Source organism: Variovorax defluvii (genome assembly GCF_039541515.1).
GTDB lineage: Bacteria > Pseudomonadota > Gammaproteobacteria > Burkholderiales > Burkholderiaceae_C > Variovorax > Variovorax defluvii.
In genome coordinates, this window is record NZ_BAABGJ010000079.1 from 56,403 (window position 1) to 104,997 (window position 48,595).

General features: G+C 66.1%; 49 protein-coding genes and 2 pseudogenes (1 of these 51 running past the window's edge). 19 read left to right on the forward strand and 32 right to left on the reverse strand.

Annotated features, from left to right (window positions below):
• From ABEA07_RS22555 to ABEA07_RS22640, 18 genes are all read right to left on the reverse strand, one after another.
• Nucleotides 1–390, reverse strand: the beginning of a protein-coding gene (locus ABEA07_RS22555) for an arylsulfatase (RefSeq protein ID WP_345540681.1). 1,881 nt of this gene lie to the left of the window's left edge; the window shows 390 of its 2,271 coding nt (coding positions 1–390); it begins with the start codon at nt 388–390; its stop codon lies off the left edge, out of view.
• Between the two features lie 41 nt (nt 391–431).
• Nucleotides 432–1,397 (reverse strand): tripartite tricarboxylate transporter substrate binding protein, encoded by a 966-nt coding sequence (locus ABEA07_RS22560; RefSeq protein WP_345540682.1) that lies wholly within the window; start codon nt 1,395–1,397, stop codon nt 432–434.
• An 89-nt stretch (nt 1,398–1,486) separates the two neighbouring features.
• A complete protein-coding gene (locus ABEA07_RS22565; RefSeq protein ID WP_425584163.1) occupies nt 1,487–1,747 on the reverse strand; it encodes a carboxymuconolactone decarboxylase family protein in 261 nt (86 codons plus the stop codon).
• A 179-nt stretch (nt 1,748–1,926) separates the two neighbouring features.
• Nucleotides 1,927–2,877, reverse strand: coding sequence for an alpha/beta hydrolase (locus tag ABEA07_RS22570; protein WP_345540684.1), 951 nt, complete (start codon nt 2,875–2,877; stop codon nt 1,927–1,929).
• A gap of 67 nt (nt 2,878–2,944) precedes the next feature.
• The gene (locus ABEA07_RS22575; protein WP_345540685.1) at nt 2,945–4,081 is read right to left on the reverse strand and encodes an ABC transporter substrate-binding protein; all 1,137 of its coding nucleotides are present in this window, start codon (nt 4,079–4,081) and stop codon (nt 2,945–2,947) included.
• Nucleotides 4,082–4,110: 29 nt separating this feature from the next.
• Nucleotides 4,111–4,938: an SDR family NAD(P)-dependent oxidoreductase gene (locus tag ABEA07_RS22580; protein ID WP_345540686.1), complete on the reverse strand. Its 828-nt coding sequence runs from the start codon at nt 4,936–4,938 to the stop codon at nt 4,111–4,113.
• A 19-nt stretch (nt 4,939–4,957) separates the two neighbouring features.
• Nucleotides 4,958–5,686 carry an ABC transporter ATP-binding protein gene (locus tag ABEA07_RS22585; protein ID WP_345540687.1) on the reverse strand — a complete coding sequence of 243 codons (729 nt, stop codon included), beginning with the start codon at nt 5,684–5,686 and terminating at the stop codon, nt 4,958–4,960.
• Nucleotides 5,683–6,459: an ABC transporter ATP-binding protein gene (locus ABEA07_RS22590; protein ID WP_345540689.1), complete on the reverse strand. Its 777-nt coding sequence runs from the start codon at nt 6,457–6,459 to the stop codon at nt 5,683–5,685. Before ABEA07_RS22590 ends, ABEA07_RS22585 begins: the two co-directional genes overlap by 4 nt.
• Nucleotides 6,456–7,361 (reverse strand): branched-chain amino acid ABC transporter permease, encoded by a 906-nt coding sequence (locus ABEA07_RS22595; RefSeq protein ID WP_345540690.1) that lies wholly within the window; start codon nt 7,359–7,361, stop codon nt 6,456–6,458. Before ABEA07_RS22595 ends, ABEA07_RS22590 begins: the two co-directional genes overlap by 4 nt.
• Entirely contained in the window at nt 7,358–8,254 is an 897-nt protein-coding gene (locus tag ABEA07_RS22600; RefSeq protein WP_345540692.1) for a branched-chain amino acid ABC transporter permease, read from the reverse strand. Before ABEA07_RS22600 ends, ABEA07_RS22595 begins: the two co-directional genes overlap by 4 nt.
• Entirely contained in the window at nt 8,255–8,890 is a 636-nt protein-coding gene (locus tag ABEA07_RS22605) for a cysteine hydrolase family protein (RefSeq protein WP_345540693.1), read from the reverse strand.
• A gap of 51 nt (nt 8,891–8,941) precedes the next feature.
• The gene (locus ABEA07_RS22610; protein ID WP_345540694.1) at nt 8,942–9,922 is read right to left on the reverse strand and encodes a LysR family transcriptional regulator; all 981 of its coding nucleotides are present in this window, start codon (nt 9,920–9,922) and stop codon (nt 8,942–8,944) included.
• A 108-nt stretch (nt 9,923–10,030) separates the two neighbouring features.
• Nucleotides 10,031–10,177, reverse strand: a complete 147-nt coding sequence (locus tag ABEA07_RS22615; protein WP_345540695.1) for a nitroreductase family protein — start codon at nt 10,175–10,177, stop codon at nt 10,031–10,033.
• Nucleotides 10,174–10,500 carry a carboxymuconolactone decarboxylase family protein gene (locus tag ABEA07_RS22620; protein WP_345540697.1) on the reverse strand — a complete coding sequence of 109 codons (327 nt, stop codon included), beginning with the start codon at nt 10,498–10,500 and terminating at the stop codon, nt 10,174–10,176. Before ABEA07_RS22620 ends, ABEA07_RS22615 begins: the two co-directional genes overlap by 4 nt.
• A gap of 39 nt (nt 10,501–10,539) precedes the next feature.
• Nucleotides 10,540–11,535 (reverse strand): HpcH/HpaI aldolase/citrate lyase family protein, encoded by a 996-nt coding sequence (locus tag ABEA07_RS22625; RefSeq protein ID WP_345540698.1) that lies wholly within the window; start codon nt 11,533–11,535, stop codon nt 10,540–10,542.
• A complete protein-coding gene (locus ABEA07_RS22630; protein ID WP_345540700.1) occupies nt 11,532–12,614 on the reverse strand; it encodes a MaoC family dehydratase in 1,083 nt (360 codons plus the stop codon). The genes ABEA07_RS22625 and ABEA07_RS22630 overlap by 4 nt, the downstream gene beginning before the upstream one ends.
• Nucleotides 12,614–13,198 carry a nuclear transport factor 2 family protein gene (locus tag ABEA07_RS22635; protein WP_345540701.1) on the reverse strand — a complete coding sequence of 195 codons (585 nt, stop codon included), beginning with the start codon at nt 13,196–13,198 and terminating at the stop codon, nt 12,614–12,616. Before ABEA07_RS22635 ends, ABEA07_RS22630 begins: the two co-directional genes overlap by 1 nt.
• Nucleotides 13,199–13,233: 35 nt before the next feature.
• Complete coding sequence (locus tag ABEA07_RS22640) at nt 13,234–14,034, reverse strand: enoyl-CoA hydratase/isomerase family protein (protein ID WP_345540703.1); 801 nt, start codon at nt 14,032–14,034, stop codon at nt 13,234–13,236.
• 188 nt (nt 14,035–14,222) lie between these two features.
• Between ABEA07_RS22640 and ABEA07_RS22645 the strand changes: the two genes are divergently transcribed.
• From ABEA07_RS22645 to ABEA07_RS22675, 7 genes and pseudogenes are all read left to right on the forward strand, one after another.
• Nucleotides 14,223–14,972 (forward strand): electron transfer flavoprotein subunit beta/FixA family protein, encoded by a 750-nt coding sequence (locus tag ABEA07_RS22645; protein WP_345540704.1) that lies wholly within the window; start codon nt 14,223–14,225, stop codon nt 14,970–14,972.
• Nucleotides 14,973–14,986: 14 nt separating this feature from the next.
• The gene (locus ABEA07_RS22650) at nt 14,987–15,925 is read left to right on the forward strand and encodes an electron transfer flavoprotein subunit alpha/FixB family protein (RefSeq protein WP_345540706.1); all 939 of its coding nucleotides are present in this window, start codon (nt 14,987–14,989) and stop codon (nt 15,923–15,925) included.
• A gap of 141 nt (nt 15,926–16,066) precedes the next feature.
• Nucleotides 16,067–16,449, forward strand: a pseudogene (locus tag ABEA07_RS22655) (aldehyde dehydrogenase family protein).
• Nucleotides 16,449–16,542 (forward strand): annotated as a pseudogene (locus ABEA07_RS22660) (aldehyde dehydrogenase family protein); the annotation flags it as partial. The pseudogenes ABEA07_RS22655 and ABEA07_RS22660, both read left to right, overlap by 1 nt.
• Nucleotides 16,543–16,662: 120 nt before the next feature.
• Nucleotides 16,663–16,824 (forward strand): aldehyde dehydrogenase family protein, encoded by a 162-nt coding sequence (locus ABEA07_RS22665; RefSeq protein WP_345540747.1) that lies wholly within the window; start codon nt 16,663–16,665, stop codon nt 16,822–16,824.
• 93 nt (nt 16,825–16,917) lie between these two features.
• A complete protein-coding gene (locus ABEA07_RS22670; RefSeq protein WP_345540708.1) occupies nt 16,918–18,078 on the forward strand; it encodes an acyl-CoA dehydrogenase family protein in 1,161 nt (386 codons plus the stop codon).
• Nucleotides 18,079–18,265: 187 nt separating this feature from the next.
• Nucleotides 18,266–18,595 (forward strand): hypothetical protein, encoded by a 330-nt coding sequence (locus tag ABEA07_RS22675; protein WP_345540709.1) that lies wholly within the window; start codon nt 18,266–18,268, stop codon nt 18,593–18,595.
• Nucleotides 18,596–18,612: 17 nt separating this feature from the next.
• Here the strand turns inward: ABEA07_RS22675 and ABEA07_RS22680 are convergent, their stop codons facing one another.
• The 6 genes from ABEA07_RS22680 to ABEA07_RS22705 form a co-directional block, all read right to left on the reverse strand.
• The gene (locus ABEA07_RS22680; RefSeq protein ID WP_345540710.1) at nt 18,613–18,864 is read right to left on the reverse strand and encodes an aldehyde dehydrogenase family protein; all 252 of its coding nucleotides are present in this window, start codon (nt 18,862–18,864) and stop codon (nt 18,613–18,615) included.
• Between the two features lie 106 nt (nt 18,865–18,970).
• Nucleotides 18,971–19,999, reverse strand: coding sequence for a zinc-binding dehydrogenase (locus ABEA07_RS22685; RefSeq protein ID WP_345540712.1), 1,029 nt, complete (start codon nt 19,997–19,999; stop codon nt 18,971–18,973).
• Between the two features lie 38 nt (nt 20,000–20,037).
• Nucleotides 20,038–21,483 (reverse strand): aldehyde dehydrogenase family protein, encoded by a 1,446-nt coding sequence (locus ABEA07_RS22690; RefSeq protein ID WP_345540714.1) that lies wholly within the window; start codon nt 21,481–21,483, stop codon nt 20,038–20,040.
• Between the two features lie 16 nt (nt 21,484–21,499).
• Nucleotides 21,500–22,324, reverse strand: coding sequence for an SDR family NAD(P)-dependent oxidoreductase (locus tag ABEA07_RS22695; protein WP_345540716.1), 825 nt, complete (start codon nt 22,322–22,324; stop codon nt 21,500–21,502).
• Nucleotides 22,325–22,339: 15 nt separating this feature from the next.
• Complete coding sequence (locus ABEA07_RS22700) at nt 22,340–23,368, reverse strand: Bug family tripartite tricarboxylate transporter substrate binding protein (RefSeq protein WP_345540718.1); 1,029 nt, start codon at nt 23,366–23,368, stop codon at nt 22,340–22,342.
• 166 nt (nt 23,369–23,534) lie between these two features.
• A complete protein-coding gene (locus ABEA07_RS22705; protein WP_345540719.1) occupies nt 23,535–24,356 on the reverse strand; it encodes a hypothetical protein in 822 nt (273 codons plus the stop codon).
• 153 nt (nt 24,357–24,509) lie between these two features.
• Between ABEA07_RS22705 and ABEA07_RS22710 the strand changes: the two genes are divergently transcribed.
• Nucleotides 24,510–25,427, forward strand: coding sequence for an HpcH/HpaI aldolase family protein (locus ABEA07_RS22710; protein ID WP_345540720.1), 918 nt, complete (start codon nt 24,510–24,512; stop codon nt 25,425–25,427).
• On the forward strand, nt 25,424–26,398 hold the full coding sequence (locus ABEA07_RS22715) for a ketopantoate reductase family protein (RefSeq protein ID WP_345540721.1): 975 nt from the start codon (nt 25,424–25,426) through the stop codon (nt 26,396–26,398). Before ABEA07_RS22710 ends, ABEA07_RS22715 begins: the two co-directional genes overlap by 4 nt.
• A 71-nt stretch (nt 26,399–26,469) precedes the next feature.
• On the opposite strand, the gene ABEA07_RS22720 is transcribed toward ABEA07_RS22715, so the two are convergent.
• Nucleotides 26,470–29,400 (reverse strand): FAD-binding and (Fe-S)-binding domain-containing protein, encoded by a 2,931-nt coding sequence (locus ABEA07_RS22720; RefSeq protein WP_345540723.1) that lies wholly within the window; start codon nt 29,398–29,400, stop codon nt 26,470–26,472.
• Nucleotides 29,401–29,438: 38 nt separating this feature from the next.
• Complete coding sequence (locus ABEA07_RS22725) at nt 29,439–30,911, reverse strand: NAD-dependent succinate-semialdehyde dehydrogenase (protein ID WP_345540724.1); 1,473 nt, start codon at nt 30,909–30,911, stop codon at nt 29,439–29,441.
• Nucleotides 30,912–31,322: 411 nt separating this feature from the next.
• Here ABEA07_RS22725 and ABEA07_RS22730 point away from each other — a divergent pair, with 411 nt between their 5' ends.
• The 4 genes from ABEA07_RS22730 to ABEA07_RS22745 all read left to right on the forward strand — a co-directional run bounded on the left by ABEA07_RS22730 (nt 31,323) and on the right by ABEA07_RS22745 (nt 34,588).
• Nucleotides 31,323–32,195 (forward strand): Bug family tripartite tricarboxylate transporter substrate binding protein, encoded by an 873-nt coding sequence (locus ABEA07_RS22730; protein WP_345540748.1) that lies wholly within the window; start codon nt 31,323–31,325, stop codon nt 32,193–32,195.
• A 74-nt stretch (nt 32,196–32,269) separates the two neighbouring features.
• Entirely contained in the window at nt 32,270–33,286 is a 1,017-nt protein-coding gene (locus ABEA07_RS22735) for a LysR family transcriptional regulator (RefSeq protein WP_345540725.1), read from the forward strand.
• A 141-nt stretch (nt 33,287–33,427) separates the two neighbouring features.
• Nucleotides 33,428–33,778, forward strand: coding sequence for an acyl-CoA dehydrogenase family protein (locus tag ABEA07_RS22740; RefSeq protein WP_345540727.1), 351 nt, complete (start codon nt 33,428–33,430; stop codon nt 33,776–33,778).
• Nucleotides 33,779–33,796: 18 nt separating this feature from the next.
• Nucleotides 33,797–34,588 carry an acyl-CoA dehydrogenase family protein gene (locus tag ABEA07_RS22745; protein WP_345540729.1) on the forward strand — a complete coding sequence of 264 codons (792 nt, stop codon included), beginning with the start codon at nt 33,797–33,799 and terminating at the stop codon, nt 34,586–34,588.
• Nucleotides 34,589–34,676: 88 nt separating this feature from the next.
• On the opposite strand, the gene ABEA07_RS22750 is transcribed toward ABEA07_RS22745, so the two are convergent.
• The 3 genes from ABEA07_RS22750 to ABEA07_RS22760 form a co-directional block, all read right to left on the reverse strand.
• The gene (locus ABEA07_RS22750) at nt 34,677–36,098 is read right to left on the reverse strand and encodes an aldehyde dehydrogenase family protein (RefSeq protein WP_345540731.1); all 1,422 of its coding nucleotides are present in this window, start codon (nt 36,096–36,098) and stop codon (nt 34,677–34,679) included.
• 76 nt (nt 36,099–36,174) lie between these two features.
• Nucleotides 36,175–37,485 carry an NAD(P)-binding domain-containing protein gene (locus ABEA07_RS22755; RefSeq protein WP_345540732.1) on the reverse strand — a complete coding sequence of 437 codons (1,311 nt, stop codon included), beginning with the start codon at nt 37,483–37,485 and terminating at the stop codon, nt 36,175–36,177.
• 96 nt (nt 37,486–37,581) lie between these two features.
• A complete protein-coding gene (locus ABEA07_RS22760; protein ID WP_345540733.1) occupies nt 37,582–38,580 on the reverse strand; it encodes a Bug family tripartite tricarboxylate transporter substrate binding protein in 999 nt (332 codons plus the stop codon).
• Between the two features lie 267 nt (nt 38,581–38,847).
• Between ABEA07_RS22760 and ABEA07_RS22765 the strand changes: the two genes are divergently transcribed.
• Nucleotides 38,848–40,470, forward strand: coding sequence for a GMC family oxidoreductase (locus ABEA07_RS22765; protein ID WP_345540735.1), 1,623 nt, complete (start codon nt 38,848–38,850; stop codon nt 40,468–40,470).
• Nucleotides 40,471–40,566: 96 nt separating this feature from the next.
• Here the strand turns inward: ABEA07_RS22765 and ABEA07_RS22770 are convergent, their stop codons facing one another.
• Both ABEA07_RS22770 and ABEA07_RS22775 read right to left on the reverse strand, forming a co-directional pair.
• The gene (locus ABEA07_RS22770; protein ID WP_345540736.1) at nt 40,567–41,625 is read right to left on the reverse strand and encodes an NAD(P)-dependent alcohol dehydrogenase; all 1,059 of its coding nucleotides are present in this window, start codon (nt 41,623–41,625) and stop codon (nt 40,567–40,569) included.
• Between the two features lie 18 nt (nt 41,626–41,643).
• Entirely contained in the window at nt 41,644–42,201 is a 558-nt protein-coding gene (locus ABEA07_RS22775) for a flavodoxin family protein (protein ID WP_345540738.1), read from the reverse strand.
• A 147-nt stretch (nt 42,202–42,348) separates the two neighbouring features.
• On the opposite strand from ABEA07_RS22775, the gene ABEA07_RS22780 reads away from it, so the two are divergent.
• Nucleotides 42,349–43,335, forward strand: a complete 987-nt coding sequence (locus ABEA07_RS22780; RefSeq protein WP_345540739.1) for a LysR family transcriptional regulator — start codon at nt 42,349–42,351, stop codon at nt 43,333–43,335.
• Between the two features lie 260 nt (nt 43,336–43,595).
• Nucleotides 43,596–44,585, forward strand: a complete 990-nt coding sequence (locus ABEA07_RS22785) for a Bug family tripartite tricarboxylate transporter substrate binding protein (protein ID WP_345540740.1) — start codon at nt 43,596–43,598, stop codon at nt 44,583–44,585.
• Here the strand turns inward: ABEA07_RS22785 and ABEA07_RS22790 are convergent.
• The gene (locus ABEA07_RS22790; RefSeq protein WP_345540742.1) at nt 44,572–45,585 is read right to left on the reverse strand and encodes a LysR family transcriptional regulator; all 1,014 of its coding nucleotides are present in this window, start codon (nt 45,583–45,585) and stop codon (nt 44,572–44,574) included. The genes ABEA07_RS22785 and ABEA07_RS22790 overlap by 14 nt on opposite strands.
• Nucleotides 45,586–45,587: 2 nt before the next feature.
• Between ABEA07_RS22790 and ABEA07_RS22795 the strand changes: the two genes are divergently transcribed.
• Genes ABEA07_RS22795 through ABEA07_RS22805 form a run of 3 tightly spaced genes read left to right on the forward strand, consistent with a single transcriptional unit; the run spans nt 45,588 to nt 48,174 of the window.
• Complete coding sequence (locus tag ABEA07_RS22795) at nt 45,588–46,349, forward strand: SDR family NAD(P)-dependent oxidoreductase (RefSeq protein WP_345540743.1); 762 nt, start codon at nt 45,588–45,590, stop codon at nt 46,347–46,349.
• Nucleotides 46,350–46,373: 24 nt separating this feature from the next.
• Nucleotides 46,374–46,676, forward strand: coding sequence for a YciI family protein (locus tag ABEA07_RS22800; RefSeq protein ID WP_345540744.1), 303 nt, complete (start codon nt 46,374–46,376; stop codon nt 46,674–46,676).
• Nucleotides 46,677–46,686: 10 nt separating this feature from the next.
• Entirely contained in the window at nt 46,687–48,174 is a 1,488-nt protein-coding gene (locus ABEA07_RS22805; RefSeq protein WP_345540746.1) for an aldehyde dehydrogenase, read from the forward strand.
• Nucleotides 48,175–48,595 lie beyond the last annotated feature (421 nt).

A 48,595-nucleotide genomic window follows, 5' to 3' on the forward strand; every position in this document is an offset into this window, starting at 1 on the left:
CCGCGGCTGTTCGTGCATCTTGCCGAAGGCGCCGGTAGCGTAGCCGTTCTCGCGCAGGATGCGGGCGAGCGTGCCGGCGCTCTTGGGAATGCGTCCGTGGTAGCCCGGTGCGTCGGAGCTGCCGGACATGACCTGCCCCACGCCGACCGAGTGGTGGTTGCGGCCGGTCAGCAGCGCCGCTCGGCTGGGCGAGCAGATGCCGGTAGTATGGAACTGGTTGTAGCGCAGCCCGCCGCGCGCCAGCCGTTCCGCCGTGGGCATCTCGCAGGGCCCACCGAAGGCGGAGCTCGCCCCGAAGCCCATGTCGTCGATCAGCACGACCACCACGTTCGGCGCCTGGCCGAACTGTTTTTGTGCAGGCGCTGCCTGATTTCCGTTCATGTCACTCATTGCTTCTCCTGGTCCTGTTTCATTCGCAGATCGGCGTCGCCCTATTCGGGGCGGATGTTTCGTTCCCTGAACAGCTTCGCCCACCGGGCCTGTTCATCCTTGAGCATTTCTTCGAAGCCGGCGACCGACATGCTGGTCGGCACGACGCCGATGCCCTTGAGGCGCTCGAGCACCTTGGGCGAGCGCAAGGCGGCGTTGATGTCGGCGTTCCAGCGCGCGACGATGGGTGCCGGCGTACCGGCCCGGGCCACGATCGCGTACCAGGGAAAGGCGACGGTTTCGGCGGGCGAGCCCGCTTCGACGATGCTGGGAACGTCCGGCAACAGTGCGACGCGCACCGGCGCGCCGACGGCGAGTGCCGTGACCTTTCCCGACTTGACGACGGGGGCCGCGACTGCGGCCGGCATCAACGCGAAATGCAACTGCCCGTTGATCAGGCTCGGGATCATCTCGGGCGAGCCCTTGTACGGCACGGTCTGCATCTTGACACCCGTCGTGTGCATGAAGGTTTCCGTGCCCAGGTGCACCGAACCGCCCCGCGATCCGGTGCCCGCGTTCAGCTGCCCGGGCCGCGCGCGGGCATATTCAATGAATTCCTTGAGTGTCTTTACCGGCAAGGTCGGTGAAACGACGATTACGTTGGGCCCCCCGCCGATGACAGCCACTGGCGTGAAATCGGACAACGCGAAGCCAGGGTTGGTACGCAGCATCGGCGTGGTGACGAGGTATTGCGCGGTGCCCAGCAGCGTATAGCCATCGGCACTTGCGCGCTTGGCCACCTGCGTGCCCAGCAAGCCCTCGGCGCCAGGCTTGTTATCGACGAGGATTGGCTGCGGCATCCTGGTCCCGACTTCTTCGAGCACCGCGCGCGTGGCCACATCGACCACACCACCCGCCACAAAGGGCATGACTACGGTGACGGAGCGCGAAGGATACGCCTGCGCGCTAGCGGCAGGCGCCAGCGCGGCGAATGCCAGTCCCACGAGCCAGCTGCACTTCCAGTTCATTGACACTCTCCGGTTGAACAGACGGATTGAATCAACGAAGCAGGTTTCAAATGGTCAGGGGTCTGACAAAGCTAGGGGAACTACCAAGACTACGCGGCCTGAAGTTCACCCGCCTTCAGCGCCGCCGTTACCGCATTCGGCCAGCCGGCATAGAAGGCCATGTGGGTGATCATCTCGATCAGTTCTTCTTTGGTCACGCCATTCATCAAGGCGCGCGGGAAGTGCGACGCCATCTGGTCGGTCATGCCCAGTGCGACCAGGGCAGTGCAGGTGATGAGGCTCCGGTCGCGCTTGGACAACTGCGGCCGCTCCCACATATAGCCGAACAGCACATCGTCTGTCAGCTGCATCAGCTTGGGAGCAGTTTCACGCAATTGCTGGCGTGCTGGCGAGTAGATTCGCTGCCCGGCGCCGACGACGCTTTGCGAAGTCGTGGATGGGAGAGTCGAGGTGGATTTGGTCATTCGGAATTATGCGATCCAGGGTATCGCTGGAAAAGCAATACAGCTGACAGTCAAGCACCAAGCTCTCAAGCAGCGGATCGCATCATGTGTCGCATCGATGCCGGCGTGTTCATAACGTCCGGCGCATCGCGCCAGGGACAGCATGTGCGCACGAAGCCCTTGTATGCATCGATGATGCCGGTGTAGTGGTTCTCGCCGCAGCCGATGTCCGTGCTTAGGCGCAAACCTTGCAGCGGCTCGTCTCGCACCCGATCGATGAAGCGGAGCGACTCGATGCCCAACCTCCGGAAGAGTTCACACGGTCCGACGATCTCCGGCCCGTTGAGGTACATGTACAGGTGCATGCGCGACCGGTCGACCTTCTGTGCGAGGAGGTCTTCGTAGCGTGCGTAGATGCGGCTGTCGGGCACCAGCAGTCCCGGGCTGCAGGCCGCGATCCTGGTGAAGATGGTGCGCTCCTCGGTGAAAGCATAGAGCGAGAAAAGGCCGCCGTTGGACGATCCGAAAAGGCCCACGTCCGTCCGGTCCACGCGATACCTTTTGCAGATCTCCGGATGCAGTTCTTCCTGCATGAAGCGCAAGAACTTGTCGGCGCTGGCACGTTCGAAATGGTGGAAGAAGTCGTCGCTGTCCTGCTGTGTCATCAGGCCTGCGTCGACACGTGTCTGGATGAATTCACGGAACTCGGGCGCAAGCGGTTCGCCGGGCGGCACGAAGTCTCGGTTGCGCGTCATGAGCAGCTTGTCCGCTTCTTCGCCGATGTAGCCCACGCTGACGTGGATGTATGGGCGCACCGGGCGCTCGAAGTCGCCCATAAGATAGGCGGCCTGCATCTCGGTGATGCGCCCGACGTAGGTGCCGTCGGTCGCGTAGAGCACGGGAAAGTCGGCATCCGAGAGCGCGTACCGCGGGGGGGGAGACACCCACACGCCCAGGCGGCTCCGGACGAACTGCGAGTCGATCTCGAAGTATTGGCTCTTCTGCACCATGGAGGTGTTGACGGCGGTGAGCGACATGGAGGGTCTCGGTGCGAGGTTGGATGGAATGGTTCGCGCCGGCATATGCCGCGCGCCTGCAGTGGACTCAGGGAATGGCGACGAACTTGCCGTCCTTGACACTGGTGATCACGACGCCGTACAAGCCGTTGCGGTCCTTGTGGTTCCAGAGGCCGTTGCCCACGACCACCGGCACGTCGCGCAGCTTGTCGATGGCGTCGCGCACCCCGTCGCGGGTCGGGTTGGGGCCGGCGTTGCGGATGGCCTCGGCCGCCACCAGGCCCGCGGAGTAGCCCACCGCCGCGAAGAAGTCCGGCTCGGTCTTGTACCTGGCGCGGTAGGCCTGCTCGAAGGCCCGGTTCAGCGGCCTGTCGACCCCGGCCAGAAACTGTCCCGGGAAGGTCGTCCCTTCGACAGCCTTGCCGCCGATCGCGGTGAGGCGCGGCGACGCCAGTCCCTGTTCGCCATAGAACTTGACCTTCTCCGGCAGTCCGGCCTGCTTGAGCTGGATCATGATGTTCGCGGCCTGCTCCACCAGCGTGATGAAATAGATGCCATCGATGTCCATCGCGCTCAGCTTCGTCACCAGAGGGAGGAAGTTGGAGTCGCGTGCCAGCACTGCCTCTTCGGCCACGACGGGTGCGCCGGCCGCCTTCATGGCATCCGCGAAGATGTTTTTGCCCTCGACGAATCCGTCGTTGGAGCGGTCGAAGACGATCGCGACCTTGCGGGCCTTCACCTTGTCGACGATGTGTCTCACGAGCGGCGGCACCGTCTCGGACGGGCTCATCTGAATGCGAAACACATAGGGACCGGCCTGCGTGATCGCGTTCGAGGTCGCGAAGCTGAGCATGGGCGTCCTGGCCTGATTGAAGACCGGGCCGATGGCCATCGCATCCGGGCTCACGGTCGGGCCGATCGAGAGCACGACCTGATGCCGCTTGATGGCCTGTTCGGCCAGACTGATCGCCTGCGCCTTGTCGGTGCCGTTGTCGCCCTCGATCAGCCGGATCCTGGCGGCGCCGAACGCGCCCTTTTGGTTGGCCTCGTCGACCGCCAGGCGGATGCCGTTGTTCTCCGCGACACCGGCGAAGGCCGCGGGGCCGGTGATGGCGGCAATCGACATCACGGGGATCTCCTGCGCGAGCGCCGACAGCGGCAAGGCAGCTGCGGCGACGACGCAGGCAAGGACGGACTGGCGGCCGAAACGCACGATGGACTTCACTCTTGTCTCCTTCGATTGAAAACTGGGCTTCAGTGCCCGCGGCCGTGGTCCGCACGCGGGATATGGCTCATCAGCGTCTGCGTGACGCCGCCATCGACGGCCAGGTCCTGTCCGTTCACGTAGGCGGACTTGGGGCTGGCGAGGTAGAGGACGGCATGCGCGATGTCTTCGGGTACGCCGAGCCGTTGGACCGGAATGAGCGAGCGGCGCTTCTCCACCAGCTCGGGGTCACTGTACGACGCCTCGGTCATCGGGGTGCGTATCAACCCCGGACTGACGGTGTTGCTGCGCACGCCGTCGGGGCCCCACTCGATTGCGATCTGCCGCGACAGCATCGAGATCGCGGCCTTGGCGGGTGCATAGGCGCCGCCCCGGACCTGCGGGTTCCTGGCGGTGATGGATGCGACGTGGATCATCACCCCGCGCCGGCGCGCGAGCATGCCCCGGCCAAACAGCTGGGCGCACCGGAAGTAGCCGGTCAGGTTGACTTCCAGCTGGCTGCGCCAATCCTCAATGGAGATCGTGGCCAGATTGCCCGGCCGGATGATTCCCGCGTTGTTCACCAGCACGCCGGCCGTGCCGAACTTGCCCTCCACTGCGTCGACGGCGCGCTGCACCGTATCGGCATCGGTCACATCGCAACCAAGTGCGAGCGTGCGTACGCCGGCCGGATCGAGTTGCTGTGCGAGTTCGGTCACGCCGCCTGCATTGCTGTCGAGAAGTGCGACTCGCGCACCGGCCTGCAGCAGTTCGCGCACGACGCTCGCGCCGATGCCGCCCGAAGCGCCGGTGACGACGCAGACTTCGTCGTCGAGTTCGAGCCATTGGTGTGTGGGATTGGGGGTGGTCATGGTCATGTGGTGGTCGAGATGGTGTTCAGGCTGGCATCGCCCCGGCCTTACCGAAGTAGTGTTCGGCGATCGCGGCGTCCTGGGCGAGTTCGTTGGCCGGACCCTCCCGCACGAGCGTTCCGTGGTCGACGACGGCGGCCCGATGGGCGCTGCGCAAGGCGAGGCGCGCGTTCTGTTCGACCAGCAGCATGGTCATGCCCTCTTCATTGAGACGGCGAAGGGCACGGAACACGTCGGCCACCACTACCGGTGCGAGGCCGAGGCTCGGTTCGTCCAGCAGCAGCACCCTGGGCTGCCCCATCAGCGCGCGGCCGATCGCGAGCATCTGCTGCTGCCCGCCCGACAACGTACCCGAGGCCTGGTGCCGCCGTTCGGCCAGGATGGGAAACAGATCGAACACGCGCTCCAGGTCGGCGGCCCCGCGCGCGCGCGCGCCGAGTGCCTCGCGTCCGAGTTCGAGGTTCTCGAGCACGGACAGCGGCGCGATCACGCGCCGGCCCTCGGGCACCTGGATGATGCCCATGCGGGAACGACGGTGCGCCGCATGGGCCTGGACCTCGCGCCCTTCGAACAAGACCCGGCCCTTCGACGGCACCACGCCGCTGATGGCATTCACAAGGCTGGACTTGCCGGCGCCGTTGCTGCCGACGAGCGCGAAGATCTCTCCGGAGCGCAGCGCGAGCGATGCGCCGCGCACAGCCGCGATGCCCGCGTAGTGCACCTCCAACTGCGAAACTTCCAGCGCGACGGTCATTGTTCGGCTCCCAGGTAGGCGGCGACCACGTCGGGGTCCTGCAGAACCGTCTCGGGCGTTCCCTGCGCGATCATCCGGCCGGCCGCCAGCACATACAGGTACGAGCAAGTGGCGGACACGAAACGCATGTTGTGCTCGATCAGGAGCACGGCGACGCCGGTGTCGGCGACCTCCCGGAAGATGCGCCCCAGGCTCTCGGCCTCGGTGTCGTTCATTCCGGCCACGGGCTCGTCCAGCAGAAGCACGCGAGGCTGCATGGCCAGGGCGCGCATCATCTCGATGCGGCGTTGGTGGCCATACGACAAGGTGGTGCCGCGGTGCTGCGCGAGGTGCGTCATCTCGAACCGATCGAGGAGAGCCATGGCCGCTTCCCTGTCGCGTGCCTCCTGCGCGCGGGCGCCGGGCAATGCGAGCGCTTCGGCCCAGAAGCCGACCCGGCGCCGGCACTGGAAGCCGAGCAGCACGTTGTTGAGCACCGTGCCGTTGGGGATGAGCCGGATGTTCTGAAAGGTGCGCGCGAGCCCGGCGCGGGCGAGATCGGGCGCCTCGACGAGGGAGACGTCCCTGCCGTCGAGCCTGACGCTGCCCGAGGACAGATGGAAGAGCCCCATGACCAGGTTGACCAGCGTGGTCTTGCCGGCGCCGTTGGTGCCAATGAGACCGGTGATGCGGCCTGCCGGGACGTCGAGGCTCACGTCGTCGACCGCGGGTACGCCGCCGAAATGGCGCGACACGTTCGCGAGCTGAAGCACGTTCTGCACGGGTGCGTTCATCGGAGAACCCCCGAGGTGGCGGCGGATGCGGCGCCATCCGGCCGCGCTGACGCATGGCGCTTGACGCGGCGGTCGTGAGCCAGTGCAAAGAGCGTGTCGGCAATGCCGTTCGGCAGATAGACGATCACGACCACGAGCAGCACCCCCTGCACCACGTTGCGGTACTCGGCAAAGAAGCGAAAGATCTCCGGCAGGCTGGTGAGCACGGCAGCGCCCGCCAGCGCACCCCACACCGAGGTACGCCCGCCCAGCACGGCCATCGTCAGGATGTTGACCGTCATGTGGAAGCCGAACTCCTCGGGGGAGATCGAATAGGAGTTGCAGGCGTAGAGCCCCCCGGCCAAGCCTGCCAGGATGCCCGAAGTGATCATGGCGACGCGCTGGTGGTGGGCGACACGGATGCCGAGCGAGACGGCCACGGTCTCGTCCTCGCGGATGACGTCCATGGCGCGGCCCAGGGCGAAGCGCCCCATGCGGTGCAACAGCCAGACGCACAGCACCACGGTCGCCAGCAGCCAGGGCGTGGTCGCGACCTTGGGGATGCCGCTGATGCCGAGCGCTCCGCGCGTCACGTCGTCCCAGTTGAGATTGATGGTGACGACGATCTGCACCAGCGCCAGCGTGGCGACGGCCTGGAACACACCGCGCAGGCGCGACAGCGGGAACGCCATCAAGGCGCTGGTCAAGGTTGCGAGCAACACCCCGCAGCCGATCGCGACGGGAGCGGGCCAACCAAAGCGCGTGCTGAGAATCGCCGTGGCGTAGGCGCCGATGGCGGCGAATGCGGCGGAGCCGAGCGAGAACGTTCCAGCCCGCAGCACGACGTATTGGCTGAGCGCGAGCAGGGCATAGACCAAGACGTGGTCCGCGAGCGCCCGGTAGGACGACAGGAAGTCCGTCATTGCCGCTGTACCCGCATGACGGTGCTGGCCTTGCCCAGCAGCCCGGTCGGGCGGACCAGGATGATGGCGAACAGCACGGCGAAGGTGATCGCCTCGGCCGCCGCCGAGGAGATATAGGCGTACGACAGCGACTGGACGATGCCCATCACCAACCCGCCGAGCAGCGCGCCGGGAATGCTGCCCAGCCCGCCGAGGATGATGGCCACGAAGGCCTGCATGAGGAAGGGTTCGCCCATCATGTAGTGCACCGAGTTGAAGGCCAGCCCGATCAGCACGCCTGCGATGCCGGCCAGTGCGCCCGAGACGAAGAACACCTGCATGTCGACCAGGCCCGCATCGATACCGAGCAGGCGCGAAGCCCGTTCGGAGAAGGCGACCGCGCGGATGCGGCGGCCGAAGCCGGTGCGGTAGAGCATGTAGACCAGCGCCAGCACCGTGCCCACTGCGATCGCGATCACGATCAGTTGCAGCAGCTGGATCCGCAGTCCGAAAGCCTGCAGGATGACGGTGGGAAAGGTGTCGAAGGGAAAGCGCATGACCTGCGTGCCGGAGACCTTCTGCGCGAGCGTGAGCAGCACCAGGTTGGCGCCGATCGACGACGCGATGGTCGAGAAGTCGGGAGCGTTGCGGCGGCGCAGCGGGCGGAACGCAAGGAGGTCCAGCAGCACCGAGATGACGCCGCCCACCGCCATGCCGATCAGCAGGGCGACGGGGAAGGACACCGAGAGCACGGTGACGGCATACAGCCCGGCGAAGGCGCCCCACATGAAGACCGAACCGTACGCCATGTTCAGCACGTGGTTGACGCCGAACAACAAGGTGAAGCCGAGTGCGAAGAGCCCGTAGACGCTCCCCATCACCAGGCCGTTCAGCAGTTGCTGGATGAGCAGCATTCAGAGCCTTTCGCGCATGATCAGATTGGCGAATCCGTCCACGCTCATGACCTCGGCGGAGGTCATGGCCATGGCCGCCAGCACGGTGTCGATGGCGTCGCCGGTACCCGGCGCCGTCCCGGTGCGCGGGTCATGGACGAAGAGCGTCCGGTAGTCGCGGGCCAGTGCGTCGTGCACCGAGGGCAGCAGCGCACGCGAGGCCGGACTTCCGGTGAAGACGACGGTCTCGATCCTCATGCTGCGCAGCACGGTGTCGAGGTCGGTTCCGAAGAACGCGCTTTCGCGGCGCTTGCAGATCAGCGGCTCGTGCGGCAGCGGATGCAAGGCATCGCAGATCCGTGCGCCGGACGTGCCTTCCACGGGCGCGGGGCGCTCGCGGCCTGCGGATCGATGGTCCGCGCGACGGCCCCGGTCGCTGCCGTCACCGCGGTGGGCATGGGCGATGAAGACGACGCGAACGTCGGTGGCGCGCGCCAGTTCGAGCATCCGGCGGGTCGGCACGATCGCTTCGTGCGCCAGCGGATCGAACAGCGGTGCGCCGATGTCGACCCGGTCTTTCTGCATGTCGACCACCAGCATGGCGGTGGTCGCACTGGCGAGGGGCGGTCCTGAGAGGGCGAGGGAACGATCGATCATTTTTCTGCGAGCGACAACAGCCGGGAGCGTACCGGCCGGCCCCTTGCAGGATCAATTGATCATTGAGAAGGTGGACTTCTCCATCCGTGAAGTGATGGCCTTGGGGGCGGCCATCGCCTCAAGGCCGCTGCGCAGGTGCGCGATGAAGGCCTCCACAGGCGGCTTGAGCGGCCGCCCTCGCGCCGTTGCGATGCACATGTCGCATTGGGCCCAGGCCTCGTCGACCGGAACGGCGGTGACCGATTCGATGTCCGGCGGCAAGGTGCACATCGGCATGATCGCCACGCCCAATCCGGCGCGAACGAAGCTGTAGGCCACCTCGACGGACTGCGCGGCAAACTTGACCTTGATCTCGCGGCCGATGCCCTGCGCGATCTTGTGCAGCGCGGGCATCAGCGGCGCAGGTGGCGCGAAGCCGATGAACTCGTCATCGAGCAGTTCGTGGAAGCGCAGGCTCGTGCGTCCCTCCAATGCGTGTCCCTCCGGCAGCACGGCGACCAGTTGGTCGCGGCGGAAGCAGGCGAGATCAGCGCCGGTCGTGTCCAGCCCTGGCAACTGGATGATGACGGCGACGTCGATCGCGCCCTGGGCGAGCGATTGCAGCACCACGGGCGTGCCCGGTTCTTCGCGCAGGCGTACCGAAACGCCGGGGTGCGAGCGGCCGAATGATGCGATCTCCTGCGCGAGGTTGGCGCGAATGACCCAGCGCAACGATCCCACGATCACGATGCCGCGATCGCCATTGGCGAAGCGGGACATGTCGGCCTGTGCGGCTTCGAGCGTGGCGAAGACGGTCCGCGCATGGGCGGCGAGCACCTCGCCCGCCGCACTGGCCTTCACGCCCTTCGCGGTGCGCACCAGCAACTGCACGCCGGCCAGGTTCTCGAGTTCCTGGATGCGCTTGGTGGCCGCAGAGGCGACCAGATGTTCGCGGCTCGCGGCCAGCCCGATCTGCCCGTCTTCGATGGCGGACAGGAAGATGCGGAGGCTGAGAAGGTCGGCCTGCCGGACCCAGTCGGTGCGAGCGCTCATGAAAGGCGTGGGGTGGGCAGCAGGGCTGCCGTTCAATGTCTCGCGGGGAGCCTGTCCCTCGTGTGTGCAGCCGTGGGTGTGGCTCCACCTTGTTGTGCGCAGCGCATTTTAGTGAGGGCGGCCGGGGCGCTCGGCCATCGGCACCCGGCCGGTGCGGAAGCCGTTGGCGGGGTGTGCCGCGTCTTCGTAGCCGAAGGAGCCGCACACCACGCGGCGGTTGGGCCCGCGCCTGCGCCCCATCCGGGCGGTCGTCACGGCTCTTCCCCGAAAATCTCGCGCGCCTTCATCGCGGCCGAGACGGCGTTGGGCCAGCCCGCGTAGAAGGCCATGTGGGTGATCATCTCCACCAGTTCCTCCTTGGTGACGCCGTTGCCGAGGGCACGCGGAAAGTGCGTGCTCATCTGCTCCGTCTTGCCCAGGGCGACCAGCGCGGTGCAGGTGATCAGGCTGCGGTCGCGCTTGGACAGCTCGGGCCGCTCCCACACGTCGCCGAACAGGACCTTGTCGCCCAGGTCGACCAGCTTGGGTGCGATCTCGGCCAGCAGCTTGCGGGCGGCGTCGGATCTGGCTGTGCTCATGGTGTGCTCCTTATGTGACGGTTGGATCGGCGGGCTGCCTCAGGCCGCGAAGAAGCGCGCAGCGGGCTTGGGCGGCAACTCGATGCCGGTGGCCTGAGCCCGCTCCAGCACGCTCCAGAAATACCGGTAGGTCGCGCGGTCGTGCAGCTCGCCCTTGTACTGGATCGGACCCCACTGGGCGTCCTGGGCGGCGCACAGGATCTCGCCGGCATCCTGCACCTCGTCGAACGACGGCTTCATCGCATCGACGATGGGCCGGATCTGCGCCGGGTGGATGCTCCACATGCGAAGGAAGCCGAACTGCGTGCGCGCACGGAACGCGTCGGCGTGCACCACCTGGTCGTCCTTGAGATTGAGGCAGACGTTATGAGCCGGCACCACGCCGTGGCTGAGTGCCGCGGCCACCATCTGCGACTTCGCGCGCACGAGCAGCGCATGATCGAACTGCGCCGGGCTGCGCATCGCGGCCGCCGGGATGGCGCCGTGGTGGCCGCTCACGAAATCCATCTGGCCGAAGTCCAGTACCTCCACGTGCGGCAGGGCGGCCAGCCGGAACGCAGCTTCCAGCGCACCGTGGGTCTCGATCAGCACGTGGATCGGAATGGCACGGTCGCTGCCGGCCGCCCTGGCGGTGCGCTGCACATGGGCGATCACCTCCTCGACCTGTGAGGTGCTGGTCGACTTCGGGATGGTCACATAGGCCAGGCGGGCCGCGGCCTGGCCCACCACCACGTCCACATCCTGCTTCCAGCTCGGATGCGTGGGGTCGTGAATGCGCACGCCGGCCTTGTTGAAGGCATTGCGTTCGGAGTTGATCAGGCGCGCGACGAGTTCGGCATGCGGGCGTTCGTTGCCGGCGGCCGCGCCGTCCTCGCAGTCGCAGGTGATGTCGAAGATGGCCCCGAGTTCCTTCTGCAGGTCCATCGCCTTCAGGATGAGCTTCTCGCTGCCCGCGAAATGCTCGCAGGCAGAGAGGACGGGAAAGGGCTTATCGCCCTTGAAGAGGGCCTCGGCCGGATGAGTGGCTTGTGTCATGGCGATAAGGTGGTCTTGGGTTTTCTGGGAATCGCGACGGTGTAGTCGAGGTCGAGCACCACGCCGGGCGCGTCATCCTTGCCGGCACCCTCGCGCGGGAAGACGATCTGCTGCGCGCCGTCGAGGCCGGTGGCCGCGACGGTGCGCAACCGCAGGGCCGCGACGTCCGCGTGGGGAAGGTCTATGCGCTCGACGACCGTGGTCGCGCAGCAGACGGTGTCACCCGCGTGCGTCGGCGCCACGTGGCTGCCGCCATTGAGCGCGAGGAGGCCCAGCACGTTCTCCAGGCCATCGTAGGCGAGCGCGCGCGCCACCGAGATCACGTGGCCGCCGTAGACGAGCCGCCTGCCGGTCGGGGTGGCCGCCATCATGCGGGCATCGAAGTGCACCTTGGCGGTGTTCTGGTACAGGCGCGTGGCGCTGCTGTGGTCGCTGTCGTTGATCGTCATGGCGCTGGGATGGTCGATGCGCTCGCCGGCCTCGTAGTCTTCCCAGAAATCGCTCACACCGGTCATGGCGGCGATCTTCCGCACGCCCGGCCCGTAGCCTGGAACGGCCAGCGCATCCGCGCCGACCGCCGCAGGCAGCGAGGGCACCTCGGCCGCCGGGGCCGGCGCCTTCGGGTCGCGCTTGCGCACCATCACCCAGCGCACCCAGGTGAGGACGGGCTGGTCGTGCTGGTTCAGCGCAGTGGAACGCGTGTAGACCACGCCGCTCTTGCCGTTCGAGTTTTCCCTGAGGCCGATGATCTCGCTCTCGACCCGCAAGGTGTCGCCGACGTGCACCGGCGTGAGGAAGCGGCCGTCGGCATAGCCCAGGTTCGCGACCGCGTTGAGCGAAATGTCGGGCACGGTCTTGCCGAACGCCAGGTTGAAGACCAGGAAGCCGTCCAGGGGCTGCCGTTCCAGGCCGGCCTGCTCGCTCGCGGTCCGTGCGCTGCCCAGCAGGTCGCGCGACCCGGTCAGGGCGATGTAGAGGCTCCGGTCGCCGTCGGTCAGCGTGCGCGGCGTGGGATGCGCGATGAGCATCCCGATGCGGAAGTCCTCGAAGAAATTGCCGGTCCGGCTCTTGCCAGCCATCACTTCTGTCCTCCCGCGCGAACCTGACCGGCGGCCCTGGCGAACAACTCCTCGCGGCTGCGGTAGCTGGGATCGTTGCTGTCGCGGCTGCCATACGTGCTCGCCGAAGCCGTCGACCGCTCGCCACCGAGCGCGACGGAGGTATAGCTCGTCTCCGTGATCACGATCCGGCGTGCCACCCGCCACTCGCCGTCGCGGCGTTCGAACTGGTCGGCATAGCGACCCCAGGCCTCCCGGCACATGCGATCGCCGGCCTGCAAGCCGACGCGTTCCACGTCGGTGGGTGGACGCAGCCGCCGGCTTGCGAAGTAGGTCTCGACGAAGGCATGGTCGGGGCCGGCGAACTCGATCAGGCAGTTGCCGAGGAAGTGCATCGAGTTGTCCACGCCCGCGAAGCGCTTGTCCAGCCAGTCGATGAAGCCGTCGACGCCGCCGCGGTATTCACCGTGCTGGTCGTTCGCGTCGGGGTGGTAGGTGGAGCGGACCAGTGCCCAGTCGCCCCGGTCGACGCCGCGCGCGTAGCGGCACAGGCAGTCCTGGATGGCGGCGCGATCGGCCAGTCGGAAGGATGTCTCGTTGGTCATGGCTGTCCTCTTCGGGTCTGGAAATGGGGTATGGCTCACGCGCCGGTCGGCTCCGAAGGCCCGCTGCCGGAGATGAAGCGCTGCACGCCCGCCACCATGGCGGGCGACTCGTGTCGGTAGCGGAACTGCATCCAGCGCTCCATCTGCAGCCCTTCCTTCAACGGCAGCTCCAGCGCACGGCGAGCCACGGATTTCATCGAGGCCAGGGCGTGCGCGTCGGCTTGCGCGATCTCCTGCGCCAGTGCCAACGTCGCCTGCTCCAGCTCGCTTCCCGGCACGGCCATCGACGCAAGACCGATGCGCTCGGCCTCCCGCCCGCTCATGCGGCGGCCGGTGACGAGGTAGAACATCGCGCGCGCCATGCCGATCCTGCGCGGCAGCCGCTGCGAGCTGCCGCCGCTGGGCAGCAGGTTCTTGCGCATGTGCTCGTCGCCGATCTGGGCATCCTCGTCGGCAACGACGATGTCGCATGCGAGCGCCAGCTCAAGCCCGCCCGCGACCGCGTAGCCGTTGATGCTGGCGATGACAATCTGGCGGGCGGATTCGAGCGCTTCGAAGGCCGCGGCCATGCGATCCTGGTTTCGCAGGTGGGCTGCCGGATCGGCAAGCGCGCCGCTCGATGCGAGCCACTTGAGATCGCTGCCTGAACAGAAGGCCCGCCCCGCCCCGCGGATGACGATCACGCGGATGTCGCGCCCGGGCTCGGAGCACTCGCGCACGGCGGCGTGCAACGCTTCCAGCGTGGGACCGTCCAGGGCATTCAGGCGTTCCTCGCGGTTCAGCGTCAGGATCCGCACGTGAGCATGGGTGTCATCGACGATCAGGGATGGGATCATGCAAGCTCTATGGATGTTTCGTTGGGCATTATGCATGATGCATAGTTCAATGCCCACTCTGGAGGCTCCAATACCGGGCGCGCCGGATCGCTCGCCCGGATGCTCTTGTTGCGCTCAGATAATGCATGATGCATAATTTGGCGCAACCAGCCGCGCGTCGCGGCTGCTCTTTTGCGGACTGAGCAGCTATGAAGATACTTGTCCCCGTCAAGCGGGTCGTCGATTACAACGTCAAGGTGCGCGTCAAGTCCGACGGCACCGGAGTCGATATCGCCAACGTCAAGATGAGCATGAACCCCTTCGACGAGATTGCCGTCGAAGAAGCGGTTCGTTTGAAGGAAAAGGGCGTCGCCGCCGAGATCATCGCGGTCTCCTGCGGCGATGCCAAATGCCAGGAAACCCTGCGCACCGCCATGGCCATCGGGGCCGACCGCGGCATCCTGGTCGAGACCACCGAAGAGCTCCAGCCGCTGGCCGTCGCCAAGCTGCTCAAGGCGCTGGTCGACAAGGAACAGCCGCAGCTCGTCATCCTGGGCAAGCAGGCCATCGACGACGACGCCAACCAGACCGGCCAGATGCTCGCCGCGCTGGCGGACCTGCCCCAGGCCACCTTCGCTTCCAAGGTCGAGGTCGCCGGCGACAAGGCCACCGTCACCCGCGAGGTCGACGGCGGCCTGGAGACCATCAGCCTGAGCCTGCCCGCGGTCATCACCACCGACCTGCGCCTGAACGAGCCACGCTACGTCACCTTGCCCAACATCATGAAGGCCAAGAAGAAGCAGCTCGATACCGTCAAGCCCGAGGACCTCGGCGTGGACGTCAAGCCGCGCCTGAAGACCCTGAAGGTCAGCGAGCCCCCGAAGCGCGGCGCCGGCATCAAGGTGCCCGACGTCGCCACCCTGGTGGACAAGCTCAAGAACGAAGCCAAGGTGATCTGAGGAGGAAACAGAACATGACCGTACTCGTCATCGCAGAACACGACCACGCCACCGTCAAGCCGGCGACCCTGAACACCGTGACCGCGGGCATTGCCTGCCAGAGCGGCGATGTGCATGTGCTGGTGGCCGGTGCCAACGCCGCTGAAGCGGCCGCCGCTGCCGCGAAGATTGCCGGTGTGGCCAAGGTGATCGCTGCCGACAGCCCGAGTCTGGCGGAGAACCTGGCCGAGAACGTGGCGGCGCAAGTTCTGGCCATCGCCCAGAACTACAGCCACATCCTGTTCCCGGCCACGGCCAACGGCAAGAACGTGGCCCCGCGCGTGGCGGCCAAGCTGGACGTGGCGCAGATCAGCGACATCACCAAAGTCGACAGCGCCGACACCTTCGAGCGCCCGATCTACGCGGGCAACGCCATCGCCACCGTGCAGAGCAGCGACCCGATCAAGGTGATCACCGTGCGCACCACCGGCTTCGATGCAGCGGCAGCCACCGGCGGCAGTGCAGCCGTCGAGAACGCCGAGGGCGTGGCCGACAGCGGCAAATCGAGCTTCGTCGGACGGGAAGTGACCAAGAGCGAACGCCCCGAACTGACGGCGGCCAAGATCATCGTCTCAGGCGGCCGCGCCTTGGGCAGCGCGGAGAAGTTCCAGGAGGTGATGGCGCCGCTGGCGGACAAGCTCAACGCGGGCCTCGGCGCCAGCCGCGCCGCAGTGGACGCGGGCTACGCACCCAACGACTGGCAAGTGGGCCAGACCGGCAAGATCGTGGCGCCGCAGCTCTACATCGCCGCCGGCATCTCGGGCGCGATCCAGCATCTGGCGGGCATGAAGGACTCGAAGGTGATCGTGGCGATCAACAAGGACCCGGAAGCACCGATCTTCTCAGTGGCCGACTACGGCCTGGAGGCGGACCTGTTCACGGCCGTGCCGGAGCTCGCCAAGGCGCTCGGCTAACCCAGGTCGCCGGGGGCACATTGAAGGGATACGAAGCGAAGCATAGAACTCGCCCACCCCGACCGTCTTTACATCGACGGTCGTTGGGTGCAGCCCACCGCCTCGGGCCACTTCGATGTGCTCGACTGCAGCACGGAGGCGGTGGCCGCACACGTAGCCCGTGCCGGCCCCGAAGACGCGGAACGCACCGTCGCGGCAGCGCGCAGGGCCTTCGACCTGGGGCCCTGGCCACGCATGGAGCCGCAGGAGCGTGCGGTCTTCCTCGAGAAGTCGCCAAGCGCTTCGAGGAACAAAATGACGCGTACGCACGCATCTGGTCGATCGAATCGGGCATCGTCTACAAGGTGGCACGTCCTCGGCTCGGCCAGTTCCTGCGCGCGGCGTTCCGGCCGTACGCCGCCATGGCGCACACCTTCCAATTCGTGGAGCCCCGTACCGCGGCGACGGGGCACCGTGCGTTGTGCGCGCATGAACCGGTCGGCGTGGTGTTGGCCATCATTCCATGGAACGGACCCGCGGCCTGATGGCCTACAAGATCGCACCGGCACTGCTGGCCGGTTGCACGGTGATCATCAAGTCGTCGCCCGAAGCGCCCCGCTCCGCCTACCTGTTCGCGCAGATGTGCGAAGAGATCGGCCTGCCGCCCGGCGTGGTCAACGTCATCACCGCCGACCGCGAGCCTCAATGCCGCCGTCTTCACGAACGACCCCCAGCGCGCAACCCAGGTTGCACGGCGACTGCGTGCCGGCTCCGTCGGACACAACGCGTCCCGCACCGATTTCTCGATCGGCTTCGGCGGCTTCAAGCAGTCGGGGCTCGGCCGCGAAGGCGGCGTGGAAGGTCTGATGGCATTTCTCGAATCCAAGACGATCGTCCTGGATCAAACGGCGGTCGCATGATCTGTTGGGTAGCTTGCCATAATCATGCATAATACATTCTTGCGCGATCGAACATGACCGGCCGCGCCAAACGACCTTGAATTGGAGAGCCCCATGGCTTTAGAACAATCCCAACTCGACATGATCCGGGACTCGATCCGGAAGATTTCCGAGGAGTTCGACCTCAGCTACTGGCGCCAGAAGGGCGCCGACAAGGAGTACCCCTGGGACTTCCAGGATGCGCTGGCCAAGGGCGGCTGGCTGGGCATCCTGATGCCCGAGGAATACGGCGGCATGGGTCTCGGCCTCACCGAGGTCGGCGTGGTGCTCGACGAACTCGGCCAGCGCTGCGGCTTCAATGCCAACTCGGTCTTCCAGTACTACGTCTTTCCCCCGGGACCGGTCATCCACCACGGCTCCGAAGCGATGAAGAAGGAATTCCTGCCCAAGCTGGCCAGCGGCGAGGAAATGATGTGCTTCGGCGTGAGCGAGCCCGACAACGGGGTCGACACCTCGCGCCTCAAGACCTTCGCGAAGAAGGACGGCAAGCGGTACCTGGTCAACGGCCGCAAGGTGTGGATCTCGAACGCGAAGAATGCGGACCGCATCCTGCTGCTGACGCGCACCAGCCCGCGCGACCCGAAAAGGCCGTTCGACGGCATGACGCTCTTCCTGACCCAGCTCAAGGGCAAGAAGGGTGTCGAGATCAATCGCATCGACAAGATCATGCGCAATGCCGTCGACAGTAACGAAATGGTGTTCGAGGACTTCGAGGTGTTCGAGTACGAGATCGTCGGCGAGGAAGGCAAGGGCTTCCGCTGCCTGATCGACGGCCTCAACCCCGAGCGGATCGCGGTCGCCTACACCGCCATCGGCCTGGGCCGCGGGGCGCTGAACCTGGCCGTGCAATACGCCAAGGACCGCATCGTCTTCGACCGCCCGATCGGCAAGAACCAAGCCGTCGCCCACCCGCTCGCCGACAGCTGGATCCGCCTGGAGGCGGCCGACCTGATGACCCAGAAGGCCGCCAGGCTGTTCGACGAAGGCAAGCCATGCGGGCCGGAGGCGAACGCGGCAAAGTTCCTCGGTTCCGAAGCCGGCTTCGAGGCGGCGGACCGGGCGATGCAGTTCCACGGCGGCTTCAGCATGTCGACCGAGTACCACGTCTCGCGCTTCTGGATGGAAGCGCGGCATCTGAAGATCGCACCGATCAGCCAGCAGATGGTGCTCAACTTCATCTCGGACAAAGTTCTGGGCTTGCCCAAGTCCTACTGAGGTCGCGTCGATCGGAAGTGCAGCGCCGCTGCTGCACTTCCCTTCCGCTTGAGTCGGGCGCGAAGAAGGCCCCCGCCTTGAACACCGTCGGCTTGGCATGCGCCCCACCCTACGCCGGTCACCCTGCGTGCCGTCGGTGCGCTCCCTGAAGGCCAGCAGCTCGCGCGGCATGCCGTAGGTCGGTTCGATGTCCTTCGAATTCTGGATCCTGGCGCTGCCGACCCTGAAGATCATCAGGTTGCCGCCCGGATTGGCGGCCGGTTTCCAGCAGCGGCAATCCCACATGCTGAACTTCACTTCTTCGGCGGTCGTCGCTGCCGCCGTCGTTTCGTCTGTCACGTTCGTCAATTGTCTTCCTTGTATGGAGCTTTCGCCCCGCCATCGCGGCTCGTCACCCTACGCCGGGCAGCGCCGGCCTGGTGTCGTCTTTCACGAACATGCGCTTTGCCTGCGCCAAAGGCTTCCGCGATCCCGGAGAGAACAAGGCGGGTTGACACCGTCAAGTTGCTATGCATGATGCATAATGTATTATCGTCAACGTACCGAGATCCCACTTCGCAAGGTCAGCTCGTCGAAATGCTTCTCGAAGAGTTCGGCGAAGCGCAGGATGAGCTGCTGGCGCTGCGCGGGCGCGAAGCGGCTCCACGGCCCTTGGAGTGCGGACCGGGCCCAGGCCACGGCCGCATCGACGTCGGCCTGCCCCCTCGCGCCAGGGTCACCAGGACCTCCCCGGTGGACGGGTTGTGCGTCTCGATGGTCCTTCCGTCGAGGCAACCCACCGGCCATGGATGAAGTGCTTCTTGGCCGGGTATTCGAGGAACCTGGGACGGGCGGTCTGCAGGGTGTCCATGCGCTGCCTTATTTCTCGCTGGATGGTTTCATCGGGTGCGAGTCAAAACTCGAACACCGCCTTGCCGGCCGTCTGCTTGTCGAACTCGCGATAGGCTTCGTCCGCGTCCTCCAGCTTCCAGCGATGGCTGAACTGCCGGTCGACGTCGACACCATGGTCGGCAATGAAGCGCACGCACCGCGTCAATCCGACATCCGAGAAGGTCAGGTGGCCGACGATGGATCGCTGCTTGAGGATGAGGTCGGGCGTCACGTCCAGGGACACGCCGCCGCCGACGCCGACGAAGCCGATCCTTCCCCAGGTCGCCGACGAGCGGACCGCCGCCTGCCGGGCGCTGGCCACGCCCGCGGTGTCGAGCGCCACGGTCACGCCTCTTCCGCCGGTCCACTGCAGGATGGCTTCCACCGCGTCCGCCTTCGACGAATCGATCGCATGCGTCGCCCCGAACTCGAGCGCCTGGGCGACCCGCTGCGGGGAAATGTCGACCGCCACGGTACGAACCCCCATGGCTTTCGCCAACTGGACCGCCGACTGCCCCACAGGACCCATGCCGAACACCGCGAGCGTGTCCCTGCCGCTCAGTTCGAGCCTCTCGAGCGCGGCGAAGGCCGTGCCCATTCCGCAGGAGATCGCGGCGCCGGCAGAAAAACTGATCTCGTCCGGCAGGTGGATGGCAGCCTTGGCCGGGACCTTGATGAAGTGCGCGTGGCCGCCATGCGCGTTCTGGCCGTAGATCGTCGATCCACCGTCGCAGATCACGACCCAGCCCGAGCGGCACTGGTCGCAGTAGCCACACCCGTCATAGTGATAGATCAGCACGCGATCGCCGACCTTCATCCTCATCGGGTCGACGTTCTTGCCCAGCTCGACCACCACGCCGCACGGCTCGTGCCCGGCAATGATGGGATCGGTGCGCTTCAGGCCGCGCTCGGCCAGGAATGCATCGCTCCTCGACTGCAGCGACGCGCCGCGCGGGCCGCGGTAATGGTGCAGGTCGCTGCCGCAGAAGCCGGACGCCTTCATCTGCACGATGATCTCGTCCGGACCCGGCTTCGGGTCGTCGAAGCTCATCAGCTCCAGTTTCCGATCGCCGGCGAAGACAACACCTTTCATTGGGCACCTGCCTGTTCGAATTGATCGGCAACGCCGAACATCGCCTTGATTTCGAGGTATTCCTCGAGACCGAAGACCCCCATCTCGCGCCCGTTGCCGGAACGCTTGTAGCCACCCATCGGCGCCGCCTGGTTGCTCGCCGCGCCATTGACGAAGACACGGCCCGCGCGCAGTTCGCGCGCGACCGCCAGACCGCGAGCGGAGTCGCCGGAGAAAACATAGGCACCCAGCCCGTAAGGTGTTCCGTTCGCGATGGCGATGGCCTCGGCTTCGGTCTCGTAGGGGATCACGGCCAGCACGGGTCCGAAGATCTCTTCCTGCGCGATCGTCATGTCCGGTGTGACGCCCGCGAACACGGTGGGCCTGACGAAATAACCTTGCTCGATTCCCTCGGGCCGGCCCGGGCCGCCACAGGCAAGCCGTGCGCCCTCCTGCACCCCGATGTCGATGTAGCGCTGCACGCGCTCGAACTGCGCCTTGTTGACCAGCGGCCCCATGGTCGTCGCGGGGTCGCGCGGATCGCCGACGCGGATGCGGTTCGCGGCATCGCTCAGGAACGGAAGAATCTGCTCGACCTGCTTCGCCTGCACCAGGATGCGGGTCGGCGCGTGGCAGGACTGCCCGCTGTTGAAGAAGGCGCGGTTGATGTTCCATTCGGCCGCCGCCTTCAAGTCGGCATCGGGCAGCACCACGTTGGCCGACTTGCCGCCCAGCTCCTGTGCCACGCGCTTGACCGTTGGCGCCGCGGCCTGCGCGATCAGGACGCCGGCCCGCGTCGAGCCGGTGAAGGACACCATATCGATGTCGGGGTGTTCGCAGATCGCCTGACCGACCGACGGCCCGTCGCCGTTAACAAGGTTGAAGACGCCCTTCGGCACGCCGGCCTCGTGGAGAATCTCGGCCATCAGGATGGCCGTAACTGGCGTGAACTCGCTGGGCTTCACGATCGCCGTGCATCCGGCCGCCAGGGCGGAGGACAGCTTGGTCGCGATGAGCTGCGCCGGCCAGTTCCAGGCCGTGATCATGCCGCAGACCCCGATGGGTTCGCGGCGGACCACGTTGGCGCCGTCGCGGACCTCGAAGTCGTAGGCCTGCAGCGTCGAAGCCGCCTGCCTGAAGACATCGATGGCGCCGACGGTCAGCTGCGTCAGCCCGATGGGCGCGCCCAGTTCCTCGGTGATCGCCGCGGCGACGTCGTTCCGCCGCGCCTCGAAGCGGGCGACGATCTGCTGCAGCAGCTCGACGCGCTCTCCCTTGCTCGTGCGGCTGAAGGTGCCGAACGCGCTCCTGGCCGCGCGTACCGCACGGTCGACATCTGCCGCGCTGCCGAGGCTGACGGTGGCGAAAGGCGCCTCGGTGGCGGGGTTGACCAGTTCGAAGGAGCGGGCCTCGATAGGCTCCACCCACTCGCCTCCGATGTAGAACTTGCCGTAGTGTTTCATCGCCGGGTGTCTTTCTTCAACTGTTGTGGGTCAGGCCGCCGTCGCAGGCGATGGTCTGGCCGGTGACAAAGGCCGAAGCGGGCGATGTGAAGAACATCGTGAGGCCCACCAGGTCAGAGGGCACCTGCCCGCGCGGCACGCATTGCTGGGCGAGCATCTGCTGGCGGCGCTCGATCGTCGGATTGACGGTGCGGTCGACCTCGGTGGCGACGCCGCCGGGCCGGATGCAGTTGACCGTGATGCCGCTTGGCCCCAGTTCACGCGCCAGCGAGTTGCTCATGCCGATCAGCGCGGCCTTGGAGGTGACGTAGTGCAGGTAGTTCGCCACGCCGAGCCGCACCGCATCGGAGGAAATGTTGACGATGCGCCCCCAGCCGGCCGCGCGCATCGGCGCCGCAACGGCGCAAACGCAGTTGAAGACGCCTGTGATGTTGACCTTCATGACCTGGTCCCACTCGGCCGCGGGAATCTGGTCGAACGGTCGCTTCTGCAGCGTCGCGAAGATGGCGGCGTTGTTGACGAGCGCATCCACCCGGCCGTACTTGCCCATCACCGCGCCCACCATCGCGTCCACCGACTCGCGATTTCCGATATCGACGGCGACCCCGAGCGCCGTGCCGCCCGCTTCCTGTACTTCGGCGACGACCTTCTCGGCCTTCTCGAGGTTCAGGTCGGCCACCACGGGGATCGCGCCGGCGGCGGCGTACTGGCGAGCCAGCTCGCGGCCGATGCCTTGCGCGGCGCCGGTGATGATCACGACCCGGTCCTTGACACTGAAGTCCCGGGCCCACAGGGGCACGCCGGAATCTTCGGAAAGCTGGACGAAAGCACCTTGTTGCATGGCTCGACTCCTCGCTCAATCCAGGGACAGCTTGAACTTCTTGACGAAGTCGCTGTAGCCGGCCGAATCCTTTTTCATGGTGTCGCCGAGCTCCTTAGCCGAGCCGGACCATGCAATGAACCCGATGTTGGCAAGGAACTCCTGCGTTTCGGGCGTCGCGATAATCTTCGCAACGTCCGCGCTGACCTTGTTGACCACGGCAGGCGGCGCACCCGTCGGCGCGAACAGCGCGATCCAGGTGCTCACCTGCAGGTCGGCGGGTCCGCCGGACTCGGCCACCGTCGGTACGTCGGGATAGCGCGGGTGGCGCTTCGGGGCGGCGAAGGCAATGTACTTCAGCTTGCCGGCCTTCTGCAGCGGCCCGGCCGTCGCGGCGGTGGCGAAGGCGAAGTCGACCCGCTCTTCGCTGACGTCCACGTACATCTGCGGGACGTCCTTGTTGGGCACGTGCGTCATCGGCACGCCGGCAGCGGCTTCAACCAATGCGCCGCCGATGTGCAGTTGCCCCCCCACGCCGGAAGAGCCATAGGTGAGCGGCGAACCGCGGCGCTTGGCCTCGGCCATCAGATCGGCAAAAGTCTTCAGCTTCGAATTCGCTGCAACCGCGATGAAATAGTTCGTCGAGTACATCGGAGCGACTGGCACGAAGTCCTTCGCGGGATCGAGCGGCATTTTTTTGTACAGGTACGGATGCAGCGACATGATGGCCTGGTCGACCAGCAGGAAGGTATAGCCATCGGCCGCGCTGCGATTCACGGTGTCCAGGCCGATCCAGCCGTTGGCGCCAGGCTTGTTCTCCACGACCACCTGCTGGCCCCAGACCTTGGCAAGGCGTTCGCCGACATGGCGCATCACGGCGTCCGGGCCTGTTCCGGCTGGATAGGGCATCACGACCTTCACCGGCTTTTCCGGAAAGGTCTGGGCCTGGGCCGGCAGGGTTGCGGCGATGAGCAGGCCGAAAGTGGCGAGCAGCAGTTGTCGGGTGTTCATGGTGTCTGGTTGTTGAATCATGCGACCGCACCGCGGGGCGCGCGCGCGCTTCATTTGTAACGGTGGGCCGTTCGGATCGGTGAAATGCTTGCTGTAGGGCCGGCCGCAATCACGGCCCCCCACTTCGCTTGCGCAGCGACTCTGACGATGCGGTTGAACCTGCCGTGACCGTCTCCACCACGGCCGACAGGTTCGGACGGAACCTCGAAACCGCGACTCTTCAGAAGCGCGGCAGCAGAATGCGGAGGATCTCGCTCTCGGCGGCCGCCTTCAAGGAAATAGGCCCCTCGCCGGCGAGGAATTCGAAAGCGGTGTGCGGGCCATACTCCTGGCCATTCACGACAAGCTTGCCCTTGCTCAAGAACACCAGCTCGATCGCGTCCTCTTCTCCGGCCGAGAAGGTCGCGTCCTGTTCGATCCGGGTCAGTGCGATCCGGGTCTTCCGCTCCGTGAACGTTCCGAGCCACCTCGTGGCCACGCCCGGCGCCACTTCCGGGATCCAGTCGTAGCTGGCCGGATTCATCAGGACGATGTCGTCGTACCTCGCCTTCGCGAAGCTCAGCTTCTGCCCCGTCGCTTCCTCGAAGCAGGCCTCGGAACCATCCTGGTTGTGGCGTTTGCCCTGCTCGTCGAGGTACGTGAAGATGCCGTTCTTGAACTCGCCCTTTTTCTTGAGCGCTTCGTTCGCCGCTTCTCGCCTGGCGACGCTGAGGAATCCGTTGCCGCTGGCGCCGCCGAACTGGCAGGTCAGCATCTCCAGGCCCTCCGGGCGCTCCTGCGGACCGTAGTGGACGCTTTCCGGGAAATAGCAGACCCAGCCTTCGGGCATGGACTTGCCTTTCGCATACGGATAGTCGCCTTTCAGGATGTAGCGCACCTGGTCGAAGTTGTGCCTGTGGCGAGGCGTGCCCCAGCCACCGGTACCGGTGCGATTCATCTGCAAGCAGTAGTTGTTGGGGCTCTCGTCTTCCCCCGTCAGCAGAATTTTGAGTTCTAGAACGCCCTCGCGCATGCTTCCGACGACGCCCGATTCGGCCTGCAAAGCCTCAGATACCCGCATGTGTTTTCCTTGGACTGGTTGACTTCGTGATGCGCAATCGTAGGCAGGCGATGGTCGCGATTCAAGGATGGGTTCGACCCGGATATGCCTTGGAGCTATAGCCCTCGGTCGCCGTGCATTGACTCGCATGGGTGCATGGCCCAGCATCGAGTCCTCCACGCGCTGCGGCACCTCAAGTCTCGCGGCCCGCACGAATACAACTCCTGGCAAATCCAGGTGAGACGCTGCTGCTGGTGGCGTGCAACCTGGGCTCCGACCGACATGTCCGCAACCACAACACGTCTATCCAGTTCCGTCAAAGACAAGATCGCCCGCGGCGAACCCGTTTACTCGATGACCGTGCGCCTCGTGCGTGGCGCCGAGATCGGCGCCATCGCCGCCGCGGCGGGCTTCGACGCCCTCTACATCGATCTCCAGCACAGCGGCATTTCGGTGGAGACCGCCGGTCAGATCAGCATCTCGGCGCTGGCGATGGGCGTGGCGCCGTTCGTGCGCGTACCCGGCGTCGACCCGCATGTCATCACGCGTGCCCTGGACGCCGGCGCCATCGGCGTCATCGTGCCGGACCTCCATTCGGCGGACGACGCACGCGCGGTCGTCCGTGCCGCCAGGTACCGGCCCGAGGGCGAGCGTTCGCTGCCCGGCATCATGCCCCAGCTGCGCTACCGCTCGATGCCGGCGAGCGAAGCCACGGAACAACTCAACGCGGCAATCACCATCGTCGCGATGATCGAGTCCGCGGCCGGCCTCGCAGCGGTCGACGAGATCGCCGCCGTGCCGGGGGTCGACATTCTTCTCGTCGGGGCGAACGACCTCTGCACCGAGGCGGGCGTGCCCGGACAGTTCGACCATCCGCTGGTCGAGGAAGCCTATGCGAAGGTGCTCGCGGCGTGCCGCGCGCATGGCAAGGCGCTCGGTGTCGGCGGGCTCGCCTCGCGGCCCGACCTGATGAAAAAGTATGTCGCGATGGGGGGGCTGTATGTCTCGCTCGGCGCCGACCTGTCGATGCTGGTTGCAGCAGCGACGCAGAAGCGCAAGGAAGCAGCGCTGTGAAAGTCTGCGTGTATGGCGCCGGGGCCGTTGGCGGCCACATTGCGGGCCGGCTGGCCGCTGCTGGCGAGCAGGTGTCGCTGCTCGTGCGCGGCGCGAACCTCGCGGCCATCCGCGAGCATGGCCTGCGCATCCAGACGCCGGAAGGCGAGTTGCGCTCGCAGCCTGTGGTCAGCGATGACCCCGCCACGCTCGGTGTTCAAGACATCGTCATCGTCACGGTGAAAGCCCCCGCCTTGCCGCAGGTCGCGACCGGGATCGCGCCCCTGCTCGGTGCCGACACGCCCGTGCTCTTCGTCATGAACGGGATCCCGTGGTGGTATTTCCACGCGAATGGCGGCGAGCTCGACGGGAAGCGGCTGCCGGCCATCGACCCCGACGACACGGTGTGGCGCAACGTCGACCCCAGGCGTGCCGTGGGGGCGGTCGCACACACCGCCTGCACCGTCACCTCCCCCGGGGTCGTCCACGTCCAGAATCCGACCAACCGGTTCGTCTTCGGCCGCCCTGACGGCCAGGCGGACGAACGGCTGACCGCGCTGGCCGCCGCCATGCGCGCCGGGGGCCTCCAGGCCGAAGTGACCGACCGGATCCGCGACGCCGTCTGGGAAAAAGTCCTGATGAACCTCGTCGGCGGCTCGCTGGGCATCCTCACAGCGTCGGCGATGGGCGAGGCGCTCGCCAATCCGGCCGTGCTCGAGTCCGCCGAACGCATGTCGCTGGAAGGCGCCGCGATCGCGCAGGCGCTTGGCTGCAAGGTCGGCGATCCCATGGCGGGTATTTCGCGCCTGAAGGTGTCCAAGCACAAGCAGAGCATCCTGCAGGATCTTTTGGCGGGGCGGACGATGGAGGTGAATGCCCTTCTTGCCGCGCCCTTGGAACTGGCCCGTCTCGCCGGCGTGCCGACGCCGACCTGCGACCTGATCGTGGGCCTGGCGATGCAGCGTGCCCGCGCTGCCGGCCTCTACGCATAGCCCGACAAGCTGCCGTCTTCCACACGGAGGCGGTCAGCCTGGCAAGGGCTGGCGCCGCTGGCGCCAACCACCTACTCGATCTCGGCCTCCGGGACCTTCTTCTCCGCGTGGTGCAACTGCTCGCGCGCGCTGCCTTGCCGCTGGATGGCGAGGTCGATCACCTCCGCCAGGTGCAAGGCCTCACGCTTGGCGCCCTGCGCAATCTGCTCGCGGCAGCTGTAGCCGTTGGTGACCACCAGGGTGTCCGCGGTCGCTGCGCGCACCGCGGGCAGCAGCACCATCTCGCCGATCTGCTTGGAGAGCTCGACTTTGTCCTTGTCGAAGCCGAACGAGCCGGCCATGCCGCAGCAGCCCGAATCCAGCAGGTCGAAGTCCAGGCCCATCGCCCCCAGCAGGGCAATCTCGTCGCCCATGCCTGCCACCGCCTTCTGGTGGCAATGGCCGTGAACGATCGCTTTCATCTTGAGCTGCGGCGGCTTGTACCGCGCCTGCTTGACGAGGAACTCCGAGAACATGAAGGTCCGACTGGCCAAGGCCACCGCCTGCGCGTCGTCGGGGAACAGGTTGACCATCTCGTCACGGAACACCGCGACGCACGCCGGCTCCAGTCCGACCAGGGGCACGCCGGCCTCGATCGCCGGACGCAGCGCGTCGAGGATCTCGCGCAGCTGCCGCTTGGCCTGCTCCAGCAAGCCGAAGTCATACAGCGGGCGGCCGCAGCACAGGCGCATCGACGGAATCTCCACCTTGTAGCCAGCGTGCTCCAGCACGCGCACGGCCGCCATCGCCGTCTCGGGGTGAAAGTGGTTGTTGAAGGTGTCCGGCCACAGCATGACGCGCCGATCGCCTGTCCCTTTGCTCTTGTGCGCCCGGAACAGCTTGCGAAATGGCCGCGGGGCGAATCGGGCGATGTCGCGCTCCGGCGCGATGCCGGAGATGGCCTTGGCGACGCTGCGCAGGCCCGGCGTCTGCGTCACCAGGTTGGTCAGCGCCGGCAAGGCCGCAGCCAGCGGCGCCCAGCGCCCGATCATCCCCATCGAGTAGGCCTGCACCGGCCGTGCCTTCGTCTCGTAGTAGTGCGAGAGAAACTCGGCCTTGTACGTCGCCATGTCCACGTGCGTGGGGCAGTCGCTCTTGCAGCCCTTGCAAGCCAGGCAATGGTCCAGCGCTTCCTTGACCTCCTCGCTGCGCCACTTGTCCGTGATGACCTCGCCCCGCAGCATCTCGAACAGCAGCCGGGAGCGCCCGCGGGTGGAGTAGCGCTCTTCGCCAGTGGCCCGGTAGCTCGGGCACATGGTGCCAGCCTGCTTGGCGCGGCATTTGCCCATGCCGATGCAGTGCTCGACCGCACGCGTGAAGCTGGCTTGCTTGTCCGCGAACGAGAAGTGGGTCACCGGCCGCAGCGGCTGGTAATCCGGACCCATGCGCAGGTGCTCGTCGGCCCTGTAGGGGTCCACGATGATGTGCGGGTTGAGCTTGTGGCGCGGGTCCCAGATCTCCTTGAACTCGCGGAACGCCTGCATCAGCGTGTCGCCGAACATGATCGGAAGGAACTCGGACTTGGCCCGGCCGTCACCATGCTCCCCGTTGAGCGAGCCGCCGTACTTCACCACCAGCTTCGACGCATCGACCAGGAAGGCGCGCCACTGGGCGAGGCCTGCTTCACTGCGCAGGTCGAAGGTGATCCGCGCGTGGATGCAGCCGTCGCCAAAGTGCCCGTACAGGGAGGTCTTGTAGCCGCAGCGATCGATCAGCTGCTGGAACTCGCGCAGGTAGTCGCCCAGGCGCGCGGGGTCGACCGCGGCGTCTTCCCAGCCGACGATCGGATCGGGCTCGCCAGGCACATCGCTCATCGACGTGGCCGAAGCGCCCTGCTCGCGGATCGACCACAGGCGCGCCTGCGTCTTGGCATCCTCGGCCAGGAACATCGACGGGGCCTGGGGCAACCGTGCCAACTCGGCCATGACTTCCCGCGCGCGCTGCGCCGCCGCCTCGCGCGTGTCGGCGCCGAACTCGACCATGATCCAGGCGCTGCCTGCCGGAAGCAGCGCGACGTCGTCAAGCTTCCACTTGCGCACCCGCAGGCCGCCGACGATGCGCTCGTCCAGCCCCTCCATCGCGATCGGCTCGAACGGCAGCAGCGTCGGCACGGCGTCGCCGGCCAGGTAGATGTCGGGATAGCCGCACACCAGCACCACCCGCCCCTGCGGGCTCGCGACCAGATTGGTGCGCGCGTGCAGCGTCAGCGCACAGGTGCCCTCGGAGCCGACCAGCGCCCGCGCGACGTTGAAGCCGTTCTCGGGCAGCAGCTGGTTGAGGTTGTAGCCTGAGACGCGGCGGCGTATGTCCGGAAAGCGCGCCCGGATCTCGTCGGCGTACTTGTCGCGCAGCGCCTTCAGGCCGGCGTAGATCTCGCCCTGGCGCCCGCCCGCGCGGATGATGCGCTCCAGTTCTTCCTCGCTGGTCGGCCCGACCCAGAAGCGCGCGCCGTCGTAGGTCAGCACCTCCAGCGCCTCGATATTCTCTTCCGTCTTGCCGGACATCACGGAATGCGGGCCGCACGAGTTGTTGCCGATCATTCCGCCCAGCGTGCAGCGGCTGTGGGTGGCCGGGTCGGGCGCATACGTAAGCGCGTGTTCCTCGGCCGCGTCGCGCAGCACATCGCATACCACGCCAGGCTCGACCAGCGCGAGCCGCTGCTGCGGGTCGACTTCCAGCACGCGATTGACGTACTTGGAGGTGTCGATCACCACCGCCACGTTGACGCTCTGCCCGCACATCGAGGTACCGCCGCCGCGCGCGAGAACCGGAACGTCGAATTCGCGGCACACCGCGACCGTGGCGATGATGTCATCGACGCTGCGCGGCACGACCACGCCGATCGGCACCTGCCGGTAGTTCGACGCGTCCGCGCTGTAGAGGGCGCGACTGCCGGTGTCGAAGCGCACCTCCCCCTGGATGGCTGCGCTCAGGCGGCGGATCAGTTGATCCTGGCGGGCCAAGGGCGGCGGCTCCGCCTGGCCTGCGCGAAGCGAGGCGCTCAATCCAGTTGCCCCTGGCAGATGTACTTGATGTGCAGGAAATCGTCGAGACCGTGGACCGAGCCCTCGCGTCCGTACCCCGAGTCCTTCACGCCGCCGAAAGGCGCGGCCTCGGCAGCGAGGGCGCCTTCGTTGACCCCGACGATGCCGGTCTCCAGGGCCTCGGCCACGCGCCAGATGCGGCGTACGTCCCGGCTGTAGAAGTAGGCCGCCAGGCCGAAGGGCGTGTCGTTGGCGGCAGCCACCACTTCGTCTTCATTCTCGAAGCGCGTCAGCGGCACCACGGGGCCGAAGGTTTCCTCGCAGCTGCAGGCCATCGTCGCATCGGCGCCCGTCAGCACGGTGGGCGCGAAATAGTTGGGGCCGACCGCGGGCAGGCGGCTCCCGCCGACCAGCACCTTCGCACCGCGGCGCACGGCATCTTCAACGTGGCGCTCGATCTTCTCGATGGCACGCTCGTTGATCATGGGCCCGATCTGCGAGGACGGGTCCGTCGCCGGCCCTGTCTTGAGCGCGCCGACACGTGCCGCCAACTTGCCCGCGAAGGCATCGTGCACCGTCGCCTGCACGAAGACGCGGTTGGGGCAGACGCAGGTCTGGCCGCCGTTGCGGAACTTCGACGCCATCAGACCCTCGACCGCGGCATCGAGGTCGGCATCCTCGAACACGATGAAGGGCGCGTTGCCACCCAGTTCCAGCGACAGCTTCTTGAGCGTGTCGGCGCTGCGGCGTGCCAGGTGCTTGCCCACCGGCGTCGACCCGGTGAAGGTGATCTTGCGCACGCGCGGATCGTCGAGCCATGCATCGACCACCTCGGGCGTTCGCTCGCGCGAAGCAGTCACGACGTTGATCACTCCCTTGGGCACGCCGGCCTGCTCTGCCAGCGCCACCAGCGCCAGCGAAGTGAGCGGTGTGTCCTCGGCCGGCTTGCAGACCACGGTGCAGCCGCTTGCCAGCGCCGGCGCGATCTTGCGCGCAATCATGGCCGCGGGAAAGTTCCAGGGCGTGATGGCCGCCACCACGCCGACCGGTTCCTTGACGGCGAACATGCGGCGTCCCGGCACCGGGGCCGGGATCACGTCGCCGTTGACGCGCGTCGCTTCTTCGCCGAACCATTCGATGTAGCTGGCGGCATAGGCGACTTCACCCTTGCCTTCGGCCAGCGGCTTGCCCTGTTCGCGCGAAATCAATGCACCCAACTCGTCCTGGCGCGAAAGCACCAGATCGTTCCAACGCTTGATGATCAGGGCCCGTGCCTTGGCCGGCACCTTCCGCCAGGTCGCGAAGGCCTCGTGCGCGGCATCGGCAGCGGCGCGCGCGTCGGCTGCACCGCTGTCGGGGACACGAACGATGGTGGCGCCGGTGGCCGGATCAACCACGTCGAAGTAGCGCCCTTGATCGGACTTCTTCCAGACACCATCGATGTAGTTGGCGTTGCGTACAAGCTCGGGCGCGGTGCGGTCGTGGTCCATGGTCTCTCGGGAGTGGATGGGAAGCGGAACGGGTGCGGCGGGTGCAGCACAAAGCGATGTCGACGGGGCGCGGCGAAGGCTCCACTGTCGCGGGAACTGCATCGGCTGGGTGCCGGGCCGCATGCATCCCGATGATGCGCATGATTCGTCGCTGCGCCTGCGCTGTCAACGGCATGCGCGTGCGCGGACGCACTTGCAATAACTGGTGGTTATAGGCGCTGCGCCGCGACGCTGTCACGACGGGTCAGTGCCGCCTAAACTCCACACCGCGGCGCGGCGCGCATAACGATGACAGGAGCAATGGACGTGAAATCTGGCAAGAAGTGGTGGTGCGCAATCGCACTGATGGGCGCGGCGCATGCCTTCGGCCTCGGAAACGCGGCAGCCCAGGTGCGCTGCCCCGTGGTCAAGATGATCGTCCCGAACCCGGCGGGCGGCGGCGGCGACGTGGTCAGCCGGATCGTCGGCAACAAGGCCGGGGCGCTGCTCGGCCAGTCCTTCGTCGTCGAGAACAAGGCAGGTGCCAGCACGACGATCGGCACGGACTTCGTCGCGAAGGCAAAGCCGGACGGTTGCACGTTGCTCAGCCTCACCGCATCCGGTGTCGTGATCAGCGTGCTGCGCGAGAAGCTGCCTTACGACCTTCAGCGCGACTTCGTTCCCATCGTCGGCGTCGGTTCGTTCCCGATGGCACTGATCGTTCCCGCCTCTTCCGACCTGAAGACCCTGGCCGATGTGGTCAAGGCCGCCAAGGCGCCCAACGGCATTGCCTATTCCTCCGGCGGTGTCGGCACAATGGCGCATCTTTCCGCGGCACGGTTTCTCAACGACGTAGGCGCCACCGGAACTCACGTGCCGTTCCGCGGGAATCCGGATGCCACCCAGGCGCTCGTGGGTGGCCAGGTGCAGATGTTCTTCTCGTCGACCGCCGAGGCCGCATCCCTCGCCAAGGGCGGCAGGGCGAGGGCCGTGGCGGTCATTTCCGACGCGCCGCATCCGGCATTGCCCGGTGTGCCGACCATGAAGAGCGCGGGGTTTGCGGACTTCTCTCCGCGGCTGTGGTATGCCTTCCTGGCTCCAGCGGGCACGCCGCCGCAGACGGTCGCACAGCTCGGTGATGCATTCACCAAGGCCCTGAAGGATCCGGCGGTTCAGGAGCAGCTCGCAGCGAGTGGATTCAACGTCGAGCCCCGGGACCAGGCGGCCATCAGCGCTTACATCAAGAGCGAAGCGGCCCGATGGGGCAAGGTCATCAAGGACAACGGCATCACCGACACCAACTGACCCGTTCCTCGTCCCGTCTCTCGTTGCCCAGGCAAGGTACAGCATCCGCGTGCCCCCTCGGCGGCGCCGCGGAGATGAATTCCGCAGCGGCGTCCAGGCGCCTGCGGCATGAGATTCGATCGTTCGCCCGCCTTACACTGTTCCTTCCAGGAACAGGCGGGACGATCGGAGACATCATGGACCCACGAAAGCTGCTGCAGCTGGCTTCGATCATCGAGCAGGGCAGCCTCGCCAAAGCCGCCAAGATCCTTCTTGTTTCGCAGCCGGCACTGACCAAGTCGATGGACAGGCTCGAAGCAGAACTCGGGATGACGTTGCTGCAGCGCGGACCCGCCGGGATCATTCCAACCGCCGCCGGCGAGCTCATCTATGCGCATGCTCGTCAGATCAAGGACGAGATGGAATCGGCGCAAGGGCAGATCAGAGCGAACGCCGGGACGGATCGCACCATCACCCTCGGCACCTTGCCGACGCTTGGCAGCAACGTGATCCCGCGCGCGGTCGGTCGATGGCGTCTGCAGCACCCGGACACCCTGATCCGCGTCGTCGAACGCGTCCAGGTCGAGCTGCTCCTCGGCCTCCTGCGCTGCAAGTTCAACTTCATCGTGGGCCAGACGGAGTTCTTCGACATCTTTCCGGATGGCCTCAAGCAGCGTGTCCTGTTCAGGGACCGGCTGCGCGTCTACGCACGCGCCGACCATCCGCTCTTCAAGCTGGAGGCGGCCACTCTGGCCGACCTTGCGCAGTATCCCTGGGTCTGCCCCATGGTCGGGTGGGCGCAGCGGAACGTGCTCGAGAAGATCATGGCTGCAGAAGGCATCAAGGTTCCTGCCCAACTGGTCGAGTGCGGCTCCGTCGATTTCGCCAAGTCGCTCGTGGAATCCAGCGAGCATCTGGCGCTGCTGCCATCGCACTCCGTCTCCGACGACAGCCACGGCGGCGCCATCAAGCCGTTGCCCATCGTCCTTCCCGTCATGAAGCGGGACATTGCGGTCATCTTCCGCGAACGCGCTCCACTGGACCAGGCAAGCAAGGACCTGATCACGCACATCGAAGCACTCGGAGCGGACCTGAGCTCCGGCCAGTGCTGACATCCGGAGCAGGCCTGCCCGCCTGCTCCGAGACGCGTGTACAGTTTCGCCGCAAAGTACGTATTATGCATAATGCATTGTCGCCGCGCTTGCATCGCTGCGCCCTGCATATGCATCGAACGACAAGACTGGAGCAACCCCATGGCCCTCGACCCATCCCAACTCGACATGATCCGCGACTCGATCCGCAAGATCGCCGGGCAGTTCGATCTTGATTACTGGCGGCGGAAAGACATGGCCAAGGAGTTCCCCTGGGACTTCAAGGACGCGCTGGCCCAGGGCGGCTGGCTCGGCATCCTGATGCCCGAGGAGTACGGCGGCATGGGCCTCGGCCTCACCGAGGTCGGCGTGGTGCTCGACGAACTCGGCCAGCGCTGCGGCTTCAATGCCAATTCCGCCTTCCAGTACTACGTCTTTCCGCCGGGACCGGTCATCCACCACGGCTCCGAAGCGATGAAGAAGGAATTCCTGCCCAAGCTGGCGACTGGCTAGGAGATGATGTGCTTCGGCGTGACCGAGCCCGACAACGGAGTCGACACCTCGCGCCTCAAGACCTTCGCGAAGAAGGACGGCAAGCGCTACCTGGTCAACGGCCGCAAGGTGTGGATCTCGAATGCGAAGAACGCGGACCGCATCCTCCTGCTGACCCGCACCAGCCCCCGCAACCCGGAACGGCCGTTCGACGGCATGACGCTCTTCCTGACCCAGCTCAAGGGCAAGAAGGGCGTCGAGATTAATGCCATCGACAAGATCATGCGCAATGCCGTCGACAGCAACGAAGTGGTGTTCGAGGACTTCGAGGTGTTCGAGCACGAGATCGTCGGCGAGGAAGGCAAGGGCTTTCGCTGCCTGATCGACGGCCTCAACCCCGAGCGGATCGCGGTCGCCTACACCGCCATCGGCCTGGGCCGCGGGGCGCTGAACCTGGCCGTGCAGTACGCCAAGGACCGCATCGTTTTCGACCGCCCGATCGGCAAGAACCAGGCCGTCGCGCACCCGCTCGCCGACAGCTGGATCCGCCTGGAGGCGGCCGACCTGATGACCCAGAAGGCCGCCAGGCTGTTCGACGAAGGCAAGCCATGCGGGCCGGAGGCGAACGCGGCAAAGTTCCTCGGTTCCGAAGCCGGCTTCGAGGCGGCGGACCGGGCGATGCAGTTCCACGGCGGCTTCAGCATGTCGACCGAGTACCACGTCTCGCGCTTCTGGATGGAGACCCGGCTGCTGAAGATCGCGCCGATCAGCCAGCAGATGGTGCTGAACTTCATCTCGGACAAGGTGCTGGGACTGCCGAAGTCTTATTGAGCATCGCGCCTGGTTCCGCCTTGCAAGGGCCGCCAGGGCCTGTTGTCAGGCCCTGGCGGCCATCCGGCAGCGCTTCGGCCGGACGCTCTCAGGCGAAGCCGATCATGGCCTTGACTTCGAGGAACTCCTCGAGGCCGAAGACGCCCATCTCGCGGCCATTGCCCGACTGCTTGTAGCCGCCCATCGGCGCGACCTGGTTGCCCGGCGCGCCGTTGCAGATGATGCGGCCGGCCCGCAAGCGGACGCCCACGTCGCGGGCCCGCGCGGGCGTCGAGGCGAACACGTAGCCGCCCAGGCCATAGGGGGAGTCGTTGGCGATGGCGACCGCCTCATCCACGTCGCGGTAGCTGATCACCGACAGCACCGGGCCGAAGATCTCATCACGCGCGATGGTCATCTGCGGCGTGACGTCGGCGAACACGGTGGGCCGGATGTAGAAACCGCGCTCCAGGCCGGCCGGCCGCTCCGGGCCGCCGCACACCAGGCGTGCGCCCTCCTCGATGCCCTTGCGGATATAGCCCTGGATGCGCTCGTACTGCGAGCGGTTGACCACCGGGCCGAGGTTCGTCTCGGGCTTCGTCGGATCGCCGACCACCAGCTTGTTCGCCTCTTCCGCCAGCAATGCGAGGACCTGCTCCAGTTGGTCGCGATGCACCAGCACCCGCGTGGGCGCATGGCACGACTGCCCGGAGTTGCCGCAGCCGCGCGCGATTTCGAAGCGTGCGGCCGCGGCCAGATCGGCATCGGGAAGGATGATGTGCGCGGACTTCCCGCCAAGCTCCTGGCACACCCGCTTGACGGTCGGTGCCGCATCGAGCGCGACCTGGATGCCGGCGCGCGTGGAGCCGGTGAAGGACAGCATGTCGATATCCGGATGCGTCGACATCGCACGGCCGACGGTGGGCCCGTCGCCGTTCACGAGGTTGAACACGCCGGGCGGCACACCGGCCTCGTGCAGGATCTCGGCGATCAGCAGCGCGCAGATCGGCGTGTACTCGCTGGGCTTCAGGACCACGGTGCATCCGGCGGCCAGGGCCGAGGCGAGCTTGGTGCAAATGGTCTGGATCGGCCAGTTCCAGGGCGAGACGAGGCCGCAAACGCCGATCGCCTCGCGGCGGATGATGTTGGTGCCGAGCATGCGCTCGAAGGCATAGTGGTCCAGCACCGCGGCGCCTTGCTTGAACTGCTCCACCGACAAGCGTGCATGGCTGACCGAACTGAGCGGCGTGCCCATCTCCTGCGTGGCGGCGGCCATCAAGTCGGCCTCGCGCCGGCCCATCGTCTCGGCGATGCGGCGCAGGAGCGCCGCTCGTTCGGCCGGCGTGGTCTGGGAAAAGCTCGCAAACGCCCGGCGCGCGGCTTTCACCGCCCGGTCGACGTCGTGTTCGTCGCCCAGCGCGATTTCAGCGAAGACTTCTTCCGTCGCCGGGTTGACCAGCTTGAAGCTGCGTCGTGATTGCACGGCATCGACCCACTCGCCATCGATGTAGAACTGGTTGTACGACTTCATGAGGAACTCCTTCGGGGTGTGCGGGATGAATGGGATTCGAGCGCGCGGCACCATCCTGCGCGCGCTGGCGCGGTTTTCAGCACGCCGCCGAGGCGAGCGCTGGCAAGTCCTGCCGGCTACCGACGCCATCGACGACGATTGCCTCGATGCTGCTGCGCACTCCGTTGACGATCAACAGGGGTACTTCCAGTTCGACTGCGAGTGCAAAGACCCTGCGAAGAGCGTCACGCGCCAGCACGTCACTGCCGCCGCTTCCACATCCGCGGTGCAGCTCTTCAGCGTCGATGCGGTCGAGGGCGCGGCTCCAACCGGAGCTTGCACGAATCGCCGCAAGCATCCGTCCCAGGTCCATTTCGGCTTTCACGCCGACTGCCAGTGCCTCCCGCGTCACTCGTTCGTTGCAGGCAGCCACGGCCCCGTCGATCAGCTTCAGCAGGCCTGCGCGTTCGGCTCCTTCGAGAACGGCCTGCTCGGTCTTCGCGGGGCGGATGGGCGCCGCGCACATCGACTCGGTCAGTGAGACGATGTCCTCCAGTTGCGCCGCGGGCCCCAGCGTGTTGCAGCCGACCTGAAGCACTCCGCGCACCACGCCGGCAATGGGCATCGGAACGTCAAGAGGTGTCGCCATTTCAAGGCACTGGTTGATGTCCTTGACGACGTGCTTCAGCGCGAAGTTCGTCGACACGCGTCCGTCGGCCAGCGCCGTCAACATCAGTTGGGATGGCCGGTTGCAGCCTTCACCTTCGTTCAGCGCATCGGCGATTTCTTTCAGGCGCAGCCCGCACTTGCCACCAAGGGCCGCCATCTCGAGGGTGGCCGCCCTGCAGCCCGTATTGATCGTGTTGTTGATCAGCTTGACGGCCTGCGCATCGCCGAGCCTGACGCCGCACGGAAAGAGCTTGGCGCTGATGACTTTGAGCCAGGGCAGCGCCCGGTCGACGTCCTGCGGCGCACCTGAATACAGCACGGTGCATTCGCCGGCCGCGGCTGCGGCCGGCGTGCCGGAAACCGGTGCATCCACCATGGCGACGCCGTTCGCCCGAAGCCGCTCGCCGATGGACCGCGTGGCTTCGGGAGCGCCGCTGGTCTGGTCGATCACGAGCATGCCGGGACGCAAGCCACCCATCAGCCCACGCGGACCGAAGACCAGTTGCTCGACGTCCTGGGTTCGCGGCAGCGACAGGAAAACGACGTCGCAGCATCGCGCCAGTTCGGCCGCGTCGGGCGCCGCCTGGGCCCCTTCCTGCGCGATCGCCTCCACCTGGACTGCATTCAGATCCCACACGTGGAGCCGCGTTTGCTTCTGCAGGCGACGGGCCAGTCTGCCGCCCATGGCGCCAAGCCCGATGTAGCCTACACGGACATCATCAAGTGTCATGCTGTTCATGCTGCTGCGTTCCCCCGGGGCGCGACAAAGATGGACTGCGATCACCCGGAACTCCGCGTGCGGGCGACGGCGTGTTCATGTGGTTGGGGCCGCGGCTCAGGTGTTGCCCTCGGTCAGCTTGACGTTGGCGCCAACGCGCTTCCAGATGGCGAGGTCGCGTTCGATGTGCTGGCGGAATTCGGCCGGCGTGCTGCCGGTTGGCTTGAAGAACTGCTTCTCGAGCTTGGCGACGACGTCGGGCGACTTCGATGCTTGCACGACGGCCTCGTTCAGCGTCTGCACCAGGGCCTGCGGCATGCCCGACGGGCCGAGGATTCCATAGAAGAGGTACGTTCCCAGTTCCCGCAGTTCCTTGACACCGCTTTGGGTCAGCAACGGGACGTCGGGAATGGCCGCCAGAGGTTGAGAGCCCGTGACGCCGAGCAGCCTGAGCTTGGGGTTCTGGGCGTGCGCAAGGACGGCATTGGCCACGACGATGGCCACGTCCACCGAACCGCCGATGACTTCGCGAACGACGTCAGGATCGGATTTGTACGGGATGTGGGTGAGATTCGTGCCCGTCAGGACCTTGAAGTACTCGGTCAGAAGATGATTGGCCGATCCGACGCCGGCCGAGCCGTAGTTCAGCTTGCCCGGCTTGTCGCGGGCGAACGCGACCACCTCCCGCACGGATGTCAGGCCCGTCTCCGCCCGCACGACGAAGACCGCCTCGGCATCTGCCATCTCGGCCAGCGGCGTGAAGTTCTTCAGTGGATCGTACGGAAGGTCCTTGCGCACACCCGGCGTTTGGGAGAGCGCACTGCTGCTGGTGACCCAAAGCGTGTAGCCGTCGGGCGGTGCGGCCATGACCGGCCGGGCCGCCAGCAGTTGCATGGCGCCCGGCTTGTTTTCCACGATGACGGAGGTGTTCAGTATCTCGCCCAGCTTGGCGGCATAGATGCGCGCCAACGCGTCGGTGGATCCGCCGGCGCTGAAACCGACCAGGATGCGGATCGGCTTGGAGCCGAAACCCTCGGCTTGGGCAGTGGACGCCAGGCAAAGTGCGCCAATGCCGGCAAGCGCCTTGCGTCGCGAAAGGGGGCCGCCGATCTGCATGTTGATGTCTCCTGTGCCGGATGAAACCGGTCGTGATTGCAAATGAGAAAGATGTGTCGCTGATGCGGACTCGCGTACCTGCGCCCGTACGCCGCGGGCGGTGGATGACGCGATGCTATGCAGGCCACGCCGCCTCCAGCGCGGCAGCGGGCTTTAAACACTTTCAAGCACAGCTTGCGAATGTGCCGACGATTGCGGCCGACACTTTGCGACTTTTGCCAAGGGATCGGCGGCTCGCCGGTTCCACTCACTCTGCAAAAGGAGCCCATGCAGACCGATGTGCCTTTTGACTTCGTCGTCGTCGGCGCGGGCAGTGCCGGCGCCATCGTGGCCAGCCGCCTGAGCGAAAGCGGAAAGTACTCCGTCCTGCTGCTGGAAGCAGGTGGGTGGGACCGCAACCCCTGGATCCACATTCCACTGGGGGTGGGCAAGACCATCACCAACAAGAAGGTGAACTGGGCCTTCCAAACCGAACCGGTCCCGCACCTGGGCGATCGCCGCGTGTACCTGGCATGCGGCAAGGTGGTGGGCGGCTCAGGTGCGATCAACGGCATGGTGCATGTGCGAGGGCAGCGTGAGGACTTCGACGACTGGCAAGAGGCCGGCTGCGACGGTTGGGGCTGGAACGATGTCCTGCCGTACTTCCGCAAATCGGAGGACCATTACCTGGGCGACACGCCGTTGCACGGCAAGGGCGGCCCGGTGAGTGTCACCAAGTCGCGAACGCCGTCGGTGTTGTGCGATCAATTCATCGCGGCCGGGATCAACGCCGGACTCGAGCGCAACGATGATTTCAACGGCGAGCGGCAGGACGGCATCGGCGTCTACGATCACACGGTGCGGCGCGGCCTGCGCTCCAACTCCGCCATCGGCGCACTGCGCGCAGCCAGGCGCCGCTCCAATCTGAGCATCGAAACGAGAGCACAGGTCGAGCGCGTCCTGTTCAACGGCCAGGTTGCGGTCGGCGTCGCGTACCGGGATGCGCGCGGCAACTTGAAGCGCGCCTCCGCGTCCCGCGAAGTGGTGCTGTGCTCGGGCGCGCTCAATACACCCAAGCTGCTCTTGCTATCGGGCGTGGGTCCCGAGGCGCAACTGCAGGCCCACCGTGTGCCGATGGTTGCGCAGAGCGAGGAAGTGGGACGCAACCTCCAGGACCACCTGGCCATTCGCGTCGTCAGCAAGACCCGTGCGCCAATCACATTGAACGATGAGCTGCGCAGCTGGTGGAAGCGGCTGCTCATGGGCGCCCGCTTCGCGTTCCAGCGGCAAGGGCCGCTGACCTTCGCATCGGCGCACGCCGGCATGTTCTTCCGCACCCGGGCGAGCGAATCGCGCGTGGACGCGCAGGCGTTCCTCATGCCGTTCAGTGTGCCGGGTATCGGGCAGTACCCGCATCCGTTCTCTGCGTTCACCGTGTCGGTCACACAGTCCTGGCCGAGCAGCCGCGGCCACGTCGAACTGCGCGATGCGGATCCGCGCACGCCCCCGGCGATCCACCCCAACCACCTCGCGACCGAGGAGGACCGGCAATTCTTCATTCGCGCAGTGCGCAAGGTGCGCGAGGTGCTCGCCACGTCGCCGATGAAAGAGTTGGTCTCCGAGGAGTACCTGCCGGGCAAGGCCGTGACCACCGACGAGCAGATTCTGGACTACGTGCGCAACCGTTCGAACACCATTTACCACCCATGCGGCACATGCCGCATGGGCAACGACCCCGGCGCGGTGGTGGATCCGGCGCTGCGCGTGCGTGGCGTGAGGGGCTTGCGCATTGCCGATGCGTCCATCATGCCGAGGATCACCTCAGGCAACATCAACGCGACCTGCCTCATGATCGGCGAGAAAGCCGCAGACCTGATCTTGGCGACTCACGACGACGGCGCTGGCGTGTGAGTCCCGGATGAGCCGGCTCAACGGCGCTTTCGCCGGCCGCCGCGGGCACCTCACGGCGCCGTCTCTTCGTGTCATTGCGTGGGCGCGGGCGTCAGCTCACGCCTGTTCGATCTGCAACGACGCCATGTCGATGACGAACCGGTACTTCACGTCGCTCTTGAGCAGGCGCTCGTAGGCTTGGTTGATCTGCTGGATCGGGATCACCTCGACGTCCGAGACGACGCCGTGCTCGCCGCAGAAGTCCAGCATCTCCTGGGTCGCTGCAACGCCACCGATGAAGGAGCCTGCGATGGCCTTGCGCCCGAACACCAATGCGCCAGCAGAGACCGGCGTGTTCAACGGCCCCATGTAGCCGACCAGCACCAGCGTGCCGTTGAAGCGCAGTGTCGGCAGGTATGGGTTGACGTCGTGCTCGTAGGGCACGGTGTCGACGATCAAGTCGAAGTGGCCAGCGACCGCGCCCATCTGCCCGGCATCGGAGGACAGCACCACATGGTCAGCGCCCAGGCGCCGGGCATCGGCCTCCTTGCCCGGCGAGCGGGTGAACAACGTGACCTCGGCACCGAGCGCCTTGGCCAGCTTCAGTGCCATGTGTCCCAAGCCGCCCAGGCCGACCACGGCGACTCGCTTGCCCGGGCCGGCCTTCCACCGGTGCAGCGGCTCCCAGGTGGTGATGCCGGCGCACAGGAGCGGCGCGACACCGGCAGGATGGAGCCCATCCGGGATGCGCAGGACGAACTTCTCGGACACCACCATCTGCTTCGAGTACCCGCCGTAGGTCGGTTGCCCGTCGTGGCGGTCGACGGCGTTGTAGGTGAAGGTCGGGCCCTGCTCGCAGTGCTGCTCGTCACCCTGCCGGCAGGGGTTGCAGTGCTGGCAGGAATCGACCATGCAGCCGACGCCGATGGTGTCGCCGACCTTGAAGCCGGTCACCGCGCTGCCGACCTGGGTCACGCGGCCGACGATCTCGTGGCCGGGCACCACGGGGTAGCGGGTGTAGCCCGCGTGGTTGCGGGCAATGTGCAGGTCGGTGTGGCAGACGCCACAGTAGAGCACGTCGAGGACGACGTCATCCGGGCGCGGCTCGCGCCGGTCGAAGCGGAATGAGGCCAAGGCCTCCGTCGCCGAGCGGGCGGCATATCCGAGCGTTTGCATGCTGAGACCTTCCGTCGATCAGCCGCGACCGGCGACGAACTGCTGGGCGATTTCGGCGACGCGCTTGCCAAGATACTGGGCAGTATCGAGGTCGCTCTTGATCGGCGACAGTTCCGGCGACTCATCCTTGGAAAACGCCATCGCGCCCAACCAGCCGCCGACGCGGTTCAGTTCTTCATTGCTCTTGCCCGGGAACAGGTCCAGGCCCACCCAGACCATGCCGTTCTGAGCCGCAAACAGAGCCAGTGCCACCAGCGAGTTGAGCTTGTCACCGTGCATGGACCCGGAGTTGGTGAAACCGGCGGCGAGCTTGTTGCGCCAGGTCTGCGGCACCCAGGCGGTCCGGGTCGAGTCCTCCATGAATTTCTTGAAGCGGGCACTGACGGTGCCGTTGTAGGTGGGCGAGCCGAAGATGATGGCGTCGCTGGCGGCAAGCGCCTTCCAGTCGATCGGGCCGTCGGCTACGGCAATCAATCGGGCTGCAGCCCCGGGGACGCTGCGAACGCCTTCGGCGACGGCCTCGGCCTGCTGCTTGGTGTGGCCCGTGCCACTGTCGTAGATGATGCAAACAGACATTGGATAGCTCCTTTTCAAGTCTTGTTCGCATGGTGCTCGGCATTACAATTAACCAGAAGTAGACGACTGGTTGATTTACTATTAACTCAGAGTTGATGGTTGGCGCATCTGCTGCCTTTCGAGTGCGCGGCATGCCGGGCAGGCCACATGGATTCATCGCATCGGGTAAGAGCCATCCTTTCCTTCGTCCAAGCAGTAGATGCCGGCAGTTTTGCCGCGGCTGCGCGGGCGCTGGGGTTGACCTCCGCCGCCGTCAGCAAGAACGTCGCCAGCCTGGAGACTGCACTGGGGGTTCGTCTGCTGAATCGCACGACGCGAACCCTCAGCCTCACGGACGAAGGCAATGTGTTTCTTCGGCAGGCACGGGTCGCCCTCGAAGCCCTCGATGCCGCCGTCGATGCTGTCGCCGCCCAGCGCGCCGAACCGAACGGGCGTGTGCGCATCTCGACCAGCGCCGCATTCGGGAAGGAGCAGTTGATGCCCATCCTCCCCGGTCTCCTGGAGCGATACCCAGGGCTGTCGATCTCGGTGGATTTCGACGACCGTGTGGTGGATCTCGTCCGTGACGGCTATGACCTGGGCCTGCGTGGTGGCCACATCCGGGATTCCGCGCTGGTATCGCGCTCGGTGTGCCAGCTCAACACGGTGCTGGTCGCATCGACCGGCTACCTTTCCCGCCATGGCGTACCAGGCAAGGTCGAGGACTTGCAGCACCACAGGCTGGTCGCACGGCGCTTCCTGAGCGGCGCGGTGGATGCCTGGAGTTTCCAGACAGCCGACGGCAGCATCACCACGCTCGATCCGACGGACTCGGCGGTCTTGACGCTCTCAGCACCGGAGACCCTCATCGAGGCCGCATGCAACGGCATCGGCGTGGCGCAGGTCGCCGTCCATCTCGCCTGGGAGCACTTGGTGGCCGAGAGGTTGAAGGTCGTCCTGCATCGGCAACATCATCCGGGCAGCTATGAGATGGTGATCCAGTACCCGCATCGCGCCCTGATCGCTCCTCGCGTTCGAGTCGTGGTGGAGTACCTCCTCGAAGCATTTGCAGCGAATAGCACATTGCATGTGCCGCTGGAGGCTCTGGCTGAGCACGCGGGCATTGCCGCCGAATCAGAACTCACGAGGCTTTGACGCTGCTTCTGGCTTGACGCAGGCGTCAGTGGCTGCCCAGGGACGCGTCTGCACCGACCCGGCATGCTGGGCGGCGATTGTTCAGATCGCCTGAAAGATCGCTCGAAATTCGTCGCTTGTTGTCAAGAGTGGTCGCCAGAAAAATAGATGGAGACAGCCAGCAAAGTCCAACGAAAAAGGAGACATACATGTTCACGGTCGCACTGCGTGCACACCCTACGGAGCCGGTCGCACCCAAAGACGGGGCAAGCGCCAGCCACATGCAACGTGTCCGCCGACGGATCGTGGGGGCAGTGCTATGTTGCTGCGCTCTCGGCGCGGTCGCGCAGCAAGGCACGCAGATCCCCTTCGGCAGCAAGCCGATCCGCATCCTCGTCGGCTATGCGCCCGGCGGCGGCGCCGACCTCATCGCCCGCGTCTATGGCCAGAAGCTGCAGGAAGCCCTGGGCGTTCCGGTGGTCGTCGAGAACAAGCCGGGAGCCTTCGAACAACTGGCCGCCCAGCCGGTCACGATGGCCGCGCCCGATGGCCACACGCTCTGGCTCGGCACGTCCGGCGCGCTGACCATGGGCCCTGGCGTCAGGACCAACATCCCCTACGACATCGTCAAGAGCTTCACGCACGTCGCCAAGCTCGGCGAGGTGAACGCCGTGTTGACGGTCAAAAAGAGCCTGCCGGTCAACAATCTGCAGGAATTCATCGCCTACGCGAAGGCCCGGCCGGGCCAGCTCAACTATGCCAGCGCCGGCGTGGGTGCCGGCAACCATCTGCTGACCGAATACATCATGGCCTTGACCGGCATTTCGATGACCCACGTGCCCTACAAGGGAGACGCGGACGTGGTGCGCGAGGTCGCTGCGGGCAATGCGGACTTCGGAATTCCGACCGTGGCCACCGGCACGCCTTTCATCAACGACGGCAGGATCAAGCCCCTGGTGGTCACTGGCAACCAGCGCGCCAAGGCCTTGGCAAACGTGCCGGCGCTGAACGAAGAGAACGTGGCCGATGCGCTCAAGAACTACGGCGTGTATGCGATCTACGCCGTGCTGGGGCCGGCCGGCATGCCCGCGGCTGTCACACGCAAACTCAACGAGGAGTTCACCCGGATCTCGCGCATGCCCGACGTGGTGGCGCAATTGGAGAATGGCAATGTGCGGGCCAGTTCGTCGACGCCGGATGATCTACGGCAGTTCATCGAGAAGGACGTGGCCAAGTGGCGTGAAGTCGGCAAGCGGATCAAACTCGACTGAGACCCCAGGCGTTGGGATCGTCGGAACCGCCGAACCATGCCACCAGGTGCTCGAGGAAGCCCTGGGCGGCTGGCGACACCACCCGGCTCGCCGAATGGAACAGGCAGACCTGCTGCATGACCGGCGGTTCGGCGATGGGACACATGGCCAGGCCGAAGGTTCGCGCCAGCGAGCCGGTGTAGGTCGGCGCGATCGTCACCGCCAGCCCCGCCGCGGCCATGCCGAACGCAGTACTGATATTCCCTACCACATCGACGATGTTGACATGGCTGTTCTCACCACCGCCGCCGCCCGCGTGCGCCAAGGCAATGGAGCGCTCGTGGTCGTAGCCCGCCAGCACCAGGGGCTGCAGCCGCAGCGCGGCCCAGGACACTTGCTCGCGGGAGGCCAACGGATCGCCGGCCGCGCACCACAGCGCCCATGCGCTGCGGAACAGCGGATGGCGTGCCACCTGATCGCCGATGACCCGGTCCGAGCCGACCGCCAGATCGACCTCGGCATTGGCGACCTTGTCGATCAGCGCGTCGACGGCCGAATCGCGAATGCGGATGACCACCTTGGGGTGGATGGCCTTGTACGCGCTGATCGCATGCGGCAGCGCCGTGCTGGCCATGATCATCGGCGCCGCGACACGCACGACGCCAGCCGCCCGGTTCCGGATGTCGTCGGCCGCGATCTGGGCCAGTTCGATCCGCTTGAGCACGTCCTTGGCCGAGGCATGGAACTCGCGGCCCGCGGGCGACAGCGCGACGCTGCGCGTCGTGCGATCGAACAGGCGGAAACCGACAGCGGATTCGAGCTCGGAGACCAATTGGCTCACCGCGGACGGCGACAGATTGAGCCGCTCGCCGGCCCGGCCGAAGTTGCGCACGTCGGCTACGGCGACGAACGCGCTGAGCTGTCTCTGCGTGAATCGAGAGGAAACCATCAGGTGAACACCATATGTACGGGTGCGCAGTGCATGACGGCCCGGATTCTCAATCAACCCCAAGGAGTTCAAGCATGAATCGATTCGAAGGCAAGGCCGTGATCGTGACCGGAGCCGGCAGCGGCATCGGCGCTGCCTGTGTCCGACGCCTCTACGCCGAGGGCGCCTCCGTCGCGCTCGCCGACGTCAACCAGGACGCCCTGGCCGGCCTGTCCGAATTCTATGCCCCCGACCGCATCCACGCCGCCGCGCTCGACGTGACCGACGCCCGGCAGGCCGAGGCCTTCGTGGCGGCGGCGCGGCGCAAGTTCGGCAAGTTGCACGGCCTGGTGCACTGCGCGGGCATCAAGGGCGTCGGCAACGTGCTCGACTGCGAGCCCGAGTCGTGGAAGCAGGTGATGTCGGTCAACCTGGACGGCACCTTTCTGATGTGCCAGGCCTTTGCGCGGGCCGTGCGGGACGACACTCACGCGCGCGCGATCGTGACCATCAGCTCGGGCGCGGGCCTCATGGGCGTGCCCAACCGGCTGCCCTATGTCGCCTCCAAGTTCGGCGTGACCGGCATCACGCGCACCATGGGCGCCGAACTCGGGCCGTATGGCATCCGCGTCAACGGCATCGCGCCCGGCATGATCAACACGCCATTCACCGCCTACATGTTCGACGACCCCGAGAAAGCCAGGCGCATCCGCGCGGCCCATGCGGTCGGCCGCGAAGGCCGGCCCGAAGAGATCGCGGCGGTCGCGGCTTTCCTGCTGACCGACGACGCCAGCTTCATGACCGGCACCGTCGTCACCGTCGACGGCGGGCAGACGGCTTGCATCCCCTCCTACTGATCCCCGCCGAACGGAGAGCACGCCATGCCTTACGTCATCACTTTCGAGGACGCCCCGGGAACCGACAAGGCCAGGAAGAGCAGCCTGCGCCAGACCCATACCGACTACGTGACCCGCCACGCCAGCCGCATCATCGCCAGCGGCGGCCTGTTCCCGGACGAGGACGACTTCCCGGATGGCGGCCTGGTCATCCTCGACGCGCAGCACCGGCGCGAGGCGGTGGAATACATCGAGAACGACCCCTTTTTCCTGCACGGCATCTTCAAGCACTACACCATTCGCCGCTGGAAGAAGTTCGTCTTCGACCATCGCCGCGTCACGGCGTGAAAGGACCACGATGAAGAGTTACCAGCATTGGATCAACGGCACTCACGCCGACCCGGCGAGCGGCGAATGGCTGGAAACGGTTGACCCCTACACCGGCCAGGCCTGGGCACGCATCCCCAAGGGCAACCGGCAGGACGTGGATCGCGCCGTTGCCGCGGCGCACGCGGCCATGACCACGGGCCCCTGGAGCACGATGAGCGCCAGCGAGCGTGGCGCGGTGCTGCGTCGCATCGGCGACCTGATGGCCGAGCCGCGCCATGCCCGGCTTCTGGCCGAGACCGAGTCGCGCGACAACGGCAAGATCCTGGCCGAGATGCAAGGCCAGCTGGCCTACCTGCCCGGCCATTGGCACTACTTCGCGGGCCTGGCCGACAAGGTGCAGGGCGCCGTGCTGCCGGTGGACAAGCCCGACATGCTGGCAATGACCTACCGCGAGCCCGTCGGCGTGGTGGCGGCGCTGACCGCCTGGAACTCGCCACTGGGCTTCTTCACGATCAAATGCGCGCCGGCGCTGGCGGCGGGGTGCGCCGTGGTCCTCAAACCGTCCGAGTTTGCCTCGGCCAGTTCGCTGGAGTTCGCGGCGCTGACCAAGGAGGCCGGTCTGCCGGACGGCGTCATCAACGTCGTCACCGGCCTGGGCCACGAGGTCGGCTCGCCGCTGGTCGAGCACCCGGACGTAGCCAAGATCACCTTCACGGGCTCGGACGTGACGGGTGCCAGGGTCTACGAGGCGGCGGCGCGCTCCATGAAGCGGGTGTCCATGGAACTCGGCGGCAAGTCGCCCAACATCGTGTTCGAGGATGCAGACCTGGACATGGCCTGCATCGGGGCCGTATCGGGCATCTTCGCCGCGTCGGGGCAGATGTGCACCGCCGGCTCGCGGCTGCTCGTGCACAACAGCATCAAGCAGGCCTTCACCGAGCGCCTGCTCGACATGGCGCGCGGCCTGAAACTTGGCGACCCCATGCGGCCCGACACCGAGATCGGCCCGATCGCAACGCGGCCCCAGTACGAGAAAGTCTTGCAGTACATCCAGCGGGCACGCGACGACGGCGCACGCTGCATCCTGGGCGGGCGGCCTGCAACGGGGGACGCTCTGGGCTGCGGGCAGTTCGTGGAGCCCACGATCTTCACGGACGTCACCAACGGCATGCGCATCGCGCAGGAAGAAGTGTTCGGCCCCGTGCTGTCCATCATCGGCTTCGACGACGAGGAAGAAGCGGTGAGGATCGGCAACGACGTGGTCTACGGCTTGGCCGCCGGCGTCTGGACGCGCGACACAGGCCGCGCCATTCGCATGTCCAAGGCGCTGCGCGCGGGCATGGTCTGGGTCAACACCTACCGTGCCTACAGCTTCATGGTGCCCGTGGGGGGGATGAAGCAGTCGGGCCTGGGACGTGAGGGCGGCATCGAGGCGATCGACGAGTATCTGGAGACCAAGAGCGTCATGATCTCGACCGCGTCGGGCGGGCCGGCCAACGCGTTCGTGCAGCGGTGACGCTCCGGAAATCTTGCGCTGCGGAGTACCCACCTCACTTGAAGGGAGAGCAAGCGCCATCTTCTCGGCAAGTTTCCTCAACGATGGAGCGCTGGGTCGGCCTGGGCCTGTTTCCGGGCAAGAGCAATGACGTCCTGCGCGCTATCTCGCGCTCCGACAGCTGTCCCTCGCGTGCAGCCGTCGGATCTTGCCAATCATGTCCATAGTGATCAGTCCTTGAACCCCGCCGCTTAAAAAACAGCAGGGTAGGTTGAACACCTGGCTCAGTTTTACTTCGGCACTACCCGCAAAACCGGCTCAAATTTCGGTCGGCGCGAACAGCTAAGTAGGCAGCTTCATAAATACGGCCACGTATAGTCTTGATAAGTTTGGCCTCGTATGGCATCTTGTGGCGATCCTTCACCAGGGGTTGCATATGCCA

Excerpts from the sequence above, each read along its gene's own strand:
- ABEA07_RS22560 (WP_345540682.1), bottom strand. The coding sequence starts at position 1,397 with ATGAACTGGAAGTGCAGCTGGCTCGTGGGACTGGCATTCGCCGCGCTG.
- ABEA07_RS22565 (WP_425584163.1), bottom strand. The coding sequence starts at position 1,747 with ATGCAGCTGACAGACGATGTGCTGTTCGGCTATATGTGGGAGCGGCCG.
- ABEA07_RS22570 (WP_345540684.1), bottom strand. The coding sequence starts at position 2,877 with ATGTCGCTCACCGCCGTCAACACCTCCATGGTGCAGAAGAGCCAATAC.
- ABEA07_RS22580 (WP_345540686.1), bottom strand. The coding sequence starts at position 4,938 with ATGACCATGACCACCCCCAATCCCACACACCAATGGCTCGAACTCGAC.
- ABEA07_RS22585 (WP_345540687.1), bottom strand. The coding sequence starts at position 5,686 with ATGACCGTCGCGCTGGAAGTTTCGCAGTTGGAGGTGCACTACGCGGGC.
- ABEA07_RS22590 (WP_345540689.1), bottom strand. The coding sequence starts at position 6,459 with ATGAACGCACCCGTGCAGAACGTGCTTCAGCTCGCGAACGTGTCGCGC.
- ABEA07_RS22595 (WP_345540690.1), bottom strand. The coding sequence starts at position 7,361 with ATGACGGACTTCCTGTCGTCCTACCGGGCGCTCGCGGACCACGTCTTG.
- ABEA07_RS22600 (WP_345540692.1), bottom strand. The coding sequence starts at position 8,254 with ATGCTGCTCATCCAGCAACTGCTGAACGGCCTGGTGATGGGGAGCGTC.
- ABEA07_RS22605 (WP_345540693.1), bottom strand. The coding sequence starts at position 8,890 with ATGATCGATCGTTCCCTCGCCCTCTCAGGACCGCCCCTCGCCAGTGCG.
- ABEA07_RS22610 (WP_345540694.1), bottom strand. The coding sequence starts at position 9,922 with ATGAGCGCTCGCACCGACTGGGTCCGGCAGGCCGACCTTCTCAGCCTC.
- ABEA07_RS22620 (WP_345540697.1), bottom strand. The coding sequence starts at position 10,500 with ATGAGCACAGCCAGATCCGACGCCGCCCGCAAGCTGCTGGCCGAGATC.
- ABEA07_RS22625 (WP_345540698.1), bottom strand. The coding sequence starts at position 11,535 with ATGACACAAGCCACTCATCCGGCCGAGGCCCTCTTCAAGGGCGATAAG.
- ABEA07_RS22630 (WP_345540700.1), bottom strand. The coding sequence starts at position 12,614 with ATGGCTGGCAAGAGCCGGACCGGCAATTTCTTCGAGGACTTCCGCATC.
- ABEA07_RS22635 (WP_345540701.1), bottom strand. The coding sequence starts at position 13,198 with ATGACCAACGAGACATCCTTCCGACTGGCCGATCGCGCCGCCATCCAG.
- ABEA07_RS22640 (WP_345540703.1), bottom strand. The coding sequence starts at position 14,034 with ATGATCCCATCCCTGATCGTCGATGACACCCATGCTCACGTGCGGATC.
- ABEA07_RS22645 (WP_345540704.1), top strand. The coding sequence starts at position 14,223 with ATGAAGATACTTGTCCCCGTCAAGCGGGTCGTCGATTACAACGTCAAG.
- ABEA07_RS22650 (WP_345540706.1), top strand. The coding sequence starts at position 14,987 with ATGACCGTACTCGTCATCGCAGAACACGACCACGCCACCGTCAAGCCG.
- ABEA07_RS22670 (WP_345540708.1), top strand. The coding sequence starts at position 16,918 with ATGGCTTTAGAACAATCCCAACTCGACATGATCCGGGACTCGATCCGG.
- ABEA07_RS22675 (WP_345540709.1), top strand. The coding sequence starts at position 18,266 with ATGTCCTTCGAATTCTGGATCCTGGCGCTGCCGACCCTGAAGATCATC.
- ABEA07_RS22680 (WP_345540710.1), bottom strand. The coding sequence starts at position 18,864 with ATGGCCGGTGGGTTGCCTCGACGGAAGGACCATCGAGACGCACAACCC.
- ABEA07_RS22685 (WP_345540712.1), bottom strand. The coding sequence starts at position 19,999 with ATGAGCTTCGACGACCCGAAGCCGGGTCCGGACGAGATCATCGTGCAG.
- ABEA07_RS22690 (WP_345540714.1), bottom strand. The coding sequence starts at position 21,483 with ATGAAACACTACGGCAAGTTCTACATCGGAGGCGAGTGGGTGGAGCCT.
- ABEA07_RS22695 (WP_345540716.1), bottom strand. The coding sequence starts at position 22,324 with ATGCAACAAGGTGCTTTCGTCCAGCTTTCCGAAGATTCCGGCGTGCCC.
- ABEA07_RS22700 (WP_345540718.1), bottom strand. The coding sequence starts at position 23,368 with ATGAAGCGCGCGCGCGCCCCGCGGTGCGGTCGCATGATTCAACAACCA.
- ABEA07_RS22710 (WP_345540720.1), top strand. The coding sequence starts at position 24,510 with ATGGCCCAGCATCGAGTCCTCCACGCGCTGCGGCACCTCAAGTCTCGC.
- ABEA07_RS22725 (WP_345540724.1), bottom strand. The coding sequence starts at position 30,911 with ATGGACCACGACCGCACCGCGCCCGAGCTTGTACGCAACGCCAACTAC.
- ABEA07_RS22730 (WP_345540748.1), top strand. The coding sequence starts at position 31,323 with ATGATCGTCCCGAACCCGGCGGGCGGCGGCGGCGACGTGGTCAGCCGG.
- ABEA07_RS22735 (WP_345540725.1), top strand. The coding sequence starts at position 32,270 with ATGAATTCCGCAGCGGCGTCCAGGCGCCTGCGGCATGAGATTCGATCG.
- ABEA07_RS22740 (WP_345540727.1), top strand. The coding sequence starts at position 33,428 with ATGGCCCTCGACCCATCCCAACTCGACATGATCCGCGACTCGATCCGC.
- ABEA07_RS22750 (WP_345540731.1), bottom strand. The coding sequence starts at position 36,098 with ATGAAGTCGTACAACCAGTTCTACATCGATGGCGAGTGGGTCGATGCC.
- ABEA07_RS22755 (WP_345540732.1), bottom strand. The coding sequence starts at position 37,485 with ATGAACAGCATGACACTTGATGATGTCCGTGTAGGCTACATCGGGCTT.
- ABEA07_RS22760 (WP_345540733.1), bottom strand. The coding sequence starts at position 38,580 with ATGCAGATCGGCGGCCCCCTTTCGCGACGCAAGGCGCTTGCCGGCATT.
- ABEA07_RS22765 (WP_345540735.1), top strand. The coding sequence starts at position 38,848 with ATGCAGACCGATGTGCCTTTTGACTTCGTCGTCGTCGGCGCGGGCAGT.
- ABEA07_RS22770 (WP_345540736.1), bottom strand. The coding sequence starts at position 41,625 with ATGCAAACGCTCGGATATGCCGCCCGCTCGGCGACGGAGGCCTTGGCC.
- ABEA07_RS22775 (WP_345540738.1), bottom strand. The coding sequence starts at position 42,201 with ATGTCTGTTTGCATCATCTACGACAGTGGCACGGGCCACACCAAGCAG.
- ABEA07_RS22780 (WP_345540739.1), top strand. The coding sequence starts at position 42,349 with ATGGATTCATCGCATCGGGTAAGAGCCATCCTTTCCTTCGTCCAAGCA.
- ABEA07_RS22785 (WP_345540740.1), top strand. The coding sequence starts at position 43,596 with ATGCAACGTGTCCGCCGACGGATCGTGGGGGCAGTGCTATGTTGCTGC.
- ABEA07_RS22795 (WP_345540743.1), top strand. The coding sequence starts at position 45,588 with ATGAATCGATTCGAAGGCAAGGCCGTGATCGTGACCGGAGCCGGCAGC.
- ABEA07_RS22800 (WP_345540744.1), top strand. The coding sequence starts at position 46,374 with ATGCCTTACGTCATCACTTTCGAGGACGCCCCGGGAACCGACAAGGCC.
- ABEA07_RS22805 (WP_345540746.1), top strand. The coding sequence starts at position 46,687 with ATGAAGAGTTACCAGCATTGGATCAACGGCACTCACGCCGACCCGGCG.